The organism is Deferrisoma palaeochoriense (assembly GCF_054656955.1).
The window spans coordinates 1-44,725 of record NZ_BAAHXI010000032.1 but is presented as its reverse complement, the minus strand read 5'-3'; the positions used below and the strand labels follow the sequence as shown (position 1 = coordinate 44,725).

General features: G+C 70.7%; 40 protein-coding genes and 1 pseudogene. 4 read left to right on the top strand and 37 right to left on the bottom strand.

Features of this window, described 5'->3' with window-relative positions:
* Positions 1 to 76: 76 nt before the first annotated feature.
* The 19 genes from larC to ACYQ8L_RS10300 form a co-directional block, all read right to left on the bottom strand.
* Complete coding sequence (gene larC, locus ACYQ8L_RS10390) at positions 77 to 931, bottom strand: nickel pincer cofactor biosynthesis protein LarC (protein ID WP_459941726.1); 855 nt, start codon at positions 929 to 931, stop codon at positions 77 to 79.
* Positions 928 to 1,704 carry a nickel pincer cofactor biosynthesis protein LarB gene (gene larB, locus ACYQ8L_RS10385; RefSeq protein ID WP_459941725.1) on the bottom strand — a complete coding sequence of 259 codons (777 nt, stop codon included), beginning with the start codon at positions 1,702 to 1,704 and terminating at the stop codon, positions 928 to 930. Before larB ends, larC begins: the two co-directional genes overlap by 4 nt.
* 4 nt (positions 1,705 to 1,708) lie before the next feature.
* Positions 1,709 to 2,533, bottom strand: a complete 825-nt coding sequence (gene larE / locus ACYQ8L_RS10380; RefSeq protein WP_459941724.1) for an ATP-dependent sacrificial sulfur transferase LarE — start codon at positions 2,531 to 2,533, stop codon at positions 1,709 to 1,711.
* A 50-nt stretch (positions 2,534 to 2,583) separates the two neighbouring features.
* Positions 2,584 to 4,023 carry a mycofactocin biosynthesis glycosyltransferase MftF gene (gene mftF, locus ACYQ8L_RS10375; protein WP_459941723.1) on the bottom strand — a complete coding sequence of 480 codons (1,440 nt, stop codon included), beginning with the start codon at positions 4,021 to 4,023 and terminating at the stop codon, positions 2,584 to 2,586.
* Positions 4,020 to 4,928 (bottom strand): electron transfer flavoprotein subunit beta/FixA family protein, encoded by a 909-nt coding sequence (locus ACYQ8L_RS10370; RefSeq protein ID WP_459941722.1) that lies wholly within the window; start codon positions 4,926 to 4,928, stop codon positions 4,020 to 4,022. Before ACYQ8L_RS10370 ends, mftF begins: the two co-directional genes overlap by 4 nt.
* A 50-nt stretch (positions 4,929 to 4,978) precedes the next feature.
* Positions 4,979 to 5,266, bottom strand: coding sequence for a ferredoxin family protein (locus ACYQ8L_RS10365; RefSeq protein ID WP_459941721.1), 288 nt, complete (start codon positions 5,264 to 5,266; stop codon positions 4,979 to 4,981).
* On the bottom strand, positions 5,263 to 6,561 hold the full coding sequence (locus ACYQ8L_RS10360) for an FAD-dependent oxidoreductase (protein ID WP_459941720.1): 1,299 nt from the start codon (positions 6,559 to 6,561) through the stop codon (positions 5,263 to 5,265). The genes ACYQ8L_RS10365 and ACYQ8L_RS10360 overlap by 4 nt, the downstream gene beginning before the upstream one ends.
* Positions 6,558 to 7,658: an electron transfer flavoprotein subunit alpha/FixB family protein gene (locus tag ACYQ8L_RS10355; protein ID WP_459941719.1), complete on the bottom strand. Its 1,101-nt coding sequence runs from the start codon at positions 7,656 to 7,658 to the stop codon at positions 6,558 to 6,560. The genes ACYQ8L_RS10360 and ACYQ8L_RS10355 overlap by 4 nt, the downstream gene beginning before the upstream one ends.
* Positions 7,658 to 9,625 (bottom strand): mycofactocin system FadH/OYE family oxidoreductase 2, encoded by a 1,968-nt coding sequence (locus ACYQ8L_RS10350; protein ID WP_459941718.1) that lies wholly within the window; start codon positions 9,623 to 9,625, stop codon positions 7,658 to 7,660. The genes ACYQ8L_RS10355 and ACYQ8L_RS10350 overlap by 1 nt, the downstream gene beginning before the upstream one ends.
* Before the next feature lie 13 nt (positions 9,626 to 9,638).
* Positions 9,639 to 10,727, bottom strand: a complete 1,089-nt coding sequence (gene mftC / locus ACYQ8L_RS10345; RefSeq protein ID WP_459941717.1) for a mycofactocin radical SAM maturase — start codon at positions 10,725 to 10,727, stop codon at positions 9,639 to 9,641.
* Positions 10,708 to 10,962, bottom strand: a complete 255-nt coding sequence (mftB, locus tag ACYQ8L_RS10340) for a mycofactocin biosynthesis chaperone MftB (protein WP_459941716.1) — start codon at positions 10,960 to 10,962, stop codon at positions 10,708 to 10,710. Before mftB ends, mftC begins: the two co-directional genes overlap by 20 nt.
* Before the next feature lie 68 nt (positions 10,963 to 11,030).
* Positions 11,031 to 11,159, bottom strand: coding sequence for a variant-type mycofactocin precursor (mftA, locus tag ACYQ8L_RS10335; protein ID WP_459941715.1), 129 nt, complete (start codon positions 11,157 to 11,159; stop codon positions 11,031 to 11,033).
* A gap of 108 nt (positions 11,160 to 11,267) precedes the next feature.
* Positions 11,268 to 12,077 (bottom strand): mycofactocin-coupled SDR family oxidoreductase, encoded by an 810-nt coding sequence (locus ACYQ8L_RS10330; protein WP_459941714.1) that lies wholly within the window; start codon positions 12,075 to 12,077, stop codon positions 11,268 to 11,270.
* Between the two features lie 31 nt (positions 12,078 to 12,108).
* Entirely contained in the window at positions 12,109 to 12,471 is a 363-nt protein-coding gene (locus ACYQ8L_RS10325) for a hypothetical protein (protein WP_459941713.1), read from the bottom strand.
* Between the two features lie 10 nt (positions 12,472 to 12,481).
* Positions 12,482 to 12,808 carry a hypothetical protein gene (locus ACYQ8L_RS10320; protein ID WP_459941712.1) on the bottom strand — a complete coding sequence of 109 codons (327 nt, stop codon included), beginning with the start codon at positions 12,806 to 12,808 and terminating at the stop codon, positions 12,482 to 12,484.
* 33 nt (positions 12,809 to 12,841) lie between these two features.
* Positions 12,842 to 13,825: an Mrp/NBP35 family ATP-binding protein gene (locus ACYQ8L_RS10315; RefSeq protein WP_459941711.1), complete on the bottom strand. Its 984-nt coding sequence runs from the start codon at positions 13,823 to 13,825 to the stop codon at positions 12,842 to 12,844.
* Positions 13,826 to 13,858: 33 nt separating this feature from the next.
* Positions 13,859 to 14,782, bottom strand: coding sequence for a DUF362 domain-containing protein (locus ACYQ8L_RS10310; protein ID WP_459941710.1), 924 nt, complete (start codon positions 14,780 to 14,782; stop codon positions 13,859 to 13,861).
* 116 nt (positions 14,783 to 14,898) lie between these two features.
* The gene (locus tag ACYQ8L_RS10305; protein WP_459941709.1) at positions 14,899 to 16,398 is read right to left on the bottom strand and encodes a DUF362 domain-containing protein; all 1,500 of its coding nucleotides are present in this window, start codon (positions 16,396 to 16,398) and stop codon (positions 14,899 to 14,901) included.
* 209 nt (positions 16,399 to 16,607) lie between these two features.
* Positions 16,608 to 16,880 (bottom strand): DUF4242 domain-containing protein, encoded by a 273-nt coding sequence (locus ACYQ8L_RS10300; protein WP_459941708.1) that lies wholly within the window; start codon positions 16,878 to 16,880, stop codon positions 16,608 to 16,610.
* A gap of 403 nt (positions 16,881 to 17,283) precedes the next feature.
* On the opposite strand from ACYQ8L_RS10300, the gene ACYQ8L_RS10295 reads away from it, so the two are divergent.
* The 3 genes from ACYQ8L_RS10295 to ACYQ8L_RS10285 are packed head-to-tail and all read left to right on the top strand — an operon-like array spanning position 17,284 to position 21,001.
* A complete protein-coding gene (locus ACYQ8L_RS10295; protein WP_459941707.1) occupies positions 17,284 to 18,447 on the top strand; it encodes an iron-containing alcohol dehydrogenase in 1,164 nt (387 codons plus the stop codon).
* A 20-nt stretch (positions 18,448 to 18,467) separates the two neighbouring features.
* On the top strand, positions 18,468 to 19,655 hold the full coding sequence (locus ACYQ8L_RS10290; RefSeq protein WP_459941706.1) for a two-component system sensor histidine kinase NtrB: 1,188 nt from the start codon (positions 18,468 to 18,470) through the stop codon (positions 19,653 to 19,655).
* Entirely contained in the window at positions 19,652 to 21,001 is a 1,350-nt protein-coding gene (locus tag ACYQ8L_RS10285) for a sigma-54-dependent transcriptional regulator (RefSeq protein ID WP_459941705.1), read from the top strand. Before ACYQ8L_RS10290 ends, ACYQ8L_RS10285 begins: the two co-directional genes overlap by 4 nt.
* Before the next feature lie 27 nt (positions 21,002 to 21,028).
* Here ACYQ8L_RS10285 and ACYQ8L_RS10280 read toward each other — a convergent pair whose 3' ends face one another.
* The 5 genes from ACYQ8L_RS10280 to ACYQ8L_RS10260 form a co-directional block, all read right to left on the bottom strand.
* Positions 21,029 to 22,069 carry a radical SAM protein gene (locus ACYQ8L_RS10280; RefSeq protein ID WP_459941704.1) on the bottom strand — a complete coding sequence of 347 codons (1,041 nt, stop codon included), beginning with the start codon at positions 22,067 to 22,069 and terminating at the stop codon, positions 21,029 to 21,031.
* A gap of 208 nt (positions 22,070 to 22,277) precedes the next feature.
* A complete protein-coding gene (locus ACYQ8L_RS10275; protein WP_459941703.1) occupies positions 22,278 to 23,642 on the bottom strand; it encodes a DUF4340 domain-containing protein in 1,365 nt (454 codons plus the stop codon).
* 221 nt (positions 23,643 to 23,863) lie between these two features.
* Positions 23,864 to 25,417: a GldG family protein gene (locus ACYQ8L_RS10270; protein ID WP_459941702.1), complete on the bottom strand. Its 1,554-nt coding sequence runs from the start codon at positions 25,415 to 25,417 to the stop codon at positions 23,864 to 23,866.
* Between the two features lie 3 nt (positions 25,418 to 25,420).
* The gene (locus tag ACYQ8L_RS10265) at positions 25,421 to 26,185 is read right to left on the bottom strand and encodes an ABC transporter permease (protein ID WP_459941701.1); all 765 of its coding nucleotides are present in this window, start codon (positions 26,183 to 26,185) and stop codon (positions 25,421 to 25,423) included.
* Complete coding sequence (locus ACYQ8L_RS10260) at positions 26,182 to 27,159, bottom strand: ABC transporter ATP-binding protein (RefSeq protein WP_459941700.1); 978 nt, start codon at positions 27,157 to 27,159, stop codon at positions 26,182 to 26,184. Before ACYQ8L_RS10260 ends, ACYQ8L_RS10265 begins: the two co-directional genes overlap by 4 nt.
* 274 nt (positions 27,160 to 27,433) lie before the next feature.
* Between ACYQ8L_RS10260 and ACYQ8L_RS10255 the strand changes: the two genes are divergently transcribed.
* The gene (locus ACYQ8L_RS10255) at positions 27,434 to 28,102 is read left to right on the top strand and encodes a hypothetical protein (RefSeq protein WP_459941699.1); all 669 of its coding nucleotides are present in this window, start codon (positions 27,434 to 27,436) and stop codon (positions 28,100 to 28,102) included.
* Positions 28,103 to 28,317: 215 nt separating this feature from the next.
* Here ACYQ8L_RS10255 and ACYQ8L_RS10250 read toward each other — a convergent pair whose 3' ends face one another.
* From ACYQ8L_RS10250 to ACYQ8L_RS10190, 13 genes and pseudogenes are all read right to left on the bottom strand, one after another.
* On the bottom strand, positions 28,318 to 29,298 hold the full coding sequence (locus ACYQ8L_RS10250) for a U32 family peptidase (protein ID WP_459941698.1): 981 nt from the start codon (positions 29,296 to 29,298) through the stop codon (positions 28,318 to 28,320).
* A gap of 314 nt (positions 29,299 to 29,612) precedes the next feature.
* Positions 29,613 to 30,383, bottom strand: coding sequence for an SAM-dependent methyltransferase (locus ACYQ8L_RS10245; RefSeq protein WP_459941697.1), 771 nt, complete (start codon positions 30,381 to 30,383; stop codon positions 29,613 to 29,615).
* A gap of 412 nt (positions 30,384 to 30,795) precedes the next feature.
* Positions 30,796 to 31,374: pseudogene (locus ACYQ8L_RS10240) on the bottom strand (GTP-binding protein); the annotation flags it as partial.
* A 3-nt stretch (positions 31,375 to 31,377) separates the two neighbouring features.
* Entirely contained in the window at positions 31,378 to 32,139 is a 762-nt protein-coding gene (locus ACYQ8L_RS10235; RefSeq protein WP_459941696.1) for a TlyA family RNA methyltransferase, read from the bottom strand.
* Positions 32,136 to 34,028: a 1-deoxy-D-xylulose-5-phosphate synthase gene (gene dxs, locus ACYQ8L_RS10230; protein ID WP_459941695.1), complete on the bottom strand. Its 1,893-nt coding sequence runs from the start codon at positions 34,026 to 34,028 to the stop codon at positions 32,136 to 32,138. The genes ACYQ8L_RS10235 and dxs overlap by 4 nt, the downstream gene beginning before the upstream one ends.
* A gap of 158 nt (positions 34,029 to 34,186) precedes the next feature.
* Complete coding sequence (locus ACYQ8L_RS10225; protein ID WP_459941694.1) at positions 34,187 to 35,083, bottom strand: polyprenyl synthetase family protein; 897 nt, start codon at positions 35,081 to 35,083, stop codon at positions 34,187 to 34,189.
* Positions 35,080 to 35,343 (bottom strand): exodeoxyribonuclease VII small subunit, encoded by a 264-nt coding sequence (locus ACYQ8L_RS10220; RefSeq protein WP_459941693.1) that lies wholly within the window; start codon positions 35,341 to 35,343, stop codon positions 35,080 to 35,082. The genes ACYQ8L_RS10225 and ACYQ8L_RS10220 overlap by 4 nt, the downstream gene beginning before the upstream one ends.
* 173 nt (positions 35,344 to 35,516) lie before the next feature.
* Positions 35,517 to 36,392: a M23 family metallopeptidase gene (locus ACYQ8L_RS10215; RefSeq protein WP_459941692.1), complete on the bottom strand. Its 876-nt coding sequence runs from the start codon at positions 36,390 to 36,392 to the stop codon at positions 35,517 to 35,519.
* 188 nt (positions 36,393 to 36,580) lie between these two features.
* Positions 36,581 to 39,196, bottom strand: coding sequence for a [protein-PII] uridylyltransferase (gene glnD / locus ACYQ8L_RS10210; protein WP_459941691.1), 2,616 nt, complete (start codon positions 39,194 to 39,196; stop codon positions 36,581 to 36,583).
* Positions 39,193 to 40,764 carry an N-acetylmuramoyl-L-alanine amidase gene (locus tag ACYQ8L_RS10205; RefSeq protein WP_459941690.1) on the bottom strand — a complete coding sequence of 524 codons (1,572 nt, stop codon included), beginning with the start codon at positions 40,762 to 40,764 and terminating at the stop codon, positions 39,193 to 39,195. Before ACYQ8L_RS10205 ends, glnD begins: the two co-directional genes overlap by 4 nt.
* Positions 40,761 to 42,755: an LPS-assembly protein LptD gene (locus tag ACYQ8L_RS10200; RefSeq protein ID WP_459941689.1), complete on the bottom strand. Its 1,995-nt coding sequence runs from the start codon at positions 42,753 to 42,755 to the stop codon at positions 40,761 to 40,763. Before ACYQ8L_RS10200 ends, ACYQ8L_RS10205 begins: the two co-directional genes overlap by 4 nt.
* Positions 42,743 to 44,017, bottom strand: a complete 1,275-nt coding sequence (locus ACYQ8L_RS10195) for a bifunctional folylpolyglutamate synthase/dihydrofolate synthase (RefSeq protein WP_459941688.1) — start codon at positions 44,015 to 44,017, stop codon at positions 42,743 to 42,745. Before ACYQ8L_RS10195 ends, ACYQ8L_RS10200 begins: the two co-directional genes overlap by 13 nt.
* Positions 44,018 to 44,106: 89 nt before the next feature.
* The gene (locus ACYQ8L_RS10190; protein ID WP_459941687.1) at positions 44,107 to 44,574 is read right to left on the bottom strand and encodes a hypothetical protein; all 468 of its coding nucleotides are present in this window, start codon (positions 44,572 to 44,574) and stop codon (positions 44,107 to 44,109) included.
* Positions 44,575 to 44,725 lie beyond the last annotated feature (151 nt).

The following is a 44,725-nucleotide window of genomic DNA, read 5'->3' as shown; positions in this document are numbered from 1 at the left end:
GACAGGGTGGTTGGGGGTGAACGTTCGTCGTCAGGTCGCGTGCGCCGAGATCCCGCGACCCCCGGGCGTACGAGATCTACCCCATGGCCGCGGTTTCCTCGCGAACGGCCGAGGCCGGCGCCTCGCCCACGAAACAACGCAGAAAATTCGGGATCCCGAAGTCCTTCGTTCCGGCTCCGTACCCCACCGCCTCCACGGCCATCGGGGGCAGGGGCCGGAAACCCCGGCAGAAGTACCGCAACAACGCCGCCCCCGTGGGCGTGCACAACTCGCCCACCGTTCCGTCGGAGTACACCGGGACGCCCTTGAGGAGTTCGGCCGTGGCCGGGGCGGGCACCGGCAGCACGCCGTGGGCACACCGCACCGTGCCCGAACCCACGTGGACCGGGGAACACCAGATCTCGTCTACCCCCAGTTGGTGAACCGCCGACGCCGCGGCCACGATGTCGGCGATGGCATCCAGGGCGCCCACCTCGTGAAAGTGGACGTGATCCACGGCGCAGCCGTGCACCCGGGCTTCGGCGGCCGCCAGGAGTTCGAACACCCCGAGAGCATCCGCGGCCACCGGGCCGGGCAAGGGGCTACGGCCCAAGATGGATCGGATCTCCGGAAGGCCCCGGTGGTGGTGATGGCCGTGTCCGCTCCCCTCGTGTCCCCCGTGCGGGTGCCCCCCGTGGGACCCTCCCCCGTCCCCTCCCGGTAGGGCGATCTCGTCCACGGGCCGCCCGCTCTCCGGATCGAGCACGTCGAACTTGGTGCCCGCGATGCCGGCCCGCTCGACCCTCCGCACCCGCACCTCCAGGCCTTCCAGCCCGAGCCCCCGCACGTGCCGGCGAATCACCTCCGGGTCGGCCCCCGCGCCGATGAGCGCCCCCACGAACATGTCCCCGCTGGCCCCGGCCGAGGCGTCCAGATACAGAATGCGGCTCACGACGTCTCCTCTCCCCGCCGCCCCCGAACGGCGAGCTTGTTGATCATGTCGGCCTGGTACGCCGCGCCAAACCCGTTGTCGATGTTCACCACGCTGATCCCCGAGGCGCACGAGTTGAGCATGGCCAGCAGCGCGGTGATCCCCCCGAAACTCGTCCCGTAGCCCACGCTCGTGGGCACCGCGATCACGGGCACGTCCACGAGGCCGGCGACGACGGACGGAAGCGCCCCCTCCATTCCCGCCACGGCCACCACACAGTGGGCCCGCCTCAGGATCTCCCCGTGCGCGAACAACCGGTGGATCCCGGCCACCCCCACGTCATACACCCGCTCCACCCGGCTTCCGAACGCCTCGAGGGCCACGGCGGCCTCCTCGGCCACCGGCAGGTCCGAGGTGCCCGCGGCGGCCAGGGCCACCAAGCCCACGGGCTCGGCCTCGGCACGCCGGACCTCCACCACCCGGCACAGTTCGTGGTACCGGGCCTCGGGCACCCGCCGCCGGACCGCCTCGGCGGCCGCCGGGTTGGCCCGGGTGCACAACACGTTCGGGTTGTGGGCCGCGAGCCGCCCGAAGATCTCCGCCACCTGTTCCGGCGTTTTCCCCTCGCCGTAGATCACCTCCGGGTACCCGTTTCGAACCCGGCGGTGGTGGTCGATTTTGGCAAACCCCAGGTCCTCGAACCGGAAGGTCTCGAGCCGGCGCACGGCCTCCTCGGTTCCCAGTTCCCCCCGGACCAGCCGTTCCAGCAGATCGCGGATCGCCTCGCGGGTCATCGGGTCACCCCTGGCCGAGGTCGGGCAGCACCTCGTTCATGGCGCCCGTCCGATATCCCTGGAGATCCAGAGCCACGTACACATACCCGGCCTCCTTCACCACGCGTACCGCCTCCTCCCGGAGGCCGTTCACGATCCGCGAGAACTCCTCGGGCCCCACCTCCAGCCGGGCCACGTCCCCGTGGTGGCGGACCCGAACCACCCGGAACCCGAGCGCCCTAAGGCCCTCCTCGGCCCTTCCGACCCGGGCCACCTTCTCCCGGGTGATGCGGGTCCCGTAGGGGAACCGCGACGACAGGCACGCGAAGGCCGGCTTGTCCCAGGTGGGGAGACCTCGGGCCCGGGAAAGGGCGCGGATCTCCTCCTTGGTCAGCCCGGCCTCGTCCAACGGGCTTCGAACCCCCAGTTCCCGGGCGGCCTGCCGGCCCGGCCGGTAGTCTCCCCGATCGTCCACGTTGGAGCCGTCGGCCACGTGGGGCAGCCCCTCGCGGTCCGCCACGTCCCGGAGTTTGCCGAACAGCTCCTTTTTGCAGAAATAACATCGGTTCTTCGGGTTCTCGGCGAACCCGGGCACGTCGAGCTCCTCGGACACGATGGTCTGGTGCCTCCCTCCGAGCGAACGGGCCAGGGCCTCGGCCTCCCGCCGTTCCCGCTCCGGGTAGGTCTCGGAGCACGCGGTCACCCCGAGGGCCCGGTCGCCCAGGACCTCCACCGCCACGGCGTAGAGGTAGCTGGAGTCGACCCCGCCCGAAAACCCGATCACCACGCCCCCCATCTCCCGAAGAATCTCCTTCAGGCGACGTTCTTTCCCTTCGAGCCTCGGCTCCATCGCTCTCCTCTCCCTTTCGACCCTTTTCATCCCGTTCCGGCCGCCCCCCGTCAGCCGAAGGTCATCTCCATGCGCCGGTACACCAGGGGGCGGTAACTCCCGAAACTCCGGCGCCGCAGGCACCCCCAGAACACGCCGGCCCCGTACGCCAGCCGGTCCAGGAGGTAGGCGCCGAAAAACCACGGGAGCGAGACCCCGGGCCGGCGCGTCCGGTACTCCACCAGGCCCACCCAGGCCACCAGCAGCGCCAAGAGCATCCCGAACCGCGGCCAGAGCCCGGCCGCGACCGCGGCGGGGGCGGCGTAGTACCGAAGGCCGTGCTCCCCCAGGTAGTAGAGCAGGCTGCTCAGCGCCCGCAGTCGCGCCGCGGCCACGCGCCTGCGGGAAACCGGGATGCCCCGGCGAGACAAGAGCCGATGGGACCACAGCGCGTCGACCCCGAGCACGGCGACGCCCAGGGGGACCGCGATTCCGATCCCCCCTGCGATTCCCAGGGCCAGGAGCAACACGGCCGCCGTCAGGCTCGGCGGGAAGGCGATCTTCTTGCGTCGCTGGGGGTGGGCGGCGTGGAGGAGCGCCTCCGACCCGCCGTATTCGAACCGCCGGCGCAGGAACGCCCCCCACCGGTTCCGGTGCTCGTGCCACACCCACCCGGTGGGGCGATACACGATGCGTCCTCCCCGATCCCGCAGGCGCCAGGTCAGGTCCACGTCTTCGCCCACGCACATCCCCTCCCGGAACCCGCCCACCCCGAGAAACGCGTTCCGGCGCACCAGCAGGTTACAACTCGGGAGGTAGAAGGTGTCGTTCCCTTCCCGGGCGCTTCGCTCCCTGCGCCCGAGGAAAAGGCTCGACATGACCGCCTCGTACCGATCGAGCCGCGTCGCCACGTGCATCCCTTCGACCCGCCCGCCGACCGCCGTCACCTCGGGTCGCTCGAAGGCCGCCACAAGGTCCCGTAGCCAGCCGGGGGAGGCGGTGCAGTCGGAGTCGATGAACGCCAAGATCTCCCCCCGCGCCGCCTCCGCGCCGCGGTTACGGGCGGAGGCCGGTCCGACTCCGCACCCGCCGGAGCCCACCACCCGCGCCCCCCAGCGCCGGGCCACGTCGGCCGACCCGTCCCGGCTTCCGTCGTCCACCACGATCACCTCCACCCGGCCCCGCGGATAGTCCAGCCGGCTCAGCGACCGGAGGCAGCGGTCGAGCTCTCCGGCCCGGTCCTTCACCGGGATCACCACGCTCACCGTGGGAAGGGCCTCGTCGGGCAACCCGGCGGCCCGCTCCCTCTCCAAAAACCCGCGCCGGGTCAGGGCCTCGAGGGCCTCCGCCTCGCCAGGGGCCACCGGTTCCGCCCCGGGTCCGCGGCACCGCCCCACCAGGCGGTGGAGCGCGGCGTTGATGCGAACCGCCCGAAGCGGGTGGAGACCCACGAGGTAGGCGCCCTCGGTCCCCTCGTGGAGCCGTACGTCGGGAGCGATCCGGTACCTCATGGCGCGCCTCCGGCCGGCAGAAGCCCCTCCTGGGTGAAGATCTCCAGGAGGGCGTCCACCACCTCGGCGGCCGTGCCGAAACGGATGCGCCCCGCGCGGGGCTGGATCCCCCCGGAGAGCAGCGCGGCGGTCCTCTGGGGGGCCGGCCAGCGCGGATCCGGCGTGGGGACCCGCAAGGGGTCCGGCCTCGGAAACCGATACCCCAGCCGCGCCAGCCTCGCGGCGGCCTCCCCCACCGCCGCGGCGGGCAACCCCAGATCCGGTAGTCCCCACACCTCGATCTCGGCCTCCAGGGCGGCGAGCACCCGTTCCATGTCCGGATATCGTGGCCTGCGGATCCCGGCCTCGACAAACACCCCCGCCGGCAGCGGCAGTTCGAGTTCCTGGCGGGCGCCGCGGTCCGCCCTGCGGGTCACCCGGATCCCCCCATCGGAGATCCGCAGGCCCACCGCCGCGTCGACGTGGGGAAGACCGGCCCGGGCGCAGGCCAGGGCGGGACCCGGGTCGTCGCCCCGGTCGAGCAACCGACTCCCGGTGATCCACAGATCCGGCCGAAAAATCTCCAGGCACCGTTCCAGGAGGGCGGCGTCCGCCGACGCGTCGGCTCCTTCCAGGGCCTGGTGGTCGTCCCAGATCCGGATTGCCCGGTGGGCCCCCATGGCGACGGCCCAACGCAGGAGGTTGTCCACGCGGGGTGGCCCCACGGCCAACGCGGTGACCGCGGCTCCGGGGAAACCCGCCGCCTGGGCCAGCGCCTCCTCGAGGGCGGCCAGGTCGGCCGGGTTGGGGATCCGCCGAAGCCCCCGGTCTCGGATCAGCGCCCCCTCCTCGCTCAACTGGGCGGGGGGCCGAGGGTCGGTCACCTCCCGCAGGAGCACGAGAATTCCCAACGCATTCTGGGCCATGATCGCCTCTCGGTCCGGTGGTTCCCCCGTTCGCCTTGCTGTGCCCCGTGTCATGTCATCCGGTAGCTCACGCCGAACCCTCCCCGGGGGTAGCGCCACCGGGTGAAGGCGTTCTTGTCGCACACGATGTAGCACGTGCCGCACTCCAGGCAGCCGTCGTAAACGAACTGCATCTTCCCCTCCTCCTCCGACCAGCTGTAACACCGGGCCGGGCAGGCCGACTCGCAGCCCCGGTGATCGCAGGTGCGGCACACGGCCGGGTCGAGCACGATGTGGGGCTCGTCGTCCACCGAAAAGCTGGTGTAATCGAAGATCTCGTCGACGTTGATGTGGATCATACCGACCTCCACGCCAGCCATGCGTCGGACAGGAGTTCCCGGGTCGACATCTTCTGGCGCGCCTTTCGCAGAAAGAGTTTCGGGAGCTTTTCCTTAGGCGTGCCGTCGATCCGGTAGACCCGCTCCATCACCTCGCAAAGGAGTTCGGGGTAAGTTCCGTACAACCGGTCGATGTGGAGCATGCGGGGCGCCCGCCGGTACAGCTTGAGATCGCGCAGCACGAAGCTTTCGGCCAAACGCCTCCGGTAGTCCCCCAGGGCGCGGGCGGAGAACTCCCCGGCTCGCCGCGCCTGGAGCACGGTCTCGGCCGCCAGGATCCCCGAGTGGGCGGCCAGGTTGATCCCCTCCAGGTTGAGCCCGTTGGCGTAGCAGAACCCGGCCGCGTCCCCGGCCACCAGGATGCCGTCTCCCGCCAGTTGGGGGATCATCTCGTATCCCCCCTCGGGGATGACGTGGGCCGAGTACTCCGAGAGGCGCCCCCCCTGGAGCAGTTTGGCCAGATGGGGATGGGTCAGAAACCGGTTGAGGAGGTCGTAGGGGGTTTTGCGGCTCCTTCTCAGGCTTCCGATGTGGAGCACCAACCCCACGGACACGCTGTCGGCATTCGTGTACAGGAACCCGCCCCCGCGCACCCCGTCCGTGCACCCCACAAACTCCACGGACGCGCCTTGGTCCCGGACCAGGCCGAACCGGTCCTCGAGGACCGCCTTCGGCAGATCGACGAGCGCCTTCACCCCCACCGCCATCTGGTCCGGATCGAAGGGGCCCCGCCGCAGGCCCGCCTTGAGCGCCGTGAACGACAGCACCCCGTCGGCCGCGATCACCACCGGCGCCCGCAATTCTCCCCCGTCCCGCAGGAGCCTGACACCCGAGACCCGGCCGGACTCCACGATCACGTCGTCCACGGTGCACCGGGTGAGGTAGGTGGCCCCTGCGCTTTGGGCCTCTTGCGCGAGCCAGGCGTCGTACCGTGGCCGGAACACCGTGTACCCGTTGTACGGCGGCCGGTCGAACGCCTCGGTCTCGTACCGTACCGTGAAGCTCGCCTCCCCCGTCAGGAAACACAGGTTCTTTTGGACTACGTGCCGCTCCAGGGGGGCGCGGACCCAGAAGTCGGGGAACAGTTCTTCCAGGGCGGGCATGCGGTGAAGCAGGCCGCCGAACATGTTTTTCTCACCCGCAAAGGCCCCCCGTTCCACGAGGGCCACGTCCACACCCTCGCGGGCGAGCTTCACCGCCGCCGCGGCCCCGGCCGGCCCCGCCCCGACCACGATCGCTTCGAACCGCCGCTTCATGGGGCGCCCTCCTCGGCCTCGGCCGCCGCCAGCCGGGTTCTCACCCTCTCCAGGAGAAGGGGTACCACCTCCCGGATGTCGGCCACGAACCCCTCGTCGCTGTTGGGGAACATGGGTGCCTTGGGATCGATGTTCAGGCACACGATCCGCTTGGCGTCCTTGATCCCCCCGACGTGGTGCATGGAACCCGAGATGCCCATGCCCAGATAAAACCGCGGCGCCACGGTGCGCCCCGTCTGGCCGATCATCCTCTCGAACCCGGCCCAGCCGAGGTCGTAGACCGGCCGCGTCACCCCCAGGGAAGCCTTGAGCAACCGGGCGAGTTCCCGAAACGCCTCGAAGCTCTCCCGGTCGAACCCCTTCCCGGCGCAAAAGATCACCTCGGCCTCCGTCACGTCCACGGTCTGGGGGTCGGGAGGGATCCGGCGAACGATCCGTTTGCGGGCGGCCCGTTCCGAAGCCGCCACCCGGATGGATCGCACCGGGGGACGGGTGGGCCGGACCGTGGGCAAGAGCACCGGGCTCAGCGCACCCGGGTCCACCGTGGCCACCAGGGGCACGGCGCCGTCCCAGCGCCTGAGCTCCAGGGCCTGGGCCCCGAGGGCGCGCCTCCCGAACACAACGCCCTCGCCGTTTCGAGCCGCCGAGACCACCTCGGTGAGCAGGGCGGCCCCGCCGGCCCTGTCGAGTTCGGCCGCCACCACGGGGGCGAGTGCCGACCCGAGGTCCGTGTGCGCGAGGAGGACCGCGCGGGCCCCGACCTGCGCAGCGGCCCGGGCGAGCGCTTCGGCCTGCACGTCCGGCCGATCGGGGGCCTCGGGGCCGGGCTCGATCACCCAAACCTCCGGCGCCCCGTACCGGGCCAAGAGGCTCACGTCCGGCGAGCCGTTTCCGGACGCCTCTTCCCCGGAGGAGGCGCTGGCGTCGTCGCCTGCGCCCGCAAAGGTTGCCACGGCCCACGGCGCCCCGAGCATCGCGGCGAGCCGGCTCGCCTGGTTCAGGATTCCCTTGTCCGCGTCGTCGGGCTGGCCCTCGGGCCGGGCCACGAAGGCCAGCACCGGGCCGGCAGCCGTGCCGTGCCCCCCAGCGCGGGCCATCACAGCTCCCTCCCCACCTTGTGGCCCTCCCAGATCGCCATATCCACCTTGCGGGGCGCCACGCAGTCGCCGATGCGGTGGAGTTCCCTGACCCTGCCCTTCAGCGCCTTGTACAGGGCGTCGTCGGCCTCTTGCCGCACGGCCAACACCACGGAGTCGTAGGGCCCGAATGTGCTGACCTCGTTCGAGTAGACGTTCACCCCCTGCACCCTTTTGGCGCCGGGTTCCCCGGAGATCTCGATCACCGCGGTGTCCGGGGTGAACGTGCACCCCTTCTGCAGCAGCCGCTGTCGGGTCAGGTAGAGGTCCTGGAGCGGCCCCAACTCCGCCCCCACGAACAGGCTCGAGCACAGGATGTGGACCCTTTTCCCCTGGTCGGCCATGTACTCGGCCGTCGAGGTGGCCCGGTGGTGACCGTCGTCGTCGATGAGGCATACCGTCTCGCCGAGTTCCGCCTCCCCCTGGAGCACCTGCCACACGTTCCATACGCCCGGTCCGTCTCCCCCGGGCATCGGGGGCGTCCTGAAGGGCACGCTCCCGGTGGCCACGATGACGGCGTCCGGGTTTTCCCGGACCACCATCTCCGCGTCCACCTCGACCCCCAGGTGCACGGTGACCCCGGCCTTCGCCACCTGCTCCTTCTCGTTGCGGATGATCACCCCGAACTCGTCCCGTCCCGCGCCCTTCATGGCGATCCGGACCTGCCCGCCGAGCTCGTCCCCCCGCTCGTACAGATGCACCTCGTGGCCCCGCCGTCCGGCCATCTTGGCGGCCCACATGCCGGCCGGGCCGCCCCCGATCACCATAACCCGCTTTTTGACCGGAGCCGGCTTCAACGTTCCCTCCCCCCACTGCTTCTCGAGCCCCACGGCCGGGTTCTGGATGCAGCCCAGAAGTTTGTTGAGCCCCATCCTGCCGATGCATCCCTGGTTGTCGGCCACGCAGTACCGGATGTCCTCGAGCCGCCCCTCGAAGGCCTTCTTGGGGAGAAACGGGTCACAGATGAGCTGCCGGCACATCCCGATCATGTCGGCCTGGCCCGCGGCCAGCACCTTCTCGGCCATGACCGGATCGTTGATCCGGCCGGTGCAGAACACCGGCAGCTTCACCTTCTCGCGGATCCCGGCGGCAAGGGGAATCGTGTACCCCAGGGGGGTGTGCATGGAGCCTTCCACCAGGTACAGGTTGTAGAAGGTGCCGATCGAAAGGTCCATGAAGTCGATGAGGCCGGTGGCCTCGAACCGCTGGGCGATCTCCTGGGTATCGGCCAGGGTGAGCCCACCCCAGGGGACCATCTCGTCGGCGCACAGCCGGATGCCCACCGTGAAATCGTCCCCCACCGCCCGCCGCACCGCCTCGATGAACCGGATCGGGGCCCGCATCCGGTTCTCCAGGCTCCCCCCGTATTCGTCTTGGCGCTTGTTGGTCAGGGGCGAAAGGAACTGCCGGGCCAGGCTCGAATGCCCGTACTGGAGTTCGATGCCGTCGAACCCTCCCTCCCGGGCGTGGACGGCGCTCCTGGCGAAGTACCGGCACACCTCGTCGATATCTTCGGGCTCCATCTCTTTGGGGACTTCCCGGAACAGCACGTCGGGCACCGGACTCGGGGCCCACACCGGCAGCCGGGATAACGTGCCGTCGCACTGCTGGCCGTTGTGGTTGAGCTGGGCGAAGATCTTGGCCCCAAACTGGTGGACATAGTCGGTGATCTTCCGGAAGCCCGGGATCACCTCGGGGCGAAACACCTCCACCAACTTCTCGTACGCCCGATCGGTAGGGTGGACGCTCATCTCCTCGGTGATGATGAGCCCGACGCCCCCCTTGGCCCGCTCGCCCCAGTAGTACATGTGGCGCTCGGAGGGCAGGCAGTCCACGGCGAAGTTCGTCAAATGGGGCTGGAAGGAGATGCGGTTGCGCACCTCCACGCGGCCGATCTTCAACGGGGAAAACAGGTACTGGAACATCATGGCAAGCAACTCCTCACGCGGAAGGTGCCTCTTCGGTGATTCGAAAACCGCCCTGGGCCGATGCGGCCTCAGGGGCGGGCTGCTCCCCGGTCAGGGCCGTGACGCACCGCTCCAGGCACTCCGGGTCCCCGCTCTCCAGGGACCCGCCCATGTGGTAGGCCACGGCCGGGCAGCCGCCGTGGCACTGGTCGAACCGGTGGCACCCCTCGCAGGACCGGATGCGAAGCCGCCGGAACCACCGGTACACCGGCGATCCGTCCCAGATCTCCTGGAACGACTCCTCCCGCAGGGATCCGGCCCGAAACCGGGGCGTCTGGAGAAAGGCGCACGGAAAGAGTTCCCCGGCCGGTCCCACCGAGCAGGTGAGCTTGGCCGCACCGCACAGATTGAGCCCCAGCCCCTGGCGCTCCTGGGGCGTGAGCGAAAAGAAGCTGTCCCCGGTCCGGACGTCCCCCGTCCCCAGCAACCACTCCGAAAACTCCAACAACTGGCGGGCCGACGGCCGCAGGCTGCGCCACAGGGCCGCTCCCCGGCCCGAGGGCCGAAACCGGCTGACCCGAAGCGTCACCCCCAGTTCCCGCGCCATCTCGTAGAGGGCCGGGATCTCCCGGGTGTTTGCCGCCGTGAGCACCGCGTTGATGCTCGTGGGGATCGGGCTCTTCGCGAGCAGGGTCAGGGCCCTCATCGCGCGGTCGTAGCTCCCCACCCCCCGCAGCCCGTCGCAGGTGGCGGGGGTGGCCCCGTCCAGGCTGACCTGCACCGCCACGAGCCCGCTCTCGGCCAGGCGCGCCACCCGGCCCTTGTCGAGGAAGGTTCCGTTGGTCGAGATGCAGGTGACCAGACCGCGCCGGTGGCAGGCGTCGAGGATGCGGTCGAAGTCGGGCCGGAGAAAGGGCTCCCCGCCGCCGAAGTTGACCTGGAACACCCCGGCCCGGTGGAACTGCTCCACCAGATCGAGGGCTTCGGCGGTGTCGAGCTCCCCCGGGGCCGGCTCCCCCGAAGCCGACAGGCAGTGGCGGCACCGGAGGTTGCAGGCCAGGGTGACCTCCCAGGTCACGTTCACCGGGGCCCGCAGGCCCCCTTCAACAAACCGGTTGCTCACGGAGAAACCCCTTTGCGACGAGCCGTTCCAAGAACCCCCGGACCCGCTCGGCCGAACGGGGGCCGAGACGCCGCTCCAGTTCCGCCCGGCCGACCCCCGCCCGGAGGTCTTCCGGGTCGAGCAGGGCTTCGGTTTCGGCGAAGAGGAGCTTCGGGCCCCGGCTGTCGTAGAACAGGAGCCCGAAGGCCTCTCGGCGCACACGGCAACAGGGATGGAGCCGGTATCGGACGTTCATGCGGTCAACCCCCGTGGGCGGGTTCCGGGATGGGGCCGGCTGCCGGCCCCATCCCCGGGGAACGGGCCTCAATACACGCCGCAGATCCCGTCGATCGCGAGTTCCTCCACCGCGATCTCCTCCAGGATTTCGGGCGCTTCGGGTTCTTCGCTTTCGTGGGTCATCATCGGTTCGGGGTTCTTTCCGGTCTCTTCCATGGCTCGCTCCTTTCGGCAATTGGCGAAAGCGGTCACCGCATGCTTGGTTCACCCGTGGCTCCGAGGCGCCCCCGGTGGGGGCCGGCTCCCCGCCTCTGCGCCGGCGCCTTAGCCCGCCGCCGCGGTCCAGCCGCTGTCCACGGTGATCATGTTCCCGGTCACGCAGCGGCTTTCCGGCAGGCACAGCCACAGGACGGCCTGGGCCACGTCCTCCGGGGTGATCTCCCGATCCTTGAACAGATGCCCCTCGCAGAACTGCTCCTTGGCCTCGTCCTCTTCCATGCCGAAGTGCTCGGCCAATCCCTTCATCATGTCGGTCCACACGGTTCCGGGGCACACCGCGTTCACGTTGATGTTGTGGTCGGCCACCTCCATGGCCAGACTCTTGGTGAACCCCAGGATCCCGTGCTTGGCCGCGCAGTAGTGCGCCCCCATCCCGAACCCCCTCTGGCCCCCCACGCTGGAGATGGACACCACCTTGCCGTAGTGGGCCTCGATCATGTGGGGAACGACGTAGTGGCAGCACAGGAAGGTTCCCTTGAGGTGGGTGTCCAGGGTGTCGTCCCACGTGGCCTCGTCCATATCCACCACCGGAACCAGGCTCGTAATGCCGGCGTTGTTGATGAGGATGTCGATCCGGCCGAACCTCTGCTTCACCTCGTCCACGAGCGCCTTTACCGAAGGGGCGGAGCGCACGTCGCACACGATGCCGAGCGCTTCGCCCCCCATCCCCCGGATCTCCTCGACCGCCCGGTTCAGGGTTTCTTTCGAGGACAGCCGGTAGGGCACGGTGGGGATGTCCTCGCAGATGTCCGCCAGGGCCACCCGGCACCCCTCGGATGCGAGCGCCTTGGCGATGGCGAGCCCGTTTCCCCGGGCGCCGCCGGTAACGATCGCCACTTGACCTTCGAGCTTCATGGAGCCTCTCTCCTCGTCGGCATGGGACGGGTCAGACCGCTTGGCGCAGGGCGGCCAGGTCGAACCGTTCACCCACCCGCCTCAAGCTGAAGTTGATCTCCTCCAGGTCGTCCTTCACCGAGTCGAGACCGTACTCGCGCACCTGAAACTCCAACTGCCCCTCGAGGCTGTAGACAAGGTGCAGCAGATTCAGCAGATCCACGCACTCGGGGTGGTCCACCAGGTATCCGAAGTACCTCTCGAGAAGGCGACCCGCCGCCAACTCCCGCAACCCCCACTCCAGGGTGTCCCGGTCCACGGTCTGCAGCACCACACCCCTCAGCAGAACGGCGGCGCGCACACCGACCCGGGTGATGTCCTCGATCATCTGGCGGTTCGGCTGGTCGGAGCCCATCGCGACCTCCTCAGGTCATCCTCACCTTCATCGTTTTCACGTGGTTCAGCACCTTCTCGATGTTCCCGAAAAACGGGGTGCACATGCTGCCGACCTCCGAGGCCTCCTGGCAGGCTTCGGCCTTGGCCCGCAACTCTTCGAGTTCCCCCATCAGCCGCTGCATGTCCTCGGTTCCCTTCTGGGTCTTGAAGTAGAGCTTGGAGGCCAGCTTCTCCAACTCGTCGGCGAGCTGCTCCAGCTTGTCCTTCATGGCGCCGTAATGGGCCTGCCCGGCCATCTCCCGAAATACCGCGGCCATCTCTCGCGCGTAGTGGGTTCCCATCTTTTGGTCCGACATCGAGTCCTCCTCCGGTGTGTTAGGGGCGGCGCATCAGCCGCCGGGAGTCGTGGGGCGGTGGTGCGAGTGGCCGCATCCGCCCCGGCTGCCGTGGTTGTGGTGATGGTGAGGGCGGTGATGGTGCCCCGACCCTGGGCAGGGCCGGCTCTCCTCGGGCGGGGCATCGGGCACCTCCCTCGGGGGCATCTGGGCCGCCAACGTGTGGGCGATCTCCACGAAGGCCCGGGCGGTCACGCTCTCGGGGTGGAGGTTCACGATCGGCACCCCAGAATCGGCCGCCTCCGAGAAGAGGGGATCCAGGGGGATCGAACCCAGGAACGGCACCTCCATCATGCGGGCCAGGCTGCGGCCCTTGTCCTTCCCGAACAGGTGGACCTCGTCGCCACAACACCGGCACCGATACACGCTCATGTTCTCGATAAGCCCCAGCACCTTCGCCCCCAGGGAAAGGGCTGCGTTGATCGCCTTGGAACACACCAGGGTCGAAACCTCCTGGGGTGTGGTCACGATCACAACGCCGTCGAGGCCGGGGATCGACTTCAAGATCGCGATGGGCTCGTCACCGGTACCCGGCGGCAGATCGACGAGGAGGAAATCCAGCCCTCCCCATTTCGCCGCAGCCAGCAACTGGCGGATCGTGCGACTCTTCGCCTGGCCCCTCCACATGACCGGGGTCATGTCCCCGGGCCAGAACAGGGCCACGGAAAGCGCCTTGATCCCCGATTCCGTAACCACCGGGTCCAGCCAGAACGCGCCGTTTAGCCGGGATTCCTTCTTGATCCCCAACATCTTCGGCGTGCTCGGCCCGTGCAGGTCGGCGTCGAAGACGCCGACCCGGTGCCCCGCGTTCTGAAGGGCCGCCGCCAAGTTGATGGTGGCGGCCGTCTTGCCGACGCCCCCCTTCCCCGAGAGGACGGCGATCTTGTACTTGACGTGCCGAAGCGCGTCGGCGATCGCCCCGTCCCCGGCCAGGTGCCGCCGTTGCTGCTCGCGAAAGGCGCTCAGTTGAGTCTCCATGGGATCTCCTCGTGCAAGGGGTGATGGGTTGCGTCACGTAAGCCGTTCCACCGGGGCCTCCCGAACGCCCAACCCCAGCGACTCCGCCTCCTCCAGGGCTGCAAGGAATTCGTCGGGGGGAGGCGCGCCCGCCCCGCGGAGCAGGGAAACCGTGGCGGCGTCCAGGGCGACCGGGTCCCGGGCCGCCAGAAACCCCAGGTTTGCGACCAGAGGCCCCTCACTGAACGGGTAGTATTCGGGCTGGGGGGTCACGTCCCACAGGCAGTTCACGTAGAAAACGCGCTCTTCCATGGCTTCGCGCACGCCCAGGTGGGCCTCCAGAGCCCGGCGCCGGAATCCGGCCAGTTCGTCGGCACCCGGGCGGTGGCCGTTGAACAGATACGGGTTCAGGCCCTTCAGGACCCGCACGCGTTCGCGGCCCACGAGGCACTCGAATCCGCCGTTCAGGAGCGCCCCGCTAAGCCCGAACAAGGGGTGGAGCGTCACGTGCGAAAGCACCCATAGGGCGTCGGTACGGCACACCGCCGTGCCCACCTCCACCCCGCCCAACTCGGAGTTGGGGAGCCGACAGGGGTAGATGTTTCCCTCGTCGCCGCTATAGCCCCCGTTGATCACGAAATTCCCGCCGAGGGCCTGGGGGTTGTAGCCCTTGCTGTGGGCCACCTCGAGAAACGCGTGCCCCTTGGTCCTTCTCCAGTAGTCCACGAGCTTGAGCCCGTCGCACACGATCGGGCTCTTCCCCGTCAGGTCGGCGGCGAGGCGAGCGGCGCTTCGGATGAACACGGGCCGCAAGCCGTACTCGTACCCGTCCTCCGCGGTGTTGACCTTCAACGACACCCGCATCTCGGGGCACAGGTCGTCGCCGGCCCCGGAGGTCTCGAGGAGCGCCCGGAGTTTCTGGGCCACAGAACGATCCGGCCCGAGGTTTTCCAGGTCCATCCAGTACACGCGTCTCATGATGGCCAACCACCTTCCCAGGACTCGCTGTGGGGGCGCCCCCGATCGGGGGGCCCGCAAAAAAGGGGCGGGGAGAGCCCGCGGCGGCCGGCTTCCCCGCCCCGGCGAAGGGTCCCTTACCCGGGGGTCTGCCCCTTGAAGGGGTCGTACTTTTTCCACTCGTTGAAGACCCAGTCCTTGTTGTACTCGGTGCGCTGGAACGGCATGACCTCGGTGGTGAGGTCGTGCTTACGGAAGATCTCCCGCAACCGCACGGTCGTTGGGATACCTCCCGGGCGCACCTGCCACTTCGCCGCGTTTTCGGGGGTCAGGACGGGCTCGTAATTCACGAGCTTGTACTCCATGGTCCCGAGACCGATCTTCTCCCCCGCCGCCATGGTGATGCGGGGGCTGAACCCGTTGACCTCGCGGAATTTGTCATCGCCCGGCTTCAGACCCTTCTCCTCGGCCACAGACCCCGGGCTGATGGGGGCTGCGTCGATGGCGTCGAGCGTGGCCATTTCGCAGGCGATCAGGTCCTTACTGGCGAAGATCCCCACATCGGGGCACAGGGGCATGCCGGCCCAGGGGAAGCAGTCGCACTCGGGTACCACGTCGATGGCGAAGTTCATGTACCCCACCTTGCCCCTCTCGAAGCACTTCAGGGCGCCGAGCGCGGCGTCGGCGTGGGCGATCATGGCGTTGGGGAAGTAGTTCTCCTCGAACGTGATCCCGGTCATCCCCGAGAAGATGCAGGTGACCTGGCACGAGTAGCAGAGGCGGCACCGCTCCGGCCACCACTCCTTGCCGTGCTCGGTGACCCGGTGGGCCTGGCGTGGACAGGAGTTGTCGCACATCTCGTGGAACTTGCACGCCTTGCCCGGACACTTGTCGGTGAACTTGGGCCACCCGATGGCGTCGTGGGGGTCACCCCAGTGGGCGAGGTGGGTGATGTATTTGCCCCGCTTCGACTGGCAACCGATGCCGAGCTGCTTGAGGACCCCGCCGTACATGGTGATGGAGTGGCCCCGGGCGTGCCCCAGCACGATCATCGCGTCGGCCTCGGCGATCGCCCGGCCGATGTAGGTTTCCTTCAGGATGAGACCCTCCGGGATCTCGACCCGGTAGTCGTCCTCTCCCGAATACCCGTCGGCGATCAGCACCGGGCACTGGAAGGTCGCGCTGTTGTACCCGTGCCGGATGGCCCCCTCCATCTGGTATTGGGAGATCGCCATATTGTTGAAGGTGTGGTAACTAAGTGTGGTATCGTTCACCACGTACGGATGCGCCCCGCAGGCCTTGACCTCCTCGATCACGGCCGCGATGTATTCGGGCCGCAGGATCGCGGTGCGGTTCCACTCGCCGTAGTGGATCTTGATGGCGACCTCGTCCCCTTTTTCGAAGCACTCGTTCAACTTCGCCTCGTAAAAAAGGTCCTTGGTCTTGCAGATCATCGACTCGGTCCAGTTGGTGGCCCCGGCCTCGGAAAACCACACCGGCGCCGGTCCGGACTTCGTGTACGGCCCCCAGTCGTGCTTTACCGGGTTCCAGGAGGCTTTCTGGTAATGCTCCCGGCCCCCGATGACGGGCCCCTTCATTTCGTGCCACTTCGTTGGTTCGCACTTGGGTTCGCTCATGTCAGACTCCTTGGGCTCGCTTGCGTTTCGGGTTTGGCGGGAACCGCGGGACCGGGGGCCGGCAGGAACGCCCGAAGATCCCCTCTCCCGCCGGTGTCTTCCGGGGCTCCGGGGGTGTGCAACCCTCCTTCCTGTTCCGGACTCGGCCGGCACTCGCCTCGCGGAAAAAAGGGAAACAGCCACCGCCGGGGACCGCGCTCCCTCGGCCTTCACTCGGCCGTGGTGGGGTCGATGATCCCCCGCACCTCGGAGATCCGGTTCGCGGGGAATCCCCCCAGCTCGGCGTGCCGACGCACCGTCTCCTCGCTGTCCGCGATATACACGCAGTAGACCTTGTCGTCGGTCACGTAACTCTGGACCCACTGGATGCGGGGCCCCAACTCCGCCAGCACCCCACACGATTTCCGGGAGATAGTCGACAACTCCTCCGGGGAAAGGTTTCCGGCACCCGGGATCTCGCGTTCGATCAGGAACTTGGGCATGGAATCGCCTCCTTTGGGGTTGGGGAGCCCCGCGGGACGGGGAAGTCCCGTTCGGGTCGCGAACACGGAGAGCAAGGGGCGTGCCAGGACAAACTGCGTCTCTCTTTCCCTTGTTCACAGGCTTTTCTGGCGGGAGACCTCACTCCCCGGGCGGCGTCATTGTGGAGAAACTGGACACGCGGGTTGGAGCATGCGGAGAGACTGGGGGTTTCGACTGTGGAGTTTCTCCCCGGTGAGGAGAATACCCACACCTTCCGGCGTGGCTTCCCAGCAAGAAAGGAGTTTCCCTGCGCGAAATCGAAGAGCCCCGTGCCCACCCCTGGGCAACTCCGAGGCACCCGCCTTGCAATAGGTCCTCCGGGTGCCTACCCTGGACCTTGCGACACCCGCGGGAGGACGGGGCATGACGGAAACGAAACCCTATCTTTCGCATTACAAATTCGAGGTTCCCGAGATCGTGTTTGGGCGAGGACTCCTATCGCGGGTGGGGCTTTGCGCGCGCCGACTCGGGGGACGGAAGGTGCTGCTCGTCACCGACCCGGGCCTGCGGCGGGCGGGATGGGCCGATGTCGCGATCCGGAGCCTGCGGGAGGCCGACCTCGAGGTGGTCTGCTTTGACGACGTGACCGAGAACCCCAAGGACGAGGAGGTCGAGAGGGGCGCGGAGGAGTATCGACGGCAGGGCGCCGACGTCATCGTGGGACTGGGGGGCGGCAGTCCGATGGACGCGGCGAAGGGGATCGCGATCCTGGTGGCGAACGGCGGGCGGATCCAGGACTACGAGGGATCCGACCGGATCCACCGCCCTCTGCCCCCCATGGTCCTGTGCCCCACCACCTGCGGCACCGGTTCTGACGTCTCCCAGTTCGCCATCATCAACGACACGGCCCGCCACTGTAAGATGACCATCATGAGCCGCACCGTGGCGCCCGACATCAGCCTCACCGATCCCGACACCCTGCGGACCCTGCCCGAGGAGTACGTTTGCACGACCGCGTTCGACGCCCTGAGCCACGCGGTGGAGGCGTTCTTTTCCGTGGCGGCGACGAGCCTTACCGACGTGCACGCGCTCAAGGCCATCCGCCTGCTCGTTGCGAGCCTCGTCCCGGCGGTGCGGGAACGAAAGGACGAAGACCTCGAGAACCTCGCCCGGGCCAGCCTCCACGCCGGCATGGCGTTCTCCAACGCCCTGCTCGGCATCGTGCACGCCTTGGCCCATCCGATCGGGGGCCTCTACGGGGCGGGACACGGGAGCATCAACGCCGTGCTGTTGCCGGAGGTGATCCGGTATACCCTTCCGGCGGTGGAGGAGAAACTCCCGGAACTGGCGTGGGGCTTCGGGCACCGGGCCGAGGGGAACGCGCGGGTGGCATCCGACATCGTGCAGGAACAACTGGACCTTCTGATCCATGGGTCCAGGGCCCCCCGATCGCTGCGGTGCCTCGGGGTCCGCGAGGCCGACCTAAACCTCGTAGCCCAGCGGGCCGTGGAAGACACCTGCATCCTCACGGCCCCCCGACCGGCCGCCCCCCCGGACCTCCGGGGGATCCTGGCCCGCGTGTTCTGATGGAAGCGACGAACCGCCCGGTGGACGAAGGACTGCTGGAACACCTCCTCGGGCTCGAGAGCTCGAAGATCGGGTATTACGCGGAAGTCAAACAAAAGATCCGCGAACTCGAAGCGATCAACCGGCATCTCCGGGTCCGGACGAACGAACTCCAGGCCGTGTTCGGGGCCATCAAGGACGGGGTGGCCGTGTTCGATGCCACCGGAAAGCTCCAGTACTGCAACGGGGTGTGGGCCCAGATCTTCCCCGGTGCCGGGGAGGAACCGGCCACCTGCCAGCGGTTTTTCCACCCGGCCAGGGCCTGCGACGCCCAGGGATGCCCCGTGTCCGACGCGCTTCGGGGAGAGGTTCGGGACGACTCGTTTGCCGTCGAGACGGGCGACGGCACCCGCTACCTGGAAACCACGACCACCCCGATCGAGGATGCGGACGGGCGGTTCGCGCGGGCCCTCGTGTTTCTTCGGGATGTCACAGAGAAACGGACGAGGGAAATCCAACTGCTCCAGGCGGAAAAGCTCACCAGCCTGGGCGTCTTGGCCGCGGGGGTGGCCCACGAGATCAATAACCCGCTGACCTCGGTGGCCGGGTACGCCGAGGCCCTCTTGCGGCGCTTTCGAGCCCACGGGGAACTGGCCTCCGATCCACGCCTGGAGGACTTTCCCGAGTACCTGGACGTCATCGTCCGGGAAGCCCACCGCTGCAAGACGATCATCGAAAGCCTTTTGAGCTTTAGCCGAAAATCGGAGCGGGGTGTGGGTGAGGTGGACCTTCGGGCCCTGATCGACGAGGTGCTCCAGCTCCTCGGTCCCATGGCGAGGAGCCAAGGGACGGCCCTCCTCGTCGACACGCAGACCGACGTCCCCGGGGTGCGGGGCGACGCAACGGCACTTCGCCAGGTCATCCTGAACCTCGCGACCAACGCGCTCCAGGCGGTGGGGGAAGGGGGGACGGTGCGCATCCGCCTCCGGCACGAACGAGGGGACGCGGTCCTCGAGGTGGAGGACGACGGCCCCGGCATCCCGGAGCCGGTTCTCGAGCAGATCTGGAACCCGTTTTTCACCACCAAGGACGTAGGGAAGGGCCTGGGCCTGGGCTTGGCGGTGAGCTACAACATCGTCCGTCGGCACGGCGGAGAGATCTCCGTCAGGAGTGCCGAGGGCCTGGGGAGCACCTTTTCCGTGGTCCTGCCCGTCCACGACTCGCCATGACGCCCAACCGCTGCAAGATCCTGGTCGTGGACGACGAAGCCCCGCTTCGTCGTCTGCTGGAGAAAGAACTGGCCCGCTCGGGGCACCTGGTCGAGACCGCGGAGAACGGGGAGTCCGGCCTGGCGAAGTACCGGGAGGAGATCTTCAACGTCGTCCTTCTGGACATCCGGATGCCGGGCTTGAACGGGATCGAGGTGCTGCGCCGCATGCGGGCCGAGTCCACGGTGCCCGAGGTCATCATGCTGACGGGGCACGGCACGATCGAGTCGGCCGTCGAGTGCATCAAGGAGGGGGCGTACGACTACCTGACAAAGCCGGTGAAGCTCGATGAACTCGAACTGGTCATCCAGAAGGCGGCCGAGAAAAACCGGCTGCGGCTCCAGAACATCAGCCTGCGCCTCGATGCCACCAAGCACAATCCCGACACTCTAGTGGGCCAGAGTCCCGCGTTTCGGCGCACGTTGGAACTCCTCGCCCGGGTCGCCCCCACCCGGGAGCCCGTTCTCATCACCGGCGAGAGCGGAACCGGCAAGGAACTGGCCGCCCGGGCCCTTCACGCCCTGAGCCCCCGGGCCGACCGCCCCTTCGTGGCGGTCAACTGCGGGAGGCTCAACCTCCACACGGCTGAAAGCGAACTGTTCGGCCACGCCGCCGGGGCGTTCACGGGAGCCACCAAGAACCGGGCGGGTGTTTTCGAGTTGGCGGACGGCGGCACCCTGTTCCTGGACGAGGTGTCGGAGATGCCCCTGGACGTCCAGGTAAAACTCCTGCGGGTGCTGGAGACCTCGACCGTGCGAAGGCTGGGCGGAAACAAGGATATCCGGGTCGATGTGCGCCTCGTGTTCGCCTCGAACCGCGACCTCAAGGCATGGGTCGAAAAGGGACAGTTCCGCGAGGATCTCTATCACCGGATCAACGTCTTGACCGTGCAAATGCCCCCCCTGCGAGAGCGGCTCGACGACATCGAACCCTTGGCCCATCATTTCCTCTCGATGGTCCCGTACCCCGACGGGGGCCCCTGGCAACTGCCCCCGGAGACGCTCGCGACCCTTCGGGCGTATCCGTGGCCCGGGAACGTGCGCGAGTTCCGAAACGTGATCCGCCGGGCTTGCATCCTGGCCCAGCGGCCCGTGATCACCCCCGACCTGCTGCCGTTCTCCGTGGGGTCCCCAACAAAAAAGAACCGCGCACCCGCGGGCGATACCTTGCGTCCCCTCTGGATGGTGGAGCGCGACCACATCCGCGCCGTTCTCGATGCGGTGGGGGGAAACAAGAGCCGGGCCGCAGACGTCTTGGGCGTGGACCGAAAGACGCTCTACGCCAAAATCGCCAAGTACGGCCTCTGAGGGCCGGCTGCGGCGCGGCGGGAGGGCTCAGAGGGTTCGGCCCTCGCGCTGCAGCCGCGCCACCGCACGGCGAAGAACGCAGCGGTCCTCGGGAGCCAGGGCCTTCCCACGAACGGCGTACGCCCGCCCCATGCAACCGGCCCGGCAGACGGGCCGGGCCTCGCACGCGCGGCAAGCCGGGGTCGCCTCCGAGCGGCGGCGGCTCGCGGCCCGCAGGGTCTCCCAGAGCGGTGCCCCGTGCGTCAACACGTCCGCCCAGGGGCGCCCGAACGCCCCGGACGCCGCGTGGTCCGGGGATCGGAACAGCGGGCACGGGAACACCAGGCCTCGGGCCGTGACGTAGGGATTCTCCACGAAGCTGCACGCATGGGGCGGCCGCGGCCCGGCCCCCAACCACGCCACCGCCACGGGGGATCCGTAACGCGCGCACCCGCGCCGGAACACCCCATCCCTCCGAAACCGCTCACACACCGCCTCGTACTGGGAGGCCGTGGGGACGTCGGCCCCCCGGGATGCCGACGCACGCCCGGCCGGCACGAGGGAGCCCCACCGGATCCGAGCCACCCCGAATCGCTCGGCCAGGCGGAAAACCTCGGGCGACTCGCCAAGGTTCTGTCGCGTTTCGGTGAAGAGAAGCTCAATACAAGGCCCCAGCCCGGCCGCCGCCAGGTGCGAGAGGCCCCGGATGGCCCGGGCGAACGTTCCGCCGCCCCGAATGCGGTCGTGGGTATGCGCGTGGGCGCCGTCCAGGCTCACCTGCACCGTGGGCCCGCCGGGCCCCAGGCAGGAAAGAAACCGGGCCTCCTCCGGACCTATCAGGGTCGCGTTGGTCTGCAGTTTCAGCCGGGACGCGCCCGCGAGCGTGGCGCACCCGGCCACCACGGCCCGCCACTCGGGGTGGGTCAGCAACTCCCCACCGGTGAGACAAACCTCCCGCCCCCCCAACTCCAGGAACTCACCGACAAGTCGCAAGGCGGCCCTCGTGGGAACCGGCCCCTCGGCCGCCGGCCCTCCACGCACCCAGCAGTGGGCGCACCGGAGGTTGCACCGCCCGGTGACGGCTAGCATCAGGGACCGCGGCGCCTTCAACCCGTGGTCGGCCAAGGTTCGGTGGATGTCGCTTCCCAGGGCCCTTCCTCCTCGCCCGCGCCCTCGTTACCAGCATGATCATCATGCACAATCCGGGCCGCCAAAGGCGAGAGGGGCAAACAAAGGGCGCCCGCCGGCTCGGGGCGAGCGCGGCGGGCGCCGGTCGGGGGAGGGATCGGAGGGGGGATTACTCGGTCTTCTTCGCCTCGGCATCTTCGGCCTTGTCCTCGGCGGGCTTGGCCTGGGCCGCCTGGGCGAGGTCCCGGAACGCCTTCAGGTACGAGGCGGGCATTTTGTACACCGGACCCGCTGAGCCCGCCCGGGCGTAGACGGCGCCGGCCTTCTCGGCCAGGGCCACCTCCTGGACCTTGCCCTCGGTGTCGGTGACCGCGGCCTTCACCGCGGGCTGGTCGAGGCCGTAGTCGGCCGCGGGCCCGGGCTCGGCCACCACCTCGTCGGCCTTGGTGTTCTCGAGCGCCCGCAGCAGCGCGTCGAGCTTCGTTCGCTCCTCGTCGCCCACCTCGGCCCCGGCCCGCTTCCACTTGCCGGCGTCCTTCTCGTAGGCGAGTTCCGTGCCGTCCACGGTGACGGAGAGCTTCTCCACCTTCCAGGTCTTGGTGAGCACCGGCTTTTTGCGCCGCAGGGTCTCCGGGTCCACCCGGAACGCCTCCAGCACGTCCTTGTTGATGGTGAAAAGCGCGTTGCGTCCCGAGGTGCGGGCCCAGACCTGACCCTCCACCTCGGCCATCTCCACGACCACGGGCTCGCTCTCTCCCTCGGCCTTGAGCTCCACCCGGATCCCCTTGGCCAGCTTCCCGTCGGCCTTGTCCTTGGGCTCGTCCAGGAACCGATTGATCCGGGCCCAGCGGAGCTTGTCGGTGACCTTGTCGGCCTCGGCCGGGTCGGCCTCGGCGGCGAACGGCTCCTCCAGGAACCAGCGGTCGTCCTTTTTGACGAGCCGCACGGGCTGCCCCTCGGCCGGCCGGATCGCCACGGCCTCGAGCCGGCTCCAGGAGAAGCCCTCCACCACGTCCTTGTTCCGCAGGTCCGAGACGTCCTTGAGGAACCCGGAGAGAGCGTAGTTCTGCACCACGTGGACCGGCCCCTCGCCCACCCGCACGTAGCGGGCGTCGCCCACGGGGTTCTGGGCCCCCACGGCGAGTTCGATCTCGACGCCCTTGGTGCGGATCACGGCCTCGGGCTCCTTGAGCCCGAAGGGCTCGAGGTCGGCGTCGGCCGGGGCCACCTCCTTTTTCGCCTTCATGTTCTTGAGGTCCGACAGGAGCGTTCGCACCCGGCCGTCGTCGGCCCGGTCCTCCACGGGCTCCACCAGGAACCATTTGTCGTCCTCGCCCTTCTTGACCCGGGCCGTGGTCTCTTTCCGCTGGATGGCGAGTTCGGTGATCTGGTCGGTCTTGAGATCGGGGAAGAGGAGCCCCTCTTTCTTCTCGGCCTCCTGCTTGGCCTCGTACCGGGGCTGGTCCACGAAGTAGAGGTAGGCGGCGAGCGCCGCAAAGATGCCGATCGCGATCCAGGTACCCTTGAAGCGCATGGCGAACTCCTGAACGCTGGGAAGCGAGAACGCTAGGAAGCTGGGAAGCCTTTCCCCCCCTCACCCCGACCCTCTCCCCCCGGTGGGGGGGGAGAGGGGGCTGTCGCCCGGGACCGCCCCTGGGCTCCCCCGGTGGGGGGAGGGGGGGCCGTCACCCGGGACCGCCCCCGGTTTCCCCCGCGGGGAGAACGAGCCCGGTCCCCTGACTCCTGCCCTCTGTCCTACAGGTTCCTCCGGCGCCACCAGATGCCGAGCCCGGCGAGCACGAGGATCGCCGGCCCCACGATCACGCTCGCGTAAAAGAGCGTGGCGGCCTGGGCCCGGCTCAGCACCAGAGGTTGGGGCTTCGTGTCCTTGGGCCGGATCGAGATGAGGTCCTCCTCCTTGGCGAGGTAGCTCACCATGTTCTGGAAGAGGTCGCCGTTGCCCGAGAAGTTGAAGTAGGTGTTGTCCACGAAGTCCGAGTCGCCCACGAGGAGAAGCTGCGCCTCGGTCTTGGCGTCGCCCTCGCCCTGGGTCTTCTCGAAAAGCGCGGCGAGCGTGAGCGGGCCGCGCACGTCCTGGGTCGGGTCGAACGAGGCGCTGGGGTTCGAAAGGTCGGTCTCGCCCCAGGCCTGGTTCGAGGTGCGGGCGATGGGCGAAAACCGCACGCCCTCGGGCAGGCTCTTGGCCTTGTCGAGGCTCCGGGCCATAGGCAGGAACGTGGCCAACTGGAAGTCCCGGGTGATCTCGTGGGGCGGGTACTCGGTGACGATCGGGGTCGTGTACGAACCCCCGAACAGCCGACTCATGGTGTCGATCACCACGTCGTCGTGAAGCACGGCGCCCCAGGCCTCCAGCACCGGCTCGAGCCCGGTCTCCACCTGGGGGTCCAGCAGGGCCAGCACCTTACCCCCGCTTTCCAGGTACGACCGGACCGCTTCGACCTCTTTGTCCAGGAAGGGCTTCGTGGGCCCGGCGATCACCAGGACGTCGCAGTCCTTGGGGATCTCCCCCTCCTTGAGGAGCAGGAGTTCCTTGACCGCGAACCCCTGGTCCTCCAGGGCCTTCTTAGCCTCGGAGTAGCCCGTGCGCTGGGTGTCGTTGATGGAGTGCTCCCCGTGGCCCGCCAGGAAATAGACGGTCTTCTTGCCCTCCCGGGTCACCTTGACCAGCGCGTTCGTCAGGGCCTCCTCGCTGACCTCGGTGATCCGGTGGGTGTTGGAGCCCGCCTCGAACACCGTGGTGCCGTACTGCCGGATCCCGTACTGGTGGGCCAGGGCCGGGTTCTTGTCGGGGTCCACGTAGGAGACCTTGAGGTGGGGGGTCTCGTCGGCGTAGCGGTCCAGGAGGTCCTTGATCCGGGCCCGGTCCTCGGAGCCATCGGAGAAGAACGCCGTGACCGTGACGTCCTTGTCGAGCTCCCGGAGCACCTTCAAGGTCTGGTCCGAGAGGGTGTAGAGCTTGTTGGCGGTGACGTCCCATTTGGCGTTGTGGCGGATCCCCAACACATTCACGATGACCAGGATCCCCAGGAACGCCAGGGTGATGGCGGCCGCGTTGGCCCCGTACCGGGCCGCCCGGCTCCCGGGCGCCCGGGCCAGTAGGTGCCGCTCGGCCACGAAGAAGAACAGCAGCGCCGCGCCGCCCACCACGGCCAGGATCCACAGCAGCGCCTTCTGGGTGGGGTAGTACTCGGCCACGAACAGGCTCGCCAGCACCAGCAGGGCGCCGACGATGCCCGCCACCTTGCTCGAGACCTTCATGGTCGCCCGGGGTCGAAGCTCACCGGCCATGGCTTACCTCCAGCGGTTCGATTCGAGCACCCGGTGGGTCAGAAACAGCCCGAAGGCCGCCACCGAGGCGTAGTACACGACGTCCTTGACCTCCACGACCCCCTTCAGGAACCCCTCCAGGTGGGTGATGATGGAGAGGTGCTCGAACACCTTGGCGAACTCCCCGCCGAGTTCGGCGGCCCAGCCCAGGAGCCAGAACACCAGCAGGATCCCGAAGGTGAGCACCGCCGCGATGATCTGGTTCTCGGTGAGGCTCGAGGCGAACAGCCCGAAGGCCACGAACGCCCCGATCAGAAGGAGCATGCCCAGGTACCCCGACCAGATCGGGCCCCAGTCGAGGCTGCCGTAGGCCCAGACGAGGAGCGGCATGTAGAGGGTGAGAAGCAGCATCCCCCCCAGGAGCGCCAGGGCCGCCAGGAACTTGCCGGCCACGATCTCCCCCAGGCGCACCGGCGAGGTGAAGAGAAGCTGGGCCGTCTTGTTCTTCTTCTCCTCGGCCAGGAGCCGCATCGTCACGATGGGCACGAGGAGCAGGAGCGTCACGGCCATGTTGTGGAACGTGGGCTGGAACACCATCTGGTTCACGTTCACCTGGCCGCCCAGGTGGGGCATGCGCATGAGCTGGAAGCTCTGCATGCTGTACCAGGTGATGATGTTGTAGAAGAGGAGCCCGCTGATCCCCAGGAACACCGTGGCCACCACCCAGGCCATGGGGGAGACCAGGTAGGTCCGCAGTTCCTTTCCGGCGATCGTCAGCACCCGACTCATGCCGTTCCCTCCGCCGCGCTGGGGGCCGCCTCGTCGGAGGCGAGGCCGGCCGGCACGTCCTCGGTGGTGAGCTTGAGGAACACCTCCTCCAGGCTCACGGCCACGCCCGTGAGTTCCAGGAGCCCGGCGCCGCTCTCCACGGCCACCCGGGCCACGTCCTCGCGCACGTCCCGGTCGAGCGCGCTCTCCACCCGGTAGAGGCTGTCGTCCTCGGCCTCCACGTCGAGCACCCCGTCCAGGGCCATGAGCTTTGTCACGAGGTCCGCGCTGGGCCGGGCCACCCGGACGAGGATTCGGCGGCTCGTGCCCATCTGGCTCCGGAGGTTGTCGGCCGTGTCCACGGCCACGATCCGGCCCTCGTTGATGATGATGACCCGGCCGCACACCGCCTCCACCTCCTGCATGATGTGGGTGGAGAGGATCACGGTGTGGTCCTGGGCGAGCTCCTTGATCAGCGCCCGGATCTCCAGGATCTGCACGGGGTCGAGGCCCACCGTGGGCTCGTCGAGGATGAGCACCGGCGGGTTGTGCAAGAGGGCCTGGGCGAGCCCCACCCGCTGGCGGTAGCCCTTGGAGAGGTTCCCGATGAGCCGCCGGGCCACGTGGTCCACCCCGCACTTCTCCATGGCCCGGGCCTTGGCCTCGCGGAGGGCGCCGCCCGAGAGCCCTTTTAGCCGGCCGGCGTATGAGAGGTACTCGTCCACCGTGAGCTCGGGATAGACCGGCGGCTCCTCGGGCAGGTACCCCACGTTGCGCTTGACCTTCAGGGGTTCTTCGAAGATGTCGTGGCCGGCCACCCGGGCCGTGCCCGAGGTGGGGGGCATGAAACAGGTGAGGATCTTCATGGCCGTGGTCTTCCCGGCGCCGTTGGGGCCCAGGAGTCCCACGATCTCCCCCCGCTCCACGTGGAACGACACGCCCGCCAGGGCGCAGACGTCCCCGTAGTACTTGGTGAGGTTCTCGGCCTGGATCATGGCTTCCTCCTCGGCAACGAAACCGAACACCGCGCGGCCCGGCCGCCCCGGCGAGCGGCCGGCCCCACAACATGGCACCGGAACTTTAGGAAGGCATTAGGCGAAGATTAAAAGTCGATGAGACGCGCCGGTTTGACCCCGGTCATGGCCCCGGGGCGGGAGGGGCGGGTAGGATGGGCGGGCGAAGAGGGAGCGCCGCCGGTCCCCGGCGCGGAACACCAACGCCGGAACGCAAGGGGTGTCCCGTCCTCCCGCCAAACGACAAGGAGCCTCCATGATCCGTCCCCGAGTCCTCGCCGCCGTCCTCGTTTTCGTCTTGGGCCTGGCGGCAGCGGCCCCGGCCGCGCCCACGGTGAACTGCCACTGCTTTCGCGACCGGAGCTTCGACCCCGCCCGGCCCGAGGCGGCCGACCCCTACGTGCTGGCCACCTCCCGGAACTCCCTTCTGGCCGCCGCGTTCGGGGTGTCGAAGGGCCTCGTGGTGCGCTCCCTCATGACCGGCACCTCCCCGGAGGCCCTGTGGGCCGCCCACGGCCTGGCCGCGGCCACCGGCCGGGACGCCGGGGAACTCCTCGCGGCCTACGGGAAGGCGGGGTCGTGGACCGGGGCGCTGGCGGCGCTCGGGGTGGCGCCCGACGCCGTGCCGGGGAAGGTGGGGGAGGCGCTCCGCGCCGGGGCCGACCCGGCCGGCGCGGCGGTGGACGAGGTGCTGGTGGGGCGGCTCGGCGCTTCGGCCGACCGGGTGGCCGCGCTTCGGTTTGCAGGTGCCTCCGACGCCGAGACCGTGGCCGCGACCCTGCTCGGCCTCCTCCGGGGCCGGGATCCGGTGGGCTTCCTGAACGAGGTGCGCGCGGGGAACGCGACCTGGGGGGCCCTCTTCCACGCCGCCGGGGTCGCCCCCTCCGACATCGACGACGCGATCGCCCGGCTGCTCCGGCGGTGACCCCGGCTGCAAACCGGCGGCGCCTGCTTTCGATCAGGGAACGATTTTGATGCCCTGCTTCAACACCGGCGCCCCCGGACCGCTGGACGTCCCGATGTCTGCCCCTTCCCGGGCGGTCGAGCAGGTCCGGCATGCTACGGATGTCTGCGTTCTATGGCTCACGGAGTTGGAGTTTCGCGCCGCCTTCGCCCCCCAGGACAGGGAACCGCATCCGGTTACGATCTCTCCTCCCGCCAGAACTCGCCCGCGTAGCAGGTGAGCGCCTCGCAGGGGCGGCCGAAGCGGGCGCGGTAGGCGGCCCGGCCGTCGGCGATCTCGCCCCGGGCCGCGGCGGCCACCAGACGGACGTTCGCCACTTTGGCCTCGGTGGGGCCGCCCCGGCCGACGATCTTGAGGTGGCGGACCCCGGCCCCGAGCCAGGACGGAACGCCGCAGATCCCGCACCCGAGCCGCCGGTCGGCCCGGCGCCAGCGCCCGTGCCAGCGGGCGAGCGGGTGGGCCGCCGCCAGGGGCTTCCCGCGCGAGGTCTCGAGCCGGTAGGGGATCTCGCAGGGCCAGCGCTTCGAAGGGCTCACGTGCTGGAAGGTGCACAGGGCCTCCTCGTTGGGGCAGGCCCCCACGAGCACGAAGGTCTCGAACTCCACCTCGGGCACGGCCCGGCACAGCGAGGCGATCTCGGCGAGGGTCAAGTGCCGGGGCAGCACGGCCCGGGCCACGCCGTAGCGCCGGTAGAACCGCACGGTCTCGGCGTTCAGGGCCCCGGCCAGGGTGGAGAGGGTGAGGACCAGGGGGAGGCCCTCGTCCCGCAGGGCCGCCAAGAGGCCCGGGTCGGCGGCGATCACCCCCGTGGCGCCCCACCCGGCCGCGCGGGCGGCCAGGGCGACCATGCCGGGGATGCGGCCCGGGGCGTAGCCCGGGGCGTTCAGGGCGAGGTGGAACCCGAGCCCGCGTTCCCGGGCCTCGGCGATGGCTTGGGCGAGCGCCGCTTCACCCGCGAAGTGGGCCGATGCGAAGGTGCGCTGGGTGGCCGAGAGGCCGGCCTCACCGTCCGGGGCCCAGACCCCGCCGTAGAGGTCGGTGGCCCCGGCCTCGGCCAGCGGCGCCACCTCGTCGGGCCGGTCGATCGGGGCCAGGATGCCCGGCGGTGCTAGGCCCGGAGGCTGGGAGGCTGGGAGGCTGGGAGGCTTGAAACCCATGGAGTTCCAGCTTTGATGCACGGGAAAACGGAGGGGCGCCGAACCGTCCAGGGAATCCCCCCGCCGGGCCCTGCACCAGCGGTTCGCCGGCCGCGGAGATCGGTAATGCCTCGTGGGAACTCAGCGGGCGCCAGGTCGATCACATTTGTGATTTCCGCTTCATCGTAAGCCCCATCGTGTCGAAGGGGCTTCCGTACCCGAAACGGAGATCAGAGGACAGGTGCCAGAAAAGCCCTGCCGGCTGTCTTCCGTCCACCGGCCCCTGACAAAGCCGCCCCTCCCCGACCGCAGACCGTGGACCGTCGACCGCCCCATCACCTCATGCCCCGGGGCTTCCACACGGTCTCGTACCGCCGGTCCCACCACGAGGGGTCCTCGTCCCGGGCCAGCACCTCGCCCGCCACCACCAGGGCGAGCGCCGGCTCGGGGTCCGAGGAGTCCACGCCGAAGGGGTCTCGGTCGCCCACGGCCTCGACCACGGTGTCCAGGGTGGCCAGGGTCACCCGTTCGTCGGGGCAACCGATGTTCTCGAGGATCGCGATGGGCACGTCCTTCCCGAACCCGGCCCGGAGCTCGGTCGCGAGCTCCGGGAGCGGCCGGTCGTTCATGTAGAGCACGAGCGTGGTGCCCGGCCGGGCGAAGTCCCGGAGCCGCACCGAGCCGCCACCCCGGCCGAAGGCCCGGGGGCTCGTGATCACGGTGGCGTGGGCCACCTCCGGGAGGTCGAAGGTCTTCTTGAGGAGGGCCGCGGCCGCGGCGTGGGCGCCCACCCCCGGGATCACCCGGGCCCGGTCGCCGAAGGCGGCCACAAAGGACTGAAACGGGCAGAAGACGGAAAAGTCCCCGGGGATGAGAACCCCCACGGGCCCCCGGGGGAGGCGGGCCTCGATCCACGCCACCACCTCGGCGTGGGGCAGCGCGAAGGGGCTTTCGAGGTCCTTTCCGGCCAGCAGCCCGGCGAAGCTCCTCTGGAACGAGGCCGGCGCCAGGACCGAGGGGCTCTCCTCCAAGGCCCGGGCACCCTCCAGGGTCAGGTAGTCGGGCGAGCCGGGGCCCGCCCCGATGAAGTAGACCGGGTGCGCCACCCCGCTACCCCCGGCCGAACAGCCGGGCGAAGAAGCCCCTCTTCTTGGCCTCGGGCTCGGGGGCCGTGCGGGTCTCGGCCGTGACCTCCCGGAGCCGCACCTCCCCGGCCCCGGCCGTCAGGTACTCGACCCGCACCTGCACCTGGATCTGAACGGCCTCGACCCCCTCCTGGATCTCGAGTTCCAGGGGGATCGCCACCTGGACCTGGCTTCGGCCCCCGCCCTGCACGGGCACCACCAGGGTGCGCTCCACCCCGGGGGTCGGGGCCTCGGCCGCCTTCCGTGCCGCCCGGGCCTGGACCTCCCGGATGTCCTCCACCTTGGGCGGGGCCGGCTCCTCGGCCCGGGGCTCCGCAGGCTCGGCGGCCGGAGCCGGCTTGGCCGGGGCCTTTCCGGCGCCCCGGCGCTGCTTTTTCTGGATGTCCTCTAGGACCATCTTGCAGATGGTCTTCATGGCCTCCATGATCCCCTCGCCCGTGGTGGCCGTGGTGGCGAAGTCGGGCACGCCCCGGGGGTTCAGGTGGCGGCGCAGTTCCTCGATGGGAAGGGCCCCTGGGATGTCGCGCTTGTTGTACTGGATCACGAAGGGAACGGTCTCCCAGTCGATGCCGTGGGCCTTCAGGTTCTCCTTGAGGTTTTCGAGGCTCTCCAGGTTCTGCTCCATCATGCCCGGCTGGGAGTCGGCCACGAACACCACGCCGTCGGCGCCCTTGAGCACGAGCTTGCGGGTGGTGTTGTAGAACACCTGGCCCGGCACGGTGTAGAAGTTGAACTTCACCCGGAACCCGCCCACCGTGCCGAAATCCACCGGGAAGAAATCGAAGAAGAGCGTCCGGTCGGTCTCGGTGGCCAGGCTCACCAGCTTGCCCCGGTTCTTGGGGCTGATCCGGGAGTGGATGTACTGGATGCTCGTGGTCTTTCCGGAAAGGCCGGGACCGTAGTACACGATCTTGGCCGTGAGTTCCCGGGCCGCGTAGTTGAAGATCGCCATGGCCTACCTCGTTGGGTCTTGGGGTTCCGGCCGCACCAGGTGGGCCAGAAACTCCACGTTGCCCTTCTTCGCCCCCGGCACGGGGCTCTCCGCCGTGCCCGCCACCTCGAACCCGATCTCCCGGGCGACCCCGAGCACCGCCTCCAGGGCCTCCCGCCGCCGCTCGGGGTCGCGCACGACTCCGCCCTTTCCCACGTGCTCCCGGCCCACCTCGAACTGGGGCTTCACCAGCGCCACCACCCGCCCCCCGGGCCGCAGGAGCTCCCACGCCCGGGGCAGCACGAGCCGAAGCGAGATGAACGAGACGTCCACCACCACCAGGTCCACCGACTCGGGCACGGCGTCGGCCGGGAGCGTCCGGATGTTCTGGCGCTCCAGGGCCACCACCCGGGGGTCCTGCCGGAGCGTCCAGGCGAGCTGGCCGTAGCCCACGTCGATGGCGTACACCCGCCGGGCCCCGTGCTGCAGGAGGCAGTCGGTGAACCCGCCCGTGCTCGCACCCACGTCGGCGCAGACCCACCCCGCGGGATCGAGGCCGAAGGCCCGAAGACCCGCCTCGAGCTTCAATCCCCCCCGGCTCACGTAGGGGCAGTATTCCCCCTTGAGCCGCACCTCGGCCCCCGGGTCCACCCGCTGGCCGGGCTTCTCGATCCGCCGGTCCCCCACCACCACGAGGCCCGCGAGCACCAGGGCCTGGGCCTTCTGGCGGCTCGGGGCGAGCCCCCTTTGCACCAGGAGCTCGTCGATCCGGACCCGTTCGGTCACCCCGCGAGATCCCTCACCGCGGCGAGGATCGCGTCGGCGTCGAGCCCCACGAGCCGCCGCAGCTCGTCCTGGGTGCCGTGCTCCACGAACCGGTCGGGGAGCCCCAGCCGCCGCACCCGGGGGATCGGGACCCCCTCGTCGGCCAGGCATTCCAACACGGCCGAGCCGAACCCGCCGGCGAGCGCGTTCTCCTCCACGGTCACGACGGCCCGGGCCCGGGACGCGAGATCCAGGATTCCCTCCCGGTCCAACGGTTTTACGTATCGGGCGTCGAAGACGAGAGCTTGAATCCCGTCGGCCCGGGCCCGCTCCACGGCCGCCCGGGCCGCTCCCAGCACGGTGCCGGCCGAAAGGACCAGCACCCCGGGGTCGGCCGGGTCGCCCAGGACCACCCGGCCCTTCCCGAGCGGCCAGGGCCGGGGCGGCCCCTCCCGGGGCACCCCGATGCCCTTGCCCCGGGGGTAGCGCACGGCGGCCGGCCGGCCCAAGGCCAGGGCCGTGGCGAGGGCGTGGCGGAGCTCCCCCTCGTCGGCCGGGGCCAGGACGGCGACCCCGGGGATGTGCCGCAGGTACGACAGGTCGAAGGCCCCGTGGTGGGTGGGCCCGTCGGCCCCCACCAGCCCGGCCCGGTCCAGGGCGAACACCACCGGCAGGTCCTGGAGGGCCACGTCGTGCACGATCTGGTCGTAGGCCCGCTGGAGGAACGTGGAGTAGATGGCCACCACGGGCTTCCAGCCCTCGGCCGCGAGCCCGGCCGCAAAGGTCACGGCGTGCTGCTCGGCGATGCCCACGTCGAAGAACCGGTCGGGGAACCGCTCCCGGAACCGGTCGAGCCCCGTTCCCTCGGGCATGGCCGCGGTGATGGCCACGATCTTGGGGTCGGCCTCGGCCAACTCGATCAGGGTGTCCCGGAACACCTCGGTGTAGCTCGGGGCGGCACCCGACCCCGGCCGGCAGGCGCCGTTACAGGGGTCGAAGGGCCCCACCCCGTGGAACGCCGTGGGCGAGCGCTCGGCCGGCGGGAACCCCTTGCCCTTCCGGGTCACCACGTGCACGAGCACGGGCTTTCGGAACTTCCTCACGTTCTCGAACGCGGCCACGAGGTGGCCCACGTTGTGGCCGTCGATGGGCCCGACATAGGTGAACCCGAGCTCCTCGAAGAGCATGCCCGGCGAAAAGAACCCCTTGACGTGCTCCTCCACCCGCTTCGCCAGCCGGGCCATGGCCCCGCCCAGGCTGGGGATCGCCCGCAGGAACTCCTCCACGTCCTTCCGGAACCGGGAGTAGAGGTCCCCGGTCAGGATGCGGGAGAGGTACGACGAGAGCGCCCCCACGTTGGGGGAGATGCTCATCTCGTTGTCGTTCAAAACGACCACCAGGTCCCGGTCCAGGTGGCCGGCGTGGTTGAGGCCCTCGAAGGCCAACCCGGCGGTCATGGACCCGTCGCCGATCACGGCCACCACCTTGTGGTCCCCTCCCGCGAGGTCCCGGGCCACAGCCATGCCGAGCCCGGCGGAGATGGAGGTGGAGGAGTGGCCGGTGCCGAAGGCGTCGTGGGGGCTCTCGGAGCGCTTCGGGAACCCGGAAAGCCCGCCCCGCTGCCGGATCGTGGGGAACCGGTCCCGCCGACCCGTCAGGATCTTGTGGGCGTAGCACTGGTGGCCCACGTCCCAGATGATCCGGTCCCGGGGGGAGTCGAACACCCGGTGCAGGGCCACCGTGAGCTCCACCACCCCCAGGCTGGACGCCAGGTGGCCCCCCACCGGGGAGAGCTTCTCCAGGATGAACCGGCGGACCTCGTCGGCCAACCGCTCGAGGTCGGCTCGGTCCAGGGCTTTCAGGTCCTCCGGCCCCCCGATGCGGGGCAGGAGGGGTTCGCGTTCGGCCATTCGGATTCCTAAGGTCTTACGCTAGAAGGCTGGAAAGCTGGGAGGCGAGAAGGCCCAACCCCCTTCCCGCCCCGGCAGAACCGGTCGACCGGGCACCGTCTTCCCACCACCCGCACCGATTCCGGCCCTGACCGTCAGGATCGCTCCGGCCGGTCGTCTCAGTGACGCCGCTCCACCACGAACCGGGCCAGGGCCCGGAGCGTGCCGGCCCGGTCCCCGTAGGGGTCGAGCAGGGCCAGGGCCTCGGCCGTGATCTCCTCCATCCGGCGGCGCGACTCCGCAAGGCCCAAGAGGGCCGGGTAGGTCGCCTTGGCCCGGCTCTCGTCGCTTCCCACCGGTTTCCCGAGCCGCTCGGGGTCGCCCTCCACGTCGAGGAGGTCGTCGGCGATCTGGAACGCCAGCCCCACCCGTTCGGCGAACCGGCCCAGCCGGTCCAGGTCTTCGTCCGCCCCCCCGGCGGCCAGGCCCCCCAGCACCACCGACGCCCGGATCAGCGCCCCGGTCTTGTGGGTGTGGAGGTACTCCAGGGTCGGCAGGTCCGGGACCCGGCCCTCGCTCACGAGATCCAGGGCCTGGCCGCCCACCATGCCGGCCGTACCCGCCGCCCGTGCCAGTTCCCCCACGGCCCGCACCACCCGCTCGGCCGGGTGGGCGGCCAGCACCTCGGGGTCGGTCAGGGCCGCGAAGGCGTCGGTCAGGAGCCCGTCCCCGGCCAGGATCGCCATGCCCTCCCCGAACACCTTGTGGTTCGTGGGCCGGCCCCGGCGCAGGTCGTCGTCGTCCATGGCCGGCAGGTCGTCGTGGATCAGGCTGTAGGTGTGCACCATCTCGAGCGCCGCCGCAAACGGAACGGCCGCCTCGGGCTCGCCCCCGAGGGTCTCGCAGGCGGCCAGGGCGAAGGCCGGACGGATCCGCTTGCCCCCCGCGAACAGGCTATAGCGCATCGCCTCGAACAGCGGCCTGGGGAACCGGTCGGCCGGCGGGATCCAGCGGTCGAGCCAGGCGTCCACCCGGGCCCGGCAGGCGTCGAGGTAGGCGAGCACCTCGGCGCTCATCGGCCCGGCCCCCCGCCGGCGTTCGGGCCCGGCTCCAACGGCTCGGCCACGGGCTCCCCGTTCTCGCCCCGGCGAAGCACCTCGATCCGACGCTCGGCCTCGTCGAGCCGGCGGTGGCACTCCCGGGCGAGCCGCACCCCCTCCTCGTAGGCCTCGAGGGCGGCCTCGAGGTCGAGGTCGCCCGACTCCAGGGCCTCCACCCGCGCCTCGAGCCGCGCCAGAAGGTCCTCGAACCGTTCCGGTTGCTTTCGCTTCGGCACCGCACGTTCTCCCTTCACTATTACTCCGGCGGCTAAATAGCCATGGTCGGGGGCATGGGGCCTGCTGGAGCGCCGGGCGTGGCCCCTACAGTCGCCGGATGCCGCACTCACGCACGGCCGGAAGCAGGCCCCATGCCCTCGCGATCTCCTTGCGCGCCTGTATTGACGCCGGGTCAATCTTCCGCGGCCGGCGGCCCGGCCCCCTCAGCCTTCCCCTCCCCCGGCCGGCTCGGGTCGGGCACCCCAGGCAGGGCGAGGGGGTCGGCCTTCAAGCCGGCCAGGTACGCGCCCCAGTGGAGGTGGGGACCGGTGGACCGGCCGGTGGAGCCCACAAGCCCGATCACCTCCCCTGGTTCCACGGGCTGGCCTTCGCGCACCCGGATCTCGTCCAGGTGGAAATAGGCCGTGAAGAGCCCCAGGCCGTGGTCCAGGAACACAGTGCGGCCCGTGTAAAAGAGATCATCGGCCAGGGCCACCACCCCCCTCTCGGCGGCCCGCACCGGGGCGCCCCGGGGCGCGGCGATGTCGAGCCCGGAATGGTACCCCCTTCGTTCGCCGTTGTACACACGCCGCACCCCGAAGGGGCTCGACACCGGCCCCTCGGCCGGGAGCCGGAACGGCCCGGCCCAGAGCCGGGGCCGGGACACCCGGGAGAGCACGGCCCGGATCCGCTTGGCCTCCCGGGCGGCCCGGGCGGCGTCAGCGGGGTCGGGGTTCACGTGCCGGGGGTCCACCCGCAGCCGCTGCTCGCCGAAGGCCCGGGCCTCCACCGTGACGTGGCCCCGCCACGCCGGGCCGCCGGGACCCGCGATCTCCAACTCCGCCGGGCCCGGGGCCGCGTCGGGATCCACGGCCACCAGGCCCTCCCAGGCGGCGTCCGAAGCGGGCCAGAGCCAGAACTCCCGGCCCCCGAACCGGACCCGCCATCCGCTCCCCTCGCCCTCGGGGGTCCAGACGATCCGGAAGAACTCCCCCTGCCGCGGCCGCTCCGGCTCGATCCGCACCCCGGCCGCGGCAGGCAGGGCGAGCCCCAGGGCCAACCACGCCACAACCCATCTCCGGCAAAGCGCGAGGCGGCCCTGGCCCAAAGAGGGACCCTCCGCCCGCCGGCCCGACCCCGGCGCCGCCCCGGCGCGGGCCGAACCCCCGCCGAGAGACCGGGGGGACCTCCGAGGCCCTGCCCTCCGGACGAGCCGGGCGAGGAACACGGCCCCCCGCCGGGCTTCGCTGACCCGCCTCATGCCGGGCCTCCGGCGGCCCGCTCCAGGGCCGTTCGGAGCCGTTCTACCCGATCGGGGTCGAGGATCTTTCCTCCCACCTGCGCGTCCTCCACGTAAAAGGCGTCCACGGCCCGCCGCAGGCTCGTGGTGATCTTGGCGATCCGGATCGTGCATCCCTCGTCGGCGAGCGTGCGGGCCACGTCGTAGAGGAGCCCCAGCCGGTCGGCCGCCTTGAGCTCCACCACGGTGTAGCGCCGAGAGGCCTCGTTTTCCACCCGCACCTCGGGCGGCACCTCGGGCAGCGGCCGCCGGAGCCCCCGGCGCCGGAGCCGCTCCTCGATTTTTCCGAACTCCACCTCCCCCCGCAGAAGCGCCCGGAGCGCGGCCTCGCAGCCGGGCCAGCGGTCGGGCCCGTCGCCGGCTCGTTTCAGGCGGAACACATCCACCACCCAGCCGTCGGTGCGGCTGTTCAGCACGGCCGACAGGATGTTGAACCGGTGGGCCGCGAGCACCCCGGCCACCCGGGCAAAAAGCCCCGGCCGGTCCCGGGTCACGAGCACCGCCTCCGCGTGCCCCTCCTCGGGGACCTCCCGGAACCGCACCACCGGGTCGTCGTGCCGCCCGGCAAACGCCTCCAGGTGGGCCAGAAGGGTCTCCAGGGGGTTCGCCAGGAGGTAGCGCACGGTTTCCACCCCGGCCAGGAACGCCTCCACCTCGTCGCGGGGCACCCGGCCGGCCGCCGCTCCCCGGAGCCGGTCGGCCACGGCCGCCGCTCGGACCGGGTCGTCCCGCCGGGGCCCGGCCTCGCCCCCGGTTTCCAGGAACCGGCGGGTCCGGCGGTAAAGGGTTTCCAGGAGCCCCCCCTTCCACGGGGTCCAGGCCCCCGGGCCCACGGCCCGGATGTCGGAGAAGGTCAGAAGGTACAGGAGGTCCAGGGACTCCAGGTCCCCCACCTCCCGGGCGAACGCCGCGATCACGTCGGGATCGTCGAGGTCGCGGGCCTGGGCCGTCCGGGCCATCAGGAGGTGCCGGCGCACCAGGAACACCAGATACTCCCGCTGCTCCGGGTCGAACCCCATGCGGTCGGCCACGGCCACGGCCGCCTCGGCCCCCCGCTCGGCGTGGCCGCCCCCGCTCCCCTTCCCCACGTCGTGGAGGAGCGCGGCCAGGTAGAGCACCTCGGGGTGGCGCACCCGCCGGATCCGCTCGGTGAGCACGGGGAACGCCCCCTCGTACTCCCCCCGGGCCAGCCGCCGGAGCTCCCGCACGGCGAACAGGCTGTGCACGTCCACGGGGTAGACGTGGTAGAGGTCCCGCTGGCAGCGGCCGTGGATCCGGGCGAACTCCGGGATGAACCGGTCGAGGAACCCCACCTCGTGCATGGTCATGAGCGTGGTGGCCACCCGGCGCGGGGCCCGCAGAATCCCCAGGAACCGCGCCACGGCCTCGGGGTCCCGCCGGAACCGGTCGTCCACCCGGTGGAGGTTCTCCCGCACCGCCTCCAGGGCCTGGGGCGAGAGCTCCCGGTCGGTCTCCTGGGCCGCCTCGAACGCGGCCAGAAGCACGATGGGCCGGCGCACCACCTCGCCGGGGTCCACGACCACCTCCCCGTCCCGGAACCCGACCCCCGGCTCCCGCCAGGGCTCGGTGCCTCCCCGCGCCGCCCCGTCGGCGCGGGCCCGGCGGATCACCGTGCGGGTGAGGTGCATGACCCGCCGGGCCGTGGCGTGGTAGGCCTGGAGGAACCGCTCCACCCCCGGCACCCCGGCCCCGTCCTCGAACCCCAACACCCCGGCCGCCTCGTCCTGGCGCTCGAAGCCGAGCCGGTCGTCGCGCCGGCCGGCGGCCAGGTGGAGCTGGTTGCGGACCCGCAGCAGGAACTCCCGGCACGCCTCGAGCCCTTCGCGCTCGCCGGACGGCACCCCCAGGCGCCGGCAGGCTTCGTCGAGGTCGCGGGTTCCGGCCGCCACCCGCACCACCCACTCGGCGGTGTGGATGTCGCGAAGGCCCCCCGGGCCCTCCTTCACCTGGGGCTCCAGCAGGTACACCGTGTCGCCGTACCGGGCGTGGCGGGCCTCCAGCTCCGCCCACTTCGCCTCCACGAACCCGGCCCGGTCGCCCGAGAGGATCTCGCCGGCGATCACCCGATCCTCGAGTTCGGCCCAGAGGTCCTCGGCCCCCCAGAGCCGGCGGGCCTCCAGGAGGCTCGTGCGGCTCCGCAGATCGGCCCGGGCCACCGCCAGGTTCTCCTCCACCGTACGGGTGACGGCCTGCACCTCGAACCCGGCGTCCCACAGGGGGTAGCACAGGGCCTCGGCCACCGCCTTGGGATCGTCGTCGCCCCGGTGGAGGATCAGGAGGTCGAGGTCCGAGGCCGGGGAGAGCTCGGCCCGGCCGTACCCGCCGAGGGCCACGAGGCAGACGGCGTCCGGCCGCGCCCCGGCGGCCCGGAACAGGGCGATCACGAGGCCGTCCACGGCCCGGGCCCAGCGCCGGACGAGCTCCACCCCCCCGGCGCCGCTCCGGTGAAGCGCGCGCAGTTCCTCCCGGGCCGCCTCGGCCCACCGGGCCACGGCCCTAGCGCGCTCGCCCGGGTCGGCGGGGAGGGCCGGGGCCGCCAGGACCGAAGTCATCCCCCCCTCCCCCGGGCGAACGCCTCGACCCCTTTCGCGAGAGCCTGGGCCACGCGCTTGCGGAACGCGGGGTCCCGGAGCCGGCGGGCCTCCTCGGGGTGGGTGATGAACGACGTCTCCACGAGCACAGCCGGCATCACCGCGCCGGTGAGCACATAGAACGGGCCCTGCTTGACCCCGAGGTCCCGCACGGGCCCCACGCTGCGCGCGAGCTCGTCCACCAGGGCCTCCTGCACCGCCCGGGCGAGGCGCCGGGAGTCCTCCACCTTGGCCGAGAGCACCACATCGGCCAGGATGTGCTCCATCTCGGCCAGGTCCTCCTCGCGGCCCTGGTTTTCCAGGGCCGCGAGCCGCCGGGCCGCCCGGTCGGAGGCCGGGCTCAGGTAGTAGGTCTCGATGCCCCGGGCCCGGCGGGACGGGCTCGCGTTGGCGTGGATCGAGAGGAAGAGATCGGCGCCGAATGCGTTGGCCCGGGCCGTGCGCTCCTCGAGGGAGAGGTACACATCGCGGTCGCGGGTGAGCCGCACCTCCCAGCCCTCCCGCTCCCGGAGGAGCGAAGCGAGCTCCCGGGCGATGGCCAGGGTGACGTCCTTCTCCTTGAGCCCCCCCGGCCCGAGGGCGCCCGGGTCCTTCCCGCCGTGGCCGGGGTCGATCACGACCCGGAACGGACGGCGGCCCGCCGCCCCTTCGCGCAGGACCCGGGCCACCACGTCCTCGGACGCGGAACGCGACGAGAACGCATCGATCACCAGTCGGGCCGGCCCCTCCAGGGGAAACACCCGATGGTCGGCCGGCTCCTCGAGGTCGAGCACCACCCGCACGGTGTCGGGGTCGTGCTGGGCCACCCGGACCTGCCGCACCAGCCCATCCCCGACGGCCACGCACCGCTCGCAGCCCCGCCCCACGCGGGCCGGCCGGAGATCGACGAAGATCCGGGGCGGCCGCTTCGCGTTCGGGTCGGCCGGGAGCTCCCCCACCTGGTACGCCACGGTGTGGCCCAGGTCCACCACGACCCGGGTGTATCGTGGGCCCGACCACCGGCGCACCCCGGCCACGGTGGTGGGCCGGTCGAGATCCCGGAGCCGGCGGCGGGCCGCCCCGACCATGTCTCCCGACGGGGTGTCCCGGAGCACCCGCTCGTAGAACCGCCGCGCCCCGGCCCGATCCCCGGCCCCCTCCAGGATCCGGCCCGCCCGAAAGAGGGCGTCGTCGGCCAGACGGGAATCGCGGTACGCCCGGGCCAGCCGGTCGTAGGCCTCCACCGCCGCCCGCCGGTCGGCCGGCCCCGCCGAGAGCGCCGCGGCCCGCTCCCGGCAGATCCCCACCATGTAGAGGGCGTCGTCGGCCTTGGCCGACCGGGGCGCCTCGTCGGCCACCCGCCGAAACCGATCGGCCGTTTCGCGCCAGTTCTCGGGGTTTCGGGCCTCCGGGCCGTCGGCCTCCAGAGCCCGGTACCGGACCCGGGCGGCCTCGTAAAGGGGGATTCCCGGATCCCCCCCGGCCGCGGCCGCGGCCGCGAGCACGAGCACCATCAGACACCCGAGCGCAACCCGCCGCGCCCGGGTCACGGCACGAACCCCTTCCAGGTACCGAGCTTTCCCAATCCCTTGAGGTTCACCGTCAGGAACACCTTTCGGTCGAGGCGGTCCTCCTCGGCCAGCAGGGTGCGGCTGTACGTGATGTCGAGCTCCCAGCAGGGGTGGCGCACGCCCAGGAGGATCGCGTCCTCCAGGAGCCGCCCCTCGAGGAGATCGGCGCGGTTTCGGTAGGCGACCCGGCCGTACCGGCCAAGGCCCACCCCGAGGCCCAGGTCGAGGTAGGTGGTCTCGTCGCGCCGGTGCCGGACCTCGGCCCGGGCGAACCGCCGGTCGTCCCCCCGGGTGCGCCACCCGGCCCCCCAGGACTCCCAGGCCTCGGAGCCGAGGTCGTACTCCCCCTCGACCCACCACCGGCCCCCGAGGACCCAGAAGGCGTCGGCCCGGATCGTGCCCGCGCTTCCGCGGTCGAGGTCGCGCTCGGCCGCGAGGTCCGCGCCGACGCACTCCTCCCCGGCCCGGAGCCACCGGGTGCCGAGGCCGGCCCGGGCGAGCGCCCCCTCGTCGAACCGGTCGGCGGTGTCGAACACCGGCGGGTCGTCGCCGTGGCCCCGGCCCTCGACGCGGATCCCGGCAAAGGGCTCCAACGTGTGGAGCCATCCGCCCCACCGCCGCCAGCCGAAGGCGCCCACCGCGGCCTCGGCCACCGGGGCGCCCCGAGATCGGTCGCCGCCGTCCAGCCGGTACCCGTTCTCCCGGAACCCCACCCTTGCGGTGCCGGCCAGGGCCCCGAGTCGGCCGTCCAGCCCCACCCGGGGGAACAGGGAAAACCGCTCCCCCCGCTCCCCCTGGGCCCGCCAGAACCGGGCCGCGTCCGCCTCCAGGTCGGCCACCAGGGGCCCGGCCACCCGCACCGGCCGTCCCAGGAACCCGACCCGGGGCAGGGTCTGGAGCACCCCGGCCTGGGAGGTGTCCAGGGCCTGGAAGAACTCGGCCAGACCGTAGGCCGTGCCGCCGGCCCGGTCCCAGGACCACAGCCCAAACGACCGGAGCCTCCGGGCCTCCCGCTCGTCCAGGTCGTCGGCCAACTCCTCCCGGTACCGTGTGTCTCCCTGGTACCGGCCGAGCACCCGGAGGCGCTGTCCCTCCCCGAACCGGCTCTCGTGGTCGGCCTCCACGGCGTAGCGGTGGGACCGATCGGTCCGGTCGAAAAGGTGCTCCAGGTCCACCCGGCCGGCGTGGCCCTCGGCCGGAGCGTACCGGACCTCGACCCCCTCGGTCCAACCGCGGCGGCTCCGGTACTCGGCCCGGAGCGTCGCGTCCCAGGCGTCGGCCGGGGCCCAGTAGAACCGCTGGAGCCACCGCAGGCCCTGGGAGCCGGACCACCCGAGCCGGGGGAGCAGGAACCCCGTGCGGCGCTCCCGGATCACCGGGAACACCAGCACCGGGGCGTAGGCGAGGGGGGCCCCCTCCATCCAGAAGGCGGCGCCCCGGGCCCGGACGAACCCCTCGAGCTCCACGTCCACCCGGTCGGCCTCGACCCGCCAGCTCGGCCAGGTACCGTCACAGGCCGTGAACCCGCCCTGTTCCACGAGGTACGAGCGCTCGCCCACCCGCTCGAACCGCTCGCCCCACACCTCGTACCCCTCGGCCGCGATCCACAGGCGCCCCCGCCGGATCACCCCCCTCTGGGTGCCGAGATTCACCTCGAACCGTTCGCACTCCAGGCGGTTTCCGCCGGGGTCGGTGAACACCACCCGGCCCTCCGCCTCCACCCGATCGGCCGACGGATCGAACCGGACCCGGTCGGCCCGGAGCCGGTACCCGTCCCACACCACCGACACCGCCCCCCGGGCCGTGACCTCGGGCTCCTGCCCCAACAGCCGGGCCTCGATCTCGTGGGCCCGGATCTCCACGGGCCCCTCCCCCCCCACCCGGTCGAGGCGCAGGGCCTGGGCGCGGCCGACTCCGGCCGCGAGGGCCACCAGGACCAGCGCGAGAAGGGGGCGCCTCAGGACACCCACCCGAGCTCCCTCAGCCGCCGTCGCGCCTCCCCCACCACCGTGAGCGACCCGGTCACGCACACGAGGTCCCCCGCCCCGGCCTCGGCCAGGGCCCGGTCCAGGGCCTCGGGCACCGCGGCGGCGGCGAGCGCCCGGTCCCCCACGAGGTCCCGGGCCTCCTGGAGGAGCCGCTCGGGAGGGATCGCCCGGGCCGAAGCCGACCGGGTCACCCAGACCCGATCGGCGAGGGGTGCGAGGTCCGCGACGATCCGCTGGGCGTCCTTGTCGCCGAGAACCCCGAGCACCAGAAGGAGCCGGTCCTTGGGTTCGCTCCGAAGCGTCTCGGCGAGCCAGCGGCTCGCATGGGGGTTGTGGGCCCCGTCCAAGACCACCCGCGGCCCGGGGCCCAGCACCTCGAACCGGCCCGGCCACCGGGCCGCGGCCACCCCCCGGGCCACGGCCTCCGGCGACACCCGCCACCCCTGCTCGGCCAGGCACTCGGCCATGGCCACGGCCACGGCCAGGTTCCGGCCCTGGTGGGGCCCCCGGAGGCTCGGCCGGAGGCCCGCAAGGTGCCACCGCCTCCCCCGGTACCCGAAGCCCTCCCCCTTGGGGTCCACGAACACGTCCCGTCCTACGACCACCACCGGCGCTCCCCGGGCCCCGGCCTCGGCCACCACGGCCTCCAGGGCCTCCCCCTCGGCGGCGGTCACAAGCGGGACCCCCGGCCGGGCGATGGCCGCCTTCTCCCGGGCGATGTGGCCGAGCGTGGGCCCCAGGTGCTCCACGTGCTCCAGGCCCACGTTCGTCACCGCGCTCACCGCGGGCTCCACCACGTTGGTGGCGTCCAGCCGGCCACCGAGGCCGGCCTCCACCACGGCGAACTCCACCCCCCGTTCGGCGAAATGGACGAACGCCATGGCCGTGATGACCTCGAACTGGGTGAGCCCGACCCCGGTGGCCTCCACCCGCGCCAGGAGCTCGGGCACGGCCTCGTTGGGCAGGTCGGCGCCGTCAACGCGGATCCGCTCGCCGAACGACTCCAGGGGCGGGGAGGTGTAGAGGCCCACCCGGTACCCGGCCCGTTCGAGGATCGAGGCCGTGAAGGCCGCGGTCGAGCCCTTCCCGTTCGTGCCCGCGACGTGGACCGCGGCGAACCGGGACTGGGGGTTCCCGAGGCGCCGCAGGCACTCGGCGATCCGGTCGAGCCCCAGGTGGACGCCGAACTTCTCGAGACCGTCGATCCGGCGGATCGCCTCCGCCGGGGTGAGGGCTTTGGGCATGGGGTTCCTTTGGCTTCGCGCTGGAAGGCCCCGCAGGGGCCCAGCGGCGTCCAGGGGTTTGTCCGGCCCGGGGGTTCGGCCGGGCCGCCTCACGCTCCTTCCAGGGCCCGCACCAGGGCCTGCGGATTCCTCACGGCCCAGGCGGCCGCATCGGGGGTTCCGGCCTCCCCGAGAAACTCCACGGCGACCAGGGGCCGGAGCGCCGTTTTCCCCAGGAAGACCTTGGGGGTGGACACGCCCCGCACCCGGTCGAGGGGGATCACCCAGGTGCGGGCCGGAACCAGCCGGCGGAACCACAGCGCCTCGTCGGTGACCACGAGCACCCCGTTTCCTCGCACCTGCCGCCATCCGGCCGAGCGCACCCCGAAGAAGGCCGCGTTCCCGTCCTGGAACCGCACCGCCCCCCCCGCGGCCCAGGCTGCGGCCTCGGCCCGGGCGGCGGCCCTCGCCCGGGCCGCCCAGACCCAGGCCCCCAGGCCGCCCGCGGACACCCCCAAGATGGCCAGGATGCCCAGGCTCCAGAGGTAGGGGTTGCACTCGTGGCAGGCGACGTCCATGGGGTTTTCCGCCCGCTGGAAGCTCCGGTAGGCCGCGGAGCGCGGCCTGTTCGCAAGAACAATAACTTTTCGCTCCCGGTCAGACGGTGGACCGCCGCGGTCTGGACCACGGGACCGACGACCCCGAGACCGAGTCTACTTGGAAGCTCCT

Bases quoted from the DNA above. Each gene is read 5' to 3' on its own strand.
- dxs (WP_459941695.1), bottom strand. From the start codon at position 34,028: ATGGCCGAACGCGAACCCCTCCTGCCCCGCATCGGGGGGCCGGAGGAC.
- ACYQ8L_RS10320 (WP_459941712.1), bottom strand. From the start codon at position 12,808: ATGTCGGACCAAAAGATGGGAACCCACTACGCGCGAGAGATGGCCGCG.
- ACYQ8L_RS10265 (WP_459941701.1), bottom strand. From the start codon at position 26,185: ATGAGTCGGGTGCTGACGATCGCCGGAAAGGAACTGCGGACCTACCTG.
- ACYQ8L_RS10275 (WP_459941703.1), bottom strand. From the start codon at position 23,642: ATGCGCTTCAAGGGTACCTGGATCGCGATCGGCATCTTTGCGGCGCTC.
- ACYQ8L_RS10295 (WP_459941707.1), top strand. From the start codon at position 17,284: ATGACGGAAACGAAACCCTATCTTTCGCATTACAAATTCGAGGTTCCC.
- ACYQ8L_RS10225 (WP_459941694.1), bottom strand. From the start codon at position 35,083: ATGAGCGCCGAGGTGCTCGCCTACCTCGACGCCTGCCGGGCCCGGGTG.
- ACYQ8L_RS10350 (WP_459941718.1), bottom strand. From the start codon at position 9,625: ATGATGTTCCAGTACCTGTTTTCCCCGTTGAAGATCGGCCGCGTGGAG.
- ACYQ8L_RS10325 (WP_459941713.1), bottom strand. From the start codon at position 12,471: ATGGGCTCCGACCAGCCGAACCGCCAGATGATCGAGGACATCACCCGG.
- ACYQ8L_RS10255 (WP_459941699.1), top strand. From the start codon at position 27,434: ATGATCCGTCCCCGAGTCCTCGCCGCCGTCCTCGTTTTCGTCTTGGGC.
- ACYQ8L_RS10270 (WP_459941702.1), bottom strand. From the start codon at position 25,417: ATGGCCGGTGAGCTTCGACCCCGGGCGACCATGAAGGTCTCGAGCAAG.
- ACYQ8L_RS10365 (WP_459941721.1), bottom strand. From the start codon at position 5,266: ATGATCCACATCAACGTCGACGAGATCTTCGATTACACCAGCTTTTCG.
- ACYQ8L_RS10195 (WP_459941688.1), bottom strand. From the start codon at position 44,017: ATGCCCAAAGCCCTCACCCCGGCGGAGGCGATCCGCCGGATCGACGGT.
- ACYQ8L_RS10190 (WP_459941687.1), bottom strand. From the start codon at position 44,574: ATGGACGTCGCCTGCCACGAGTGCAACCCCTACCTCTGGAGCCTGGGC.
- mftA (WP_459941715.1), bottom strand. From the start codon at position 11,159: ATGGAAGAGACCGGAAAGAACCCCGAACCGATGATGACCCACGAAAGC.
- ACYQ8L_RS10310 (WP_459941710.1), bottom strand. From the start codon at position 14,782: ATGAGACGCGTGTACTGGATGGACCTGGAAAACCTCGGGCCGGATCGT.
- ACYQ8L_RS10260 (WP_459941700.1), bottom strand. From the start codon at position 27,159: ATGATCCAGGCCGAGAACCTCACCAAGTACTACGGGGACGTCTGCGCC.
- ACYQ8L_RS10280 (WP_459941704.1), bottom strand. From the start codon at position 22,069: ATGCTAGCCGTCACCGGGCGGTGCAACCTCCGGTGCGCCCACTGCTGG.
- ACYQ8L_RS10300 (WP_459941708.1), bottom strand. From the start codon at position 16,880: ATGCCCAAGTTCCTGATCGAACGCGAGATCCCGGGTGCCGGAAACCTT.
- glnD (WP_459941691.1), bottom strand. From the start codon at position 39,196: ATGACTTCGGTCCTGGCGGCCCCGGCCCTCCCCGCCGACCCGGGCGAG.
- larB (WP_459941725.1), bottom strand. From the start codon at position 1,704: ATGACCCGCGAGGCGATCCGCGATCTGCTGGAACGGCTGGTCCGGGGG.
- ACYQ8L_RS10355 (WP_459941719.1), bottom strand. From the start codon at position 7,658: ATGGCCCGCGCTGGGGGGCACGGCACGGCTGCCGGCCCGGTGCTGGCC.
- ACYQ8L_RS10370 (WP_459941722.1), bottom strand. From the start codon at position 4,928: ATGGCCCAGAATGCGTTGGGAATTCTCGTGCTCCTGCGGGAGGTGACC.
- mftF (WP_459941723.1), bottom strand. From the start codon at position 4,023: ATGAGGTACCGGATCGCTCCCGACGTACGGCTCCACGAGGGGACCGAG.
- ACYQ8L_RS10305 (WP_459941709.1), bottom strand. From the start codon at position 16,398: ATGAGCGAACCCAAGTGCGAACCAACGAAGTGGCACGAAATGAAGGGG.
- ACYQ8L_RS10250 (WP_459941698.1), bottom strand. From the start codon at position 29,298: ATGGGTTTCAAGCCTCCCAGCCTCCCAGCCTCCCAGCCTCCGGGCCTA.
- ACYQ8L_RS10360 (WP_459941720.1), bottom strand. From the start codon at position 6,561: ATGAAGCGGCGGTTCGAAGCGATCGTGGTCGGGGCGGGGCCGGCCGGG.
- ACYQ8L_RS10285 (WP_459941705.1), top strand. From the start codon at position 19,652: ATGACGCCCAACCGCTGCAAGATCCTGGTCGTGGACGACGAAGCCCCG.
- ACYQ8L_RS10330 (WP_459941714.1), bottom strand. From the start codon at position 12,077: ATGAAGCTCGAAGGTCAAGTGGCGATCGTTACCGGCGGCGCCCGGGGA.
- ACYQ8L_RS10315 (WP_459941711.1), bottom strand. From the start codon at position 13,825: ATGGAGACTCAACTGAGCGCCTTTCGCGAGCAGCAACGGCGGCACCTG.
- larE (WP_459941724.1), bottom strand. From the start codon at position 2,533: ATGGAGCCGAGGCTCGAAGGGAAAGAACGTCGCCTGAAGGAGATTCTT.
- mftB (WP_459941716.1), bottom strand. From the start codon at position 10,962: ATGAACGTCCGATACCGGCTCCATCCCTGTTGCCGTGTGCGCCGAGAG.